Raw genomic sequence first — 57,671 nt, 5'->3', positions numbered from 1 at the left:
ACCAGCGCGTCGAGGCTCGCGCCCGCGCCCAATTCCTCGTTGGCAGCCGCAACCGCCGAGCTCGCTTCGCCGGGTTTGAAGCCGAGACCGGTGAGGGCGGTGACGGCGTCGCCGAGCGGGCCTGTGGTAGCGGAGCGGGACGGATTCGAACCCGCGATCCCGCCGAGCGCCCCGGCCTTGTCCTTCAGTTCGTGCGTGATCCGTTGTGCCAGTTTCGGCCCGACGCCATTCGCGCGCGCGATCATCGCGCTGTCGCCGCTGGCGAGGGCGCGCTGCAAATCGCCGATTTCGAGCGCCGAGAGGATCGCGAGCGCGACCTTTGCGCCGACGCCCTGGACGCTGGTGAGCAGGCGGAACCAGTCGCGTTCCTCGGCCTTGGCGAAACCGAGCAGGCGCAGGAAATCCTCGCCGACGAGCATCTCGGTGTGGATGGTGACGTCGCCGCCGACCGGGCCGAGTGTGTCGAGCGTACGCGCCGACGCCTCGACCAGATAACCGACGCCGCCGACGTCGATCACCGCATGGCCTGCGCCGCTCGAATCCAGCCGCCCTGTCAGTTTCGCGATCATGCCCGGTGCCTAACGCGGGGAGAACGAAAAGGGAATCAATTTCCCTTCATCATCGGGAATATCCCCTTTTCGTCATGCCGGACTTGATCCGGCATCCATTGCCGCGTGGACCCCGGATCAAGTCCGGGGTGACAAGGTTCTAGGGTCGTGGGCGATGGTTCGCATGACAGATCGCGACCGCCAGTGCATCGGCGGCATCGGCGCCCGCGACCTTCGCGCCGGGGAGCAGGATGCGCAGCATCGCCTGCACCTGTTCCTTCGCCGCGCCGCCGGTGCCGACGATCGCTTTCTTGACGAGGCGGGGGGCATATTCGGTGACCGCCAGCCCGCCGCGCGCACAGCCGAGCAGCACGACGCCGCGCGCGTGCGCGAGCTTCAGCGTCGATTGCGGATTGTCGTTGACGAACACTTCTTCGACCGCCGCGCACGCCGGCGCATGATCGGCGATCACCGCGGCGAGCGCGGTATCGAGATGCGCGAGCCGGTCAGGCAGCGGCGCCTTGGCGTCGGTCTTCACCTGCCCGTTGGCGATATGGCTGATTCGGCTGCCCTCGACGCGGATGACGCCCCAGCCGGTGCAGCTGAGCGAGGGATCGAGACCGAGGATGATCATGGGGTCAGGCCGGGCCGATCAGCCGGTCGATCAGCGCCTGATCGGCGTCGTAAACCCAGCATTCGCGCAGCAGGCCGTCGGCGACGGTATAGACGAGGAGGCGTTCGACCTCGACCGCCGCATCGCCTGGGCCCAGCCGTTCGCGCGCGACAATCGCGCCGCGGCGCGGCCCCGCCATGACATCGACGATCTCGAGAAGCCGCCGGCCGGTGCGCCGTGAGAAATCGGCGAGTATCGTCAGCGCGGCGACTTTTCCGGCATGGACACCCGACAGCGCGTTCGCGCCGCCATAATGCAGGGTGAAATTGTCGTGATACAGCGCGGCAATCGCCGCCAGATCGCCCGATTTCCACGCGGCGGCATAGGCTTCGAGGACGCGGCGAACCTTGTCCTCTCCGCCTGCTGCCGCGGGGTCGCTCACCCCAGTTTTTCCATCACGGCGTCGGGGATTTCGTAATTGCCCCACACGGTCTGGACGTCGTCGTCGTCGTCGAGCGTGTCGATCAGCTTGAATAGGGTCTGCGCGGTCGCTTCGTCGGCGACTTCGCTCTTGAGCGTCGGCCGCCAGGCGAGCTTGACGCCTTCGGCTTCGCCGAGCTTGGCTTCGAGCGCTTTCGCGACTTCGTGCAGGCTGTCGACGCTGGTCCAGATGTCGTGGCCGTCCTCGGACGATTCGACATCGTCGGCGCCGGCGTCGAGCGCGGCTTCGAACACGGTGTCGGCATCGCCCGCTTTCGCGGCATAGCTGATCATGCCCAGCCGGTCGAAACCGTGGCTGACGCTGCCGCTGGTGCCGAGGTTGCCGCCGTTCTTCGCGAACGCCGTACGGACGTTGGTCGCGGTGCGGTTACGGTTGTCGGTCAGCGCCTCGACGATCAGCGACACGCCGCCGGGGCCATAGCCTTCGTAGCGGATTTCCTCGTAATTATCGCCTTCGCCGCCCGCGGCCTTGTCGATCGAGCGCTGGATATTATCCTTCGGCACCGACTGCGCCTTGGCGGCGTTGATCGCCGCACGCAGGCGGGCGTTGGCGTCGGGATCGGGCAGGCCCATCTTCGCCGCGACGGTGATTTCGCGCGAAAGCTTGGAAAACAGCGAACTGCGTTTTTTGTCCTGCGCACCCTTGCGGTGCATGATGTTTTTAAATTTGCTATGGCCGGCCATGGCTCTCTTCTTTTCGGCTGGAAGGAACTGGAAGCGCGCGCTTACATCAGGACCGAATGTCAAAGCAACCGCTGCCACCACCCGACATCGCGCCAGCCGCCCATTTTCCAGCCGACCTCGCGGTAGATACCGATCGGCGTGAAGCCCATTGCCTCATGCAAGCCGATGCTGGCTTCATTCGGCAAGGCAATCCCGGCAAAGATGGCGTGGATATTGCGATGGGCCAAAATCGGAAACAGCGCCTCATAAAGTCGCCGCCCAATTCCGGCACGCGCAAAAGCCGCATCAAGATAGACTGCGACATCTGCCGAGGTTGCATAGGCTTCTCGCGTGCGGTGGGCGGAGCCATAGGCATATCCCGCAATTTTGCCCTCGACCTCCGCAACCAGCCAGCCATGACTCGCGCCATAATTCTCTATCCGGCGTGCCATTTCCACCGCATCGGGCGGATCGCATTCGAAACTGACCCAATTGTCCGTGACATAGGGCGCGTAAATCTCGGCACATCGCGCCGCGTCGGCTGAGGTCGCCGGGCGGATGTCGGCGGTCACGCCAGCGTCACCGCCGTTCCCGAGGCGCTGACCATCAGCATCGAGCCATTCTGCCCGAGCACTTCATAGTCGAGGTCGACGCCGATCACCGCATTGCCGCCGAGGCGCGCGGCTTCGGCTTCCATTTCGCCGATCGCTTCCTTGCGCGCGCGGGCAAGCACATCCTCATATTTGCCCGAACGGCCGCCGACGATGTCGGTGATGCTGGCGAACAGGTCGCGGAACAAATTGGCGCCGACGATCACTTCGCCGGTGACGATGCCCAGATATTCGCGGACCGGACGGCCCTCGACATTGTTGGTGGTGGTGCTGAACATCGTCACTCTCCCTCGTGGTTTTTAATCGATCCCGAGCGCCGACTTATAGACGTCGAGAATCGCTTCCATTTCCTTGCGGTCGTGGACCGGCAGTTTGCGCAGGCGCACGATCTGGCGCATGATTTTCGGGTCGTAACCCTGCGATTTCGATTCATTATAGGTGTCGCGGATGTCGTCGGCGATGCCCTTTTTCTCTTCTTCCAGACGCTCGATGCGCTCGATGAAAAGGCGCAGTTGTTCGTCGGATACGGTGGCTTCGCTCATTTTTGGCTCCGGTGATTGGGATGATGCGGCGCGAGAATCGCGCCTGGCGCGTCCCTAATCGGCTCCGGGATTTTTGGCCATGCTTTCTTCCATCCGCGCGAGCTGTTCGGGCGTGGCGGCGGTATGGTGGCGCGCTTTCCACTCCGCGGTCGGCATGCCGTGGACGATCGCGCGGCCCGCCTCCTTGTCCATGTCGCCCGCCTCGGCAATCCAGTCGCCGAGGCAGTTGCGGCAAAATCCGGCGAGACCCATCAAATCGATGTTCGCCGCGTCGCTGCGATGCTGGAGCAGGCGGACGAGGCGGCGGAAGGCCGCGGCGGCGACCGCATCGTCGATGCTGTCGAGCGCGTCGTTACCGGTCGTCTGATCGTCGCTGCAGGACATGGTTCCTCCGTTGAATGATTGAATAGCTATACGGCGGTTGCCTTCCTATCATCAAGGCGGCATTGCCATCATCAGCAAGCCGGCATTGCCCTAGCGTCCCCCCTGTTATCGGAGCTTTTGTGGTCCAGAATTTTACCCCCCGCCAGCGCAAGGTGCGCATCCTGGCGACCCTTGGCCCCGCAAGCGCCAACCCCGAGATGATCGCCGCGCTGCATCGCGCCGGCGCCGATGCGTTTCGCGTCAATATGAGCCACGGCGATCATGCGGGTCATGCCAAGGTGATCGCGGCGATCCGCGCGCTCGAAAAGGATACCGGACGTCCGACGACGATCCTTGTCGACCTGCAGGGCCCGAAACTGCGCGTCGGCACCTTCAAGGATGGCCCGGCCGAGCTGGTGAACGGCAAGAGCTTCACCCTCGATACCGACAAGACGCCGGGTGATGCGACGCGCGTATATCTGCCGCACCCCGAACTGTTCGCGGCGCTTGAGGCCGGCACGCGCCTGCTGATCGACGACGGCAAGCTGGTGCTGCGCGTGCAGAGCGTCGCGCCGGACAAGATCGAGACGGTGGTCGAGGTCGGCGGCAAGATTTCGGACCGCAAGGGTGTTAATGTCCCTGATGTCGTCGTGCCGCTCGCGGCGCTGACCGAAAAGGACCGCAAGGACCTGACCTTCGCGCTCGAACAGCATGTCGACTGGATCGCGCTGTCGTTCGTGCAGCGTCCCGAGGATGTCGCCGAGGCACGCACGCTGATCGGCGGCAAGGCGGCGTTGCTCGTGAAATTCGAAAAGCCGTCGGGCGTGCAGCGGATCGAGGAGATCCTGGAGCTTGCCGATGCGGCGATGGTCGCGCGCGGCGACCTGGGGGTCGAGCTGCCCCCCGAGGCGGTGCCGCCGCTTCAGAAAAAGATCGTCGCGACCGCTCGCCGCATGGGCAAGCCGGTGGTCGTCGCGACGCAGATGCTCGAATCGATGATCGTCTCGCCGTCGCCGACGCGCGCCGAAGTCTCCGACGTCGCGACCGCAGTTTACGATGGCGCCGACGCGATCATGCTGTCGGCCGAAACCGCGGCGGGCGCCTTCCCGGTCGAGGCGGTGACGATGATGGATTCGATCGCGCGCTCGGTCGAAAGCGATCCCGATTATTTCCGTCGCCTACATTTTACCGAGACCGCGCCCGACGCGACGACCGCCGACGCGCTCGCCGAGGCGGCAGGCAGCATCATTACGACGATCGCCGCCGATGCGATCATCTGCTTCACCGCATCGGGGTCGACCGCACGCCGCGTCGCGCGCGAGCGGCCGGGCGCGCCTTTGCTGGTGCTGACGCCGAAGCGCGAGGCAGCGCGGCGCATGGGCCTGCTGTGGGGCGCGCATGCCGTGCCGACCAAGGATATCGGTAGCTTCGAAGAGATGATCGCCAAGGGCAAGCGCATGGCGCTGCGCCACGGCATCTGCAAGGCGGGTGCGAAGCTGGTGATGATGGCGGGAGTTCCGTTTGGCACCCCGGGGTCGACCAACGTGCTGCATGTCGCGACACTCACGGGCGACGAGCTGCGCGGCTACAGTTAGGATTCGGGGCCTAGTCGATTCAAATCGGCACAAAAGTTACCGGCTGATTCACAAAATTTTCGGGCTGATTCAGATCGGGACGTTTAAAAATGGTAAATGGACTTTGCACCATTGACGCCGCGCGGCATAGTTGGTGCAAGTAGCGCGTCGGACCCGCGTCGGGGGGCTCCGCATTCGCCAGTCCGGAGGTTTTTCCCGCGTGTCCGCACCGTTCCGTTTTCCGCGCTTTTTCGTCACCAGCCCGGCGCCCTGTCCCTATCTGGCGGGCAAGACCGAGCGCAAGGTGTTCACCGAACTCAGCGGCAACTCGGCGAACGAGCTGAACGACGCGCTCGGCCGCATCGGCTTCCGCCGCAGCCAGTCGGTCGCCTATCGTCCGAGCTGCGCCGATTGCTCGGCCTGCGTGTCGGTGCGCGTCTGCGCGAGCGAATTCACGCCCAGCAGCTCGCAGAAGCGCAACCTGCGCCGCAACGGCGATCTCGTCGCGGCCGCGTGCAAGCCGTGGGCGACCGAAGAGCAATATGCGCTGCTCCGCGCTTATCTGGGTTCGCGCCATCCCGATGGCGGGATGGCCGACATGGACGAGCAGGATTTTGCCGACATGGTCGAGCAGACCCCGGTCGACTCCTATATGATCGAATATCGCGAGCCGACCGCGGACGGCAGCAAGGGCCGCCTCGTCGGTTGTTGCCTCACCGACCGGCAGGGCGACGGGCTGTCGATGATCTACAGCTTTTTCGACGCGGCCCACCCGATGCGCGAGGGGCTCGGCACCTATATCATCGCCGACCATGTCCAGCGTGCGGCGCGGGCGGGACTGCCCTACGTCTATCTCGGCTATTGGATCGAAGGGTCGGCGCGCATGGCGTATAAGGCGCGTTTCCGTCCGCTCGAAAAGCTCGGCCCCGATGGCTGGTCGCGCTTCGAGCCGACGCAGTCCGAGCGCATCGCGGCGATGTTTGAGCTCGCCTGATCGCACCGGCTGACCGTTGTTGAGAATAGCTCGCAACGGTCGGTTTCTCGCCTCCACCCGGTTGACCTTTCCTCGCTTTCAAGGGCATAGCTTTGCGCCCAGGACATAAGTCCGGGTCGCATCCGTTATGAATTCGCCGGGGGGGCTGGCGACAGGGGGAAAAGGATGCCCGTGCGCGCGTTCAGCATCACGGTTAGCGACAGCAGATGCGGCTCCGGCCGTGCGATGGCGCGCGCATGAGCGATCCGGTCAAGGTTGCGATCATCGGGTCGGGTCCCGCGGGGCTCAGCGCCGCGTCGCGCGCCGCGCAGCTCGGACTCAGCCACATATTGCTCGAAAAGACCGACCACCTGTCGGACACGATCTTCAAATATCAGAAGGGCAAGCGCGTACTCGCGACGCCCGAGCGGCTCGATCTGCGCTCCGACTGCCGCTTTGCCGAGGGCGCGCGCGAATATATCCTTGGCAACTGGGACGAGGACGCCGCGAACAACAAGGTGAATGTGGCGTATCACGCCGAGGTTGCCGAAGTGTCCGGCGCGAAGGGCGCGTTCGCGATCAAGACCGCGAAGGGTGACGTCTACACCGCAGAGAATATCGTGCTCGCGATCGGGACGCAGGGCAATCCGAACCGGATGCGCTGCGAGGGCGCCGACCTGCCGCACATCATCTATCAGGTCGACGATCCCGAGGATTTCAAGGACAAGCATATCACCGTCGTCGGATCGGGCGACGCGGGGATCGAAAATGCGCTCGGTGTCGCCGAGGAAGCGCTTGAGAACACCGTCACGATCCTCAACCGGTCAAAGGATTTCGCGCGTGCCAAGGCGAAGAATGTCGCCGACATGACCGAGGCCGGCGAAAATGGCTTCATGTCGATCCGCACCGAAACGCAGCCGAAGAAGGTCGAGCCGGGCTGGCTGACGCTCGAAACCCCGACTGGGGAAGAGCGGATCGAGTGCGACGTGATCGTCGCGCGATTGGGCTCGGTCGCGCCGCGCGGCTTTGTCGAATCGATGGGGATCGAGTTCACCGGTCCCGATCGGGAGGCTTTTCCGAAATTGTCGCCGACATTCGAGACGACGGTGCCCGGCCTCTATGTCATCGGCGCGCTCGCGGGTTATCCGCTGATCAAGCATTGCATGAACCAGGGCTATGACGTCGTCGAGTTCCTTAACGGCAACAAGGCGCTTACCCCCGCCGACGAAAAGGATCTCGCGGCGATCTTCGCGGGGTTGCCGCAGCAGAAATCGGTCAGCGAGTGGCTCGAATATCTGCGCACGCGCATCCGCATCTTCGCCGATGTCTCGCCGCTCCAGATGCGCGAATTCATGCTCGATTCGAAGGTCGCCTTTTACCGCAAGGGCGACGTCGTGTTCGAAAAGGGCGAGCCGGGGTCGTCGCTCTTCGCGATCGCCGACGGCCATGCGGTGGTCGAGGTCGGACCCGACATCAATGTGCCGATCGAGCAGGGGTCGATCTTCGGCGAGGTCGGCCTGATTTCGGGCCGCAAGCGCGGTGCGACGATCCGCGCCGGCGAAGACGCCATCTTTGTTGAGGTGTCGCGTACCGCGGCGCTCAAGCTGATGGCGGCGGTTCCGGGCGCGAAACGCGTGATCAACCGCATCTCGCTCGAACGCCAGTTGCTGCAGATCTTCAAGGGCGGGCTGACCGTCGAGGATCTCGAGCCGATCGTCGAGGATCCCGCGATCGAACGCGTGCCCGCGGGCAAGGTCGTGCTTGCCGAGGGCGACGAGGGCGACGATGTCTATGTCATCCGCTCGGGGTCGATGGTCGTCGAGAAGGATATCGGCGGCAAGCCGATCTTCCTGCGCTATTTGCCTGCGGGCAGCTTTTTCGGCGAAATGGCGGTGCTCAGCGGAGAGAAGCGCAACGCCACGGTCAAGGCAGCGGTCGCGAGCGAAGTGATCCGGCTGAAGGGCGAGCAGTTCAAGGCGATGCTCGCCAAGCGGCCGCAGGTGCGCGAGGCGACCGAGGCCGCGGTCGCCGAACGCGCGGCGATGAACAGCTTCATCGAATCGCGCAAGGCGAGCTATTCGAGCGCGGTCGACCTCTATTCGGACACCGCGACCTTCATTATGAAGGAGGGGCTCGGCGAGGCGACCGACGCGCTGTTGATCGACGAGAATCTGTGCGTCGGCTGCGACAATTGCGAAAAGGCGTGCGCCGACAGCCACGAAGGCCTGTCGCGGCTGGACCGCGAGGCGGGCAAGACCTTTGCGCACCTGCATGTTCCGACGAGCTGCCGCCACTGCGAGCACCCGCATTGCATGGCCGACTGTCCGCCGAACGTGATCCACCGCGGCCCCGACGGCGAGGTGTTCATGGAGCCGGGGTGCATCGGTTGCGGCAACTGCATGCGCAACTGCCCCTATGGCGTGATCCGCATGGAGGCCGCGCCGCCGGAGAAGCCGAGCCTGCTCCGCTGGCTGCTCACCGGTTTCGGGCCCGGGCCGGGCGAACCGTCGCCCAAATGGACCAAGAAGCAATTGGGCGACGAGAAGCCCAAGAAGATCGCGGTCAAATGCGACATGTGCAAAGGCATATCGGGCGGCCCCGCTTGCGTGCGTGCGTGCCCGACGGGCGCCGCGATCCGCGTGTCGCCGGAGGAATTCCTGTCGATCGCGCGGCTCGACGAGGACACCGACTGATGGCGAGCCTGTTCCAGCGACGCCGGTCGAAGGCCACGCAGGTCGAGCGCGTCCGCGAGCGGCGGCACGAGGGCTTCCTGCGCTATGCGGGGTTCCGCTGGGCGAAAATTTCGGGCGGGCTCTGCCTGCTCATCATCGTCAGCTATGCGCTGGTCGACGTGACGCCGCGGCACAATGGCGGTAGCTGGTACGGCTATACGCTCGGCACGATCGGCGCAGCGCTGATCCTCTGGCTCACCGCGCTCGGCTATCGCAAGCGCAAGATGACGAGCGACCATTGGTCGCTGAAGGCGTGGACCTCGGCGCATGTCTATCTCGGGCTCAGCCTGATCGTCGTCGGCACCTGGCACACGGGGTTCCAGCTCGGCTGGAACGTCCACACGCTCGCATGGGCGCTGATGATGCTCGTGATCCTGTCGGGACTTTATGGCGTCATCGTCTATGCGACCTTGCCCGCGGCGCTGTCGAACAACCGCGACGAGATGACGCAGATGCAGATGCTCGAAGCGATCCGCGCTTTCGACCGGCAATTGCACAGCGCGGCACAGCCGCTGACGCCCGAGGACACGGCGCCGGTGCTCGCGGCGCTGGGCGAAGATCCGTTCGCGGGCGGCATTGGCGCACGATTGTCGGGCCGCTATCCGAATTGCGCAACCGCCGCCGCTTTGCGCACGCTGTCGGCCTCGAACGGCAGCGACCGTGAGGCGCGCGAGAAGGTCGTCGGGCTGCTCAAGCAGAAGGAGGCGGCGCTGACGCGGCTGCGCCGGCATCTCAAGATTCGCGCGCTGCTAGAAATCTGGCTCTACGTGCATGTGCCGCTGACCTTTGCGCTGATCGCGGCGCTGTCGGCGCACATCATCAGTGTCTTTTTTTACTGGTAAGGCGGGGAGGGGACCATGAGCTTCATCCTGCGCCGTATTTCGACGACGAAGACCGGCAAACAGATCATCCGCGATCAGGCGCTGCCGGGCGACACGATCACGCTCGGCCGCGAGGGCAGCAATAGCATCCATGTCGCTGATCTCGCGGTGAACCCGCAGCATGCGACGATCAGCAGCGCCGATGGCCGCACCGTCCGCGTGGCGGCGAGCGAGGGGCTGGGGTTCGACCTCAATGGGCGCAGCGCAACCGTTGCCGATATCGATAGCGGTGCGGGCGGCGAGCTGCGCTTCGGCGGGCACCGCCTGACGATCGCGCGTGAGGGCGAGAATATCATCCTCCTCGTCGAGCGCATCGACGAGCTGTCGCAGTCGTCGAAGGATGTCGATGAGGCGAAGGCTTTCTCGCTGCAGGGCGTGATGCTGGGCAAGCGCATGGGGGCGTGGGCGTTCGGCCTGTTGATGCTGCTCGCTTTCCTGATCGGGCCGATCTGGGCGTGGTACAGCTACAAGAATGTCAACGAGCGCCCCGACGGCTATCATGCCGACAGCGCCTGGCTGTCGGGTCCGCTGTCGAGCGCGCACGCGAGCCTGAAGAACGACTGCCAGTCGTGCCATGTCGAACCGTTCGTCGCGGTGACCGACAAGGCGTGCGTCGGCTGCCACACCGGCGAGCATAAGGCGATGAGCATGGCGCACGCGGGTGCGCCGACCGCGATGTTGCTCGCCGCGCGCCATCCGCCGGGGGTGGGCGAGAAGATTCTTGCGGGTTTCGCGAAGACCTTCAACAAGCCGCAGGGCCGCTGCGTCGAGTGTCATACCGAGCATGAAGGTTCGGGGCCGATGCCCGCGACGCCGCAGAAATTCTGCGCCGACTGTCATAACGGCATGTCGGCGCGATTGAAGACCGCGGGCCTTCCGACGTCGCTCGCCGACGCCGCCGATTTTGGCACAAGCCACCCCGAATTCCGCCCGCTCGTGCGCCCGGCGCTGGGCGCGAAGCTGGTGCGCACGACGCTGGCGAAGGGGATGGTCGACTACAATGGCCTCAAATTCCCGCACGACATGCATTTGCAGGCGACTGGTGGGGTTGCGCGCATGGCGGCTAGCTTCCGCGGCCGCTATGATTTCGGCAAGAAGCTCGAATGTTCGAACTGCCACCGCGTCGAGGCCGACGGGGTGCGCGTGAAGCCGGTCGAGATGGAGCGCGACTGCGCGATGTGCCACAGCCTTGCCTTCGAAACCGTCGGCGGCGTGACGCGAACGCTGCGCCATGGCGAGCCCGATCAGGTCGTCGCCGACCTCACCGCTTATTACCGCTCGACCCCGCCCTCGCGTCCGCTTCAGCTTGGCGGCATGCAGCGTCGCCGCCCCGGCGCCTATGCCGAGGGGCAAGTCTACAATATCTATTTCAACGAAGTCGCGACGCGGCCCAGCCGCGCGCAGGATGCGGTGCGCGCGGTCTTCTCAAAGGGCGGCGCGTGCTATGACTGCCACACGATCTTTGCGCCGCAGGCGGGTAACAGCTGGCGGGTCGCGGCGGTCAGCCAGACGCCGCGCTACCTGCAAAAGGGCTGGTTCGACCATGACGCGCACAAGGAAACCGAATGCGCCGATTGCCACACCGCCGCGCCGGCTTCGAAAGCCTCGACTGACCTGCTTGTTCCGGGGCTGCGCCAGTGCCGCGATTGCCATGTCGGCGAGGGCGGGGCGCACGTGGTGAAGGTCGAAACCGCGACCGAATCGCCCTGCGCGATGTGCCATGAATATCATTCGGACGGCGGGAAACCGTGGATGCCGCCGCGCAGAGCCAAGAAAAACACCGCCGCAATCACAAATAAACCTCTTGCTGCTACCTATAGTGTGAGCATGATCACAGGAACCGGGGGGCGGGGCCTTTACGATGTGACGTGGCGCACACCTCCCTTGCACGGGGCAAGGCGGGGCGGGTGAGGTTTTATGGGTCGGGACCAGCCGACCGGAACGGGGGACGGATATGCTGATCGCGCAGATCACAGATATCCATATCGGGTTCGATCCGGACAATCCGGCCGAATATAACCGCAAGCGCCTCGACGAGGTGCTCGACGTGCTGATCGAGGGGCCGAACCGCCCCGACTTGCTGCTCGCCACCGGCGATCTTTCCGATCGCGGCGACGACGACAGTTATCGCCGCCTCGCGACCGCCTTTTCGCGCTGTCCCTTTCCGGTGTGGCCGAGCGTCGGCAATCACGACCTGCGCGACAATTTCCACGCCCGCTTTCCCGGTCTCGACGACGGCAACGGTTTCGTTCAGTACACGATAGAACTCCCCGAACTGCGGCTGGTGACGATCGATACGCTGGAGGAAGGGCGCCACGGCGGGGCGTTCTGCGACCGGCGCGCCGCGTGGCTCGACGCCGAACTGGCGAAGGACAGCGCCAAGCCCACCTATATCGTCATGCACCATCCGCCGATCGAAAGCGGGATCGAGTGGATGAACACCGACCCCGACGAGCCGTGGGTCGCGGTCTTCACCGACGTGGTACGCCGCCATCCGCAGGTTCGTGGACTGATCTGCGGCCACCTCCACCGCTCGGTGACTGTTGCGTGGGAGGGGCGCACAATCGCGATCTGTTCGTCGACCGCGCCGCAGGTCTCGCTCGATCTGAGGCCCATCGACGAGAACAAGCCCGACGACCGGCCGATGATCGTCGCTGAAGATCCCGCTTATGCGCTCCACCGTTGGAATGGGCGCGAACTCGTCAGCTTCTACGACCACGCCGGCGCGCATACGATGCTCGCCAAATATGACGAACGGCTACAACCGCTGGTGCGCGAGTTGAAGGCCGAGCGGCCGCGCCAATAGCCGAGCGACAGATCGACGCCGGATTCGTCAGCGGGAGGCCTCTCCTAGTGCCACTCGACAAGTGAAGGTAAAGTCACTACATTAATTTGTTTTTTACTGACAATATTTAGACCGATCTGCCATTGGGCCGAGAGTATTTACCGGCTAGCGCGATAGCCGTTTGTGGGCGATGTGCCTTTTGGGGATCGTACGGAAACATGGACCATCCCCCGAAACGGTTGTTGCGACTGGATGGACTGCGCGGCGTCGCGGCCTGCATCGTCAGCCTGATATTTCATGCGCGGCTGCTGTTCGGCGGACAGGAAAATCCGCTCGATGGGCTTCCGGTCATAATGTGGTTTCAGACTTGGGGCTGGTCGATGGTCGACCTGTTTTTTGTGCTTTCCGGCTTTGTCTTCGCACATTGCTACCTTGATCGCTGGCGAATGCGCTCGGGAACTACAGCGTCGGGATTTGCTGTTTCCCGCTTTGCTCGACTCTGGCCTTTGCATGCGATCACTCTGGCCTTCACAATCGCCGTAACCATTAACTTTCCCGATACGACGTGGTGCAATTCGCTGCTCTCGTTGCTGATGCTACATGTCTTCGTGGCCGATCCGACCCATACGCTGAATAGCCCGGCATGGTCGCTTTCGGTCGAAGTGCTTTGCTATGCAGTTTTCTGTTTGGCAGCCATTGCCGGCACGCGATTTCTTCAGGCGGCGATGCTGGTCGCGATGGTGTTCGGCGTCTATTCCATTGCTGAGTTCGGCGTCTGGAATTCCCTTGTCGGCCGCGGTTTCCTGGGTTTTTTCGGCGGCGTCCTGTTGTGTCAATCAAAGGGCCTTGCCGATCGAATACCCAACTTGGTCTTGGCGCCGCTGGCTGCGCTGCCCTTTATCATCGTGCCGGACGGGGCTTGGCTGATCTTGGCGATCCTCATCGCGTGGCCGGCTGCGATCCTTTTAGCGCTGCGAAGCGAGATCATGGAGGCTCGTCCGCTGGTCTGGTTGGGTGAGCGCAGCTATGCGATCTACCTGCTTCATGTTCCTATTTATATCATGAGCTGGGCGATCCTTTCGGGGCTCACTACGCCGACACAGACGCTGGGGTTGATCGCCGTTCTTCCAACCTGGGCGGTCATTATTTTGGCCGCCGACTTTCTCTATCGACGCGTCGAGAGACCCTATCAAAAGGCCATTCTGGAACGATTCGAACGGCGGGCTTTGAATGCCCCCAAGCTCGCAACCGTCCTTAGAGAAACTGATCGGAGATTTTCGGTCGTCGAGGGAGATTAGTAACCCAGGGTCAAGTCCACCCGCGGCTCGACGGCTTCGTCCTTTTTCCAGCGATCGAGATTTTCGAGGAAGCGCTGCGCCGATCGGATGAACATCTTGTCCTGCGCGCGGCCCGACAGATGCATTGTGATATGCGCATTGTCGAGGCTCCACAGCGGATCGTCGGCGGGGAGCGGTTCGGGTGTTGTGACGTCTAGGAAGGCCGAGGCGATCTGCTGCGCATCGAGCGCCGCGATCAGCGCGTCCTGATCGACGACGCTGCCGCGCGCGATGTTGATCAGCGTCGCGGTCGGCTTCATCGCCGCGAGCTCGGCGGCGCCGATCATGCCGTCGGTTTCGGGGGTCGCGGGGACCGCGAGGATCACCCAGTCGAACTCGCCGAGCTGCGCGCGCCACTGGTCGGGGGTCAGCGTGTTCGGACCGGGTGAGCGACGGACCACGGTGACGTCGACCGCGAATGCCTTCAGCCGTTCCTCGATCAGCTTGCCGATCGCGCCATAGCCGAGGAGCAGCGCCCTCGACCCGAACAGCTCGACCTTGCCCGGCGAATCCATCAGCCATTCGCGGCGTTCCTGCGCGCGCACGACATCGCGGTAGCCCTTGGCGACGGTGAGCATCCCCATCACGACATATTCGGCGATGGTGATCGCATTGATCCCCGCGCCATTGGTCAGCACGGTGCCGCGCTCGCGCAGCAGGCCCAGCGGCATGCCGTCGACCCCGGCATAGATCGAATTGAGCCATTTGAGGCCGGTCGCGGCGGTGATGACCGCTGCCATATCCTTCTTGTCGTACATGTCGAACCAGCCGATCTCGGCCTGCGGCGCGAGTTCGAGCGCCTCTTCCTTTGACGCGAAGAATTTGGGTTCGATCCAGTCGGGCAGCCGGTTTTCGACAAGGGGACGGATCAGGCCCGAAAGGACGGTGACGGTCTTGGTCATGATTTTCCTACTGCTGAAATGCGTGCCAGCCCGCCCAGGCCAGCGGGGCGAGGCCGATCAGGTCGACGAGCGCGATGGTGCCGAGCGCCGGGGGGCACCCATAGGACTGATAGAGATATAGGAAGCTGAGCATCGAGATCGCGGCGAGCAAGGTCGCAAGCTTGCGACCGCCGGGATCGAATGCCGCCCACACGCAGGCGACGAGCACCGCGAAGAACAGCGCGGCGCGATGGTGCATCAGCAGGAAGATCGGGCTGTCCGGCGCGATACCATATAGCCGCGTGATCAACGCCGGCCGGAACAGCGCCAGCGCCGGGATCAGGTGGACAAGGCCGACGAGCAGCCAGCAGATCAGTTGCGACATGCAACGAAGCTAGCAGCCCGCGGGCCTGCGACAAGCCTCTAATTGGCGGCTGGTTGCCAGTCCCATCCGATCGGGTCGCCGTCCATCACCTCGACCCCCGCGGCGACGAGTTCGTCGCGGAGGGCATCGGAGGCCGCAAAATCCTTGGCGGCGCGCGCGTCCTTGCGGCGCGCGAGCGTCGCTTCGATCTCGTCTTCGCCGATCGTCGCGGTCTTGGGGCGGACGCGCAGGTCGGTGCGCGCGGTCGTCAGCAAGCCGAGGCCGAGCACCGCATCCATCGCGGCGAGCGCCGCGCGTTTCTGGCCCGCGTCGATCTTTTTCATCGCCGCCGTTTCTTCGAGCAGCGTGAGCGCGACGGGCGTATTGAGGTCGTCCGACATCGCCGCGTCGAACTTCGCCAACAGGTCGGTGAGGCGTCGGTCGGTCGGCTCGGCGGCTTCCACATCGCGCGCCGCGGCGGCCGCCATCACCAGCCGCTTGAGCCGCGTCAGCGCGGCGCCAAGACTGTCCCAGCTGAACTCCAGCTCGCTGCGATAATGCGCCTGCAGGCACATCAGGCGATAGGCGAGGGGGTGGTAGCCCTTGTCGACCAGCAATTGCAGGCGCAAAAATTCGCCGCTCGATTTCGACATCTTGCCGCTGCGGTCGACGAGGAAATTATTGTGCATCCATATCCGCGCGCCGCTGTCTGGCGAGCAGCTGTGTGCCTGGTTTTGCGCGATCTCGTTCGGGTGGTGAATCTCGCGGTGGTCGATGCCGCCGGTGTGAATATCGAACGGAAAGCCGAGCAGGGCCTCCGACATCACCGAGCATTCGAGGTGCCAGCCGGGTGCGCCGCGACCCCAGGGCGAATTCCACTCCATCTGGCGCGTCTCGCCCGGCGGCGTCTTGCGCCAGATTGCAAAGTCGGCGAGCGCACGTTTGCCATCGACGGGATCGATGCGGCTCTCGCCCTCATCAGTGCCGTGACGCGCGAGGCGGCCATAGTCGGGGACGGTGGCGGTATCGAAATAGAGGCCGCCATCGAGTTCGTAGCAATGCTTGTCGGCGATGTTTTTGCCCCATTGAATCATCGCTTCGACATATTCGGTGGCGCGCGGGTGCTGCTTGTCTCGGATATTTAACCGCGCAAGATCGGTCTCAAAATCCGCCTGATAGAAAGCCGCGATGTCCCAAGCGCTTTTCCCTTGCGCGGCGGCGGCCTTCTCCATCTTGTCATCGCCGACATCGGCGTCCGAGGTCAGATGCCCGACATCGGTGATGTTGATGACGTGGGTAAGCTTATAACCCTTGTACGACAGCGTTCGCCCCAGCGTGTCGCCAAAGACATAAGCGCGCATATTGCCAATATGCTGATAATTATAGACCGTCGGTCCGCAGCTATAGACGCGCGCCTCGCCGGGGTGGACGGGCTCGAACTCTTCGAGACTGCGCGTCAGGCTGTTGAACAGCTTGAGCGGGGAGGCGGGGGCGTCGGTCATAACCGCGCCCATGCCTTGCTCCGCCCGCCGGCGTCAACCGAAAGCCTTATTGCTGCGGCGGCGTCCACAGATCGTCGTTACCCGCGCCGGTCACCGGATCGTCGAGCAGCGGCTCGCCGGTCATCGGATCGATGTCGCGCATCGTGATCAGCGGCTGCGGGAAATTATTGCCCTCGCCACGCGCCTCATCTTCGACCTCTTCGTCGATGATATCCTGGACCGGGAAATTGGTCTGGAACTCGAAGGTCACGGTCGTGCAGCCGCTCGGACTGGCGATAAGGCAGCCATTGAAGGTCGACCGGCGATCATAGCTGCCGACCACCGGCGCTGCGCCATTGATCGTCAGCAGCGGGACCGTGTCGATGCCGGTGATCTGGCCGCCCGCGCCAAGCTGCACCCCGTTGATGACGATGCGCGACGTCCCTTGCGTTCGCACGTCGAGCCCTCCGGCGCCGAAGGTCAGCCCACGGCGCTGCGCGAAGTCGGTGCCCGCCCCGCTGTTCTGGACGTAGAAGCCGCCCGCGACGTCGGCGCGGATGCCGCGCGCGAACAGCGCGCCCTCGTCGAGCGTGACGCCGTCATTCTGGCCGAGGCGCGTATTGATCGCGTCGGTCGTCGTCGCCGCGCCAACCGCGGTAATGGCGGCTTCGGTCGCGACGATGATGTCGTCCGATGCCAAGTTGAGCTGCCCGCCCGGCGCATTATTTGCCCCGAGCAACCGGACGCTGCCGCGGCCGAGGATGACCTCGAGCGCGTCGCCCGCAACAAGGTTGAGCGCGTTGGCGTCGGTGAGGCCCGTCAGCTGGACATTGCCGATCACGCGCATCTTGCCCGGGGTGCGGATCGTCAGCGCGCCATTGGCGCCGAGGTTGGCGTTCGATGCGCCGCCGGTCATCGTGAAGGTGTCGACGACGACGTCGGGCGGCGTTGCCGACCCGACCGAAACGGGGCCCGCGCTCTGCACCTCGGGCGCGAAGATTTCGATCTGTGTGCCATAGAGGCGCGTCAGCTCGTCGGCGTCGATATGATAGCCGTTGGGCCCGTTCGGGCCGGCAGTGCCACCGACGAAGGTCTGGTTGGCGGTGTTGTTGTTGGCGACCGACAGCTGCTGGGTCACGCCCGCGGTGCCGACGCGGCCCGTCGGCGCAATGCTGATTCCCGCCGAGGCGAGCGAGATCGACTGGCCGGTGACGACGCCGTTGATCCCGAGCGATGCGCGCGCCGCGGCGGTGAGGTTGCCCGCGACGGTAACAGTATCGAGATTGAGGAAGCCGCCCGCATTTTCGATGATCGCGTTCGCAGCGGTGAGGTTGCCGATGGTCATCGCCTCGCCCTGCGTGCGAAGGTCGGCGGTGCCGGCGACAGTGCCGGTGGCGACCGAGAAGTCGCCTCCCCCGCGGACATAGGCGTCGCCGACGTCGGTGGTCAGCGTGGCAAAATGCAGATCGCCGCCGCTCTCAATGCGGATCGCATTGCCGCTGGCGTTGATCGTACCCGCCGCGATGAGGCTGCCGAGCTGGATATTGCCGTCGCTGCTGTCGAGGCTGGTCGTGCCGAGGACATTGGCCTGGTTCGCGGCGACCCCGGTCGCGCCGGTGAGCGTCACATCCTGTCCCTCGATCGACGTGATGCCGATCGCGGTCCCCGCGGTCAGCGTCGCATTGCCCAGCGCGCGGACGCCGCCGCCCGATATGCCCGCGGACGAATTGACGACGACATCGCCGTCGGCGCTCAGCGTCGGGATCGCGGAGCCGCCGGGGCTGGTGAGCGCGGCGAGCGTCACGCCCTGCGCGGTGATCGTCGCATTGCGTCCCGCCGCCACGGTGCCGGTCAGATTGGCGATACCCGCCGCATCGACCACGACGTCGCTGAAGGCATCGAGGCCTGCGAGCGTCGCCCCGCCGCCCTGCGTGCGGATGCTGCTGTCACCGCCCGTGGTGCCGAGGCCGAGCGTCGTCGCGCCGTTGACGGCAATGCTGTTCGCGGCGTTGAGCAGGATATCGTCGCCGGCGGACAGCGTCGCCGCTTCGATCGCGCCGGCGGTCGACGCCATCACGATGTCGGCGCCATTGATGCCTTGCGACCCTTCGCCCGTGCCGATGGTGAAGGTCGGGCTGCCCGAGGCTGTCGAGAAATCGAGGATATGCGTGTCGGCGCCAGTGCCGGTAGTGCGGACGTTTAGCGCGTCGATATTGCCCGCAGCGCGGACGGTGATGTCGTCGCCGCCCGTGACATCGGTCAGGCTGGCGGTCGTTCCCGCAATGACGAGGACATCTTCGCCCGCCGTGCCGCCATCGATCGACGCCGCGGCCCCGGCGTTGACGCCGAACATGCGCGCCGCCGAGCTGTCGGTGAGCGCCGCATTGTCCGCGGCGATGACGAACAGATTGCCCTCCGCCGCGATACCGTTGCGGTCGACATAACCGCCATTCGCCTGCGCCGAAGCGTTGATATTGGCGTCCGAATTCAGGAAGATATTGCCGCCCGCCACATAGATGCCGGAAAGGTCGGCGGCCGAGAAGATTGAGATGTTCCCATCGACGTCGGCATTGTTCACCGCAACCGCGCCGCCGGTGCCGAAGGCGAAGAAGGACGCCGCGCCCGTGACATTGCCGGTGAGCGCGATGCTGTTAGCGAAGAGGTTGATGTCCTCGCCCGCACTGATCGACCCGCCGCGGATTCCTTCGGCGCCCGCGGTCGTCCCCTCCGCCGAAAGCCCGACCGACAGGCCGGCGGTGATCGAGTTGAAGGTGATCGACTGGCCCTGGACCTGGACAAAGCCGCCCGCGGTCGAGTTGCCGAGATCGACGGCACCGGGCGAGGTGATCGAGATATCGCCGCCGGTGATGATTGAATTCAGCCCGGTACGGAAGCTCGCGGCGCTCGCGGCGAAATCATTGACCGCTTCGGCATGTTCGACGCTCGCGGCGCCGCCGCCGTTGATCGCGATATCGGTGGCGTCGAGGCGGTCGACACCGATCGTCGCCGCGGGGCCTTCGCCGGTCAGCGAGAGCGTGCCCCCTGCGGCGAGCAGGCTACCCGGCGCGCCGCTGATGCTGGTTCCGGCGACGATGAACAGATCGTCGGTGGCCTCGATCGTCGGTGCCGCATTGGCTCCGCGCAGGTCGTGGCGGATATCGATCTGGTCGCCCGCCTGCAGCTGCGCCGTTTCGCCGACGATCACGTGCCCGGCGCCCTCCGCATAAAGGCCGATCGAGCCGTCGGTGCCGAGCGTCAGGCTGCCGGCTTCGATCGTGCCGCCGGTCGCGCCAAGGAAGATGCCCGCGGGCGCTGTGCCGGTGTCGTTGTTGGTCGGATTGGCAAGGCCGCGCACCTCGACGTCGAGGCTGGTGAAGTTGATCCGGCTGTCGCTGCGAATTTCGACTCGGCCGGCGGTATCGCCGCTGGCAAAGATATTGGTGTTGCCAAGGTCGATCAGGCCGGGGCCGGCGTTGGTTGTCAGCGCATCGATATGGACGCGTCCGCCGCCGGTGCCCGCAAAACCGCCGTTTGTGCCGGGCAGGCTGCCGCCGCCGCCGGCAAGGCCGCCGTTGCCGCCGGTTCCCGACTGGCCGCTGACATTGATTTCCAGAGACTCGCCGGCGGTCGTGACCGTGCCGCCGTCGGCGATCAGCCGTACCGATCCGCCGACCCCGCCGCCGCCGAGGCCGCCATCGCCGCCAATATTGCCGGCGCCGAAATCGGCGGTGCTGCCGTTGCCGCCGTTGCCGCCGATGCCCGTGCTGCCGAGTTCCACGACGTCGCCTGCGGCCAGGCCGAGCGTCATCGCCGCGCCGTCGCGCGAAATGACCTCGATCGCGCCTCCCTGCGCGCTGCCGCCATCGCCGCCCGAAGGCGCGATCGCCGCTGACGAAGCGAAGCCCAGGTTGCCGTTACCGCCATTGCCGCCGGTCGCGCCGGTGACGAAATTGGCCTGCGTGACCTCGACGATCGCATTGGGGCCGTCGGCGAGGACGCTCGATGTCCCGCCAAAGGCGTTGCCGCCGTTGCCGCCGCCTCCGTCGCGGCCGTTAGCGCCGTTTCCGCCCTGCGCCGTCGAATCGAGCGCGATCTGGAGCGTGCCCGCGTCGAAATCGTCGACGATCGCCTGTGCGATACCGCCATAGCCATCGCCGCCCGTGCCGCCGACATTGTGCGTGCCGCCAAGGCCGCCGGTGCCCTGCGCAACGGCACCGACGTCGGTGATCGTGCCCGACGTCGCCGCCAGTCCGATCGTCGCGCGCCCACCCCGGCCGATGCCGCCCCCGCCGCCGACGCCGACGCCGGTCGCGCTGCCCGAACTGCTCGAGAAGAAGGAAGAGCCGCCCTCGCCGCCGATGCCCGATGCCTCGGCGGTCACGCTGCTCGCCGTGACGGAGCCGCCGGTCAGGTTGACGCTGGCGGTGCCGCCGGACCCGTTTCCGCCATTGCCGGGCGTTCCGGGTGGGGACCCGAAACCCGCGTTGAAGCCGCCGCCGGTGCCGCCGGTGCCGTTGGCATTGGCCTCGATGACGCTCGCATCGACGACGGCAGTGCCGCCGATGTTGATGGCCGCATTGCCGCCGACACCCGCACCGCCGGTGCCGCCCGCGATGATGTTGGCCGGATCGTCATCATTCCCGTCCATCCCCGAACGGCCTTCGCCGTTCGCCGATGCGATGATGTCGGCGGCGGTGATCGTCCCGCCCGACAGGTCGATCGTCGTGACACCGCCAGTGCCCGTGCCCGACACGCCCTGGGCAATGCCACCGATGCCGTCGGCGCTGACGCTCAAGTCGCTGATCGAGATGTCGCCGCCGGTCTGGGTGAAGGTCGCGGTGCCGCCGGTGCCGTTCGCGCTGCCGCCGCTGCCGACGCCATTGGCCGACAGTTCGATAAGACCGCCCGACAGGGTGCCTCCCCGGACATCGAGCGTGACCGTGCCGCCAAGTCCATTTCCGCTGCTATCGATCGGCCCGCCCGGAACCTCGAGCTCCACCGCAGTACGGCCGTCCGCTACCGCAAAAATCTGGCCATAGTCGATTGCGCTGCCGGAACTGGCGGTCGTCCCGATCAGGATGGTTCCGCCGATGCCGGTCGGGTCGGTCGCTCCCGCCGTTATCGCACCCCCCGACGTGCCGCCCGCGATCAGGTCGGCCCCGACGCCCAGGTCGAGGCGGCCGCCATCGGCGATCAGCTGGATCGTCCCGCCCATCGCCGCGGCGCCGGCGGCGCTGCTGCCGGAAGTCGCGCTGACGTGGAGCTGGTTCGTTGCGTCGAGAGTCGCCCGGATTTCCCCGCCATTGCGGGCAAATAGGTCGATCGTCCCGCCCTGCGCGGCGCCGCCCGTGCCAACCACATGGGCCGTGCTGCTGCTGGCATTGACCTCATAGACCTCGGCCACGATGGTTCCGCCGTCGGCGAGGAAGTCGACATTGCCGCCAACGCCGTTTCCGGCGCTTTGCGTGACGGCGTTGGACATGTTTCCGCCCATCGCCTGGACAGTGAAACGATTGCCGGTGCTGATCGTACCCCCTGCGGTCGCGTTGACGGCGACATTGCCACCCGTACCCGATCCGAAATTTTCTCCGGCAGGATTGAATGGAAAGCGATTCATGCCGACCGCGAAAAGATTGATGACGCCGCTGCTGCTGATGGTCGAGCCGTTGGTCGCCGCCAATGTCACATTGTTTGCGCGCGCGTTGCCCGCCTGACCGGTGGTGCCGCTCGGCGTCGTTGCTGTTCCGGCAGCCGCAGAGGCATCCAGCGTTATAGAGGTGAATTGCGCATTGATGCCGCCGTCGACGGTCAGCCTCGCGATACCGCCCAGCGCATCGCCGCCGGTGGTATTCTCGCTTCCGCCCGCATCGCCGCCGCGGCCGAAGCCGCTGGCGCCGAGGTCGCCCAGCGACACGACCGACGTCGCGTCGGCATTGATCAATATTTCCGCCGTGCCGCCGGTCCCGTTGCCGCCATTCTGCGTCAGGAATCCGCCGACATTCCGGCCGCCTTCGCCCGCGGCCTGAACGAAACTTTGCGTGGTCGACAAAGTGGAGCCGGTGCCCGACACCGTGATGCGCGCGGTGCCGCCGGTGCCGTCGCCCGACTGGGTGAGGCCAATGCCGCCGAGTCCGCGCGCGTCGAGCGACAGCAGCGCCGCGGGCCCGACGCTGCCGCCGTTCGCAACAGTCAGGCTTGCCGTGCCCCCGGTGCCGCTGCCGTTGGCGGCGGGCGGTCCGCTGACAAAATTTCTGTCGCCCGTACCGAGCGCATTGATGAAGATATTGCCGGCGGTCAGCGAGCTGCCGGTGCCGCTGACCGAAATGCTTGCATTGCCGCCGCGTCCGTTACCGCTTGAGCCGCCCGCGTCGCGGTCGCCGAAGCCGTTGGCCTCGACCGTAACCCCCGCCGTTGTCACGCTGCCGCCGGTGATTGTCAGGCTGGCGGTGCCGCCCTGACTGTCGCCGGTAAGGGCATCGGGAGTGCCCGAGGCGAGGATCGAGAGCGCACCCGGCGCCGAGAACGTCCCGCCGGTGATATTGACCGCGGCATTGCCGGGCGCACTGTCCCGGCCGCCCGATTGCACGGTAAAGGTGCCGGCGGCGCCGCCCGACTGGTTGGCGCCGATCGAAACCGTCGCGCTCGCGTCGCCGATGAAGGTCCCGTTGCCTTCGACGAAGAACTGGCCGGCCGACGACAGCGGCGGGGGCGAAGAGGGCAGGGGCTGCGTCGGCTGCGCGGCAAGGACGTTGCTGGCGCGCGCGACCGTGCTGCTGCGGAACAGCGTGTCGCCCGCGGTGATGTTCGCCGCGGTTGCGTTGACCGGGGTCGTCGCCAGGTCGCCGCCGACGATATTATAGCCCGCCGACAGGCGCACCGCGCCGTCTTCCTCTGTTGCCGAGACGGCGTCGTCATAGCCGATCGCGCCCGACACCAGCATCGTCACCGCGTCATTCTTGGGAATGGCGACCATATAGATGCGGCTCTGGTCGGTATCGCCGTCCTGATGCGCGGGGCCGGTGGTCGTGCCCGTGTGGGTGATCGCGTTGCCGCCTTCGACCCCCCGGGTGACGTTGATGTCGAAGAGGCCGCCGTTGATGCGGATTTCGGCCTGTTCGGCGGCGACATAGGCGGCCGACCCGTCGACCCGCACGGCGCCCGCCTGGACAACGCGCGGCGCGACCAGCGCGATGTAGCTGCTGCCGGGGTTGCCGACATTGTTCGCGTTAATCGCGCCGTTGACGGTGATCGCCGACGTGCTGCCCGCCGCCCCGTTGAACCGGATCTCTCCGCCCGGACCGAACAGGCCGCCCGTGGTGATGATGTCGTTGGTGGTGAGGACAAGGCTGCCGACGTTGATTATGCCGGTCGCGCCGATCAGGATGCCGCCGGCGTTATAGAACCAGATATTGCCGCCGCGCGGCCCGGTCGTCGCTCCGACATAGCTGTTTACAATGCCATTCAGCCCGATCTGGTCGGTAATCGAGGTGCCCGCCCCGTCGACGAACCGGTTGAGGACGACATAGCCTGCGGTGTCGCCGACATAGTTCAGTGTGTTGCCTCCCGGCAGGAAGTCGATCACGCCCGCAACCGGAGTATTGGACGGCGTCCAGTCGACAATGCTTTGCGGCCCGGTGACGTTGACCGTCGAGGGATTCACGCCCGTGCCCGCGGTCGTCCCCGAAGGGAGGGTCGTGATCGTGCCTGACCCCGCGACCTGCGCCAGCGCGGGGCCGCCATAGGCGAGTGCCATCATCCCGGCGGCGATCGCGCAGCTCGTCAGCAGTCGCTGCTTGCCGGGGCCGCTGGGCGAGAGGGAGGCGATGGCACGCATATCCGTTGTCCTCGATGCAAAATTCATGGTCAGCGCGCCCTCACGCCGAATAAGGTTGTCAGCGATATCAGCAGCCGCGGATCGGGCCGCTCGGCGAGGAAACCGCCGCGGTTCAGCGGTACGGCGAGCGTCATGTCGAGCCGCGCGAGATCGCCGTAGGCAACGCGTATGCCGCCCCCCGCCGAATAGAGTTTCTGCGGATCGAGCCCGTCGAAGGCGCTATCCTTGTTCCACACCCACGCGGCGTCGAAAAAGACGAACGGCTGGAAAGCGAAGCTCTCGGTATTGGCGGGAACGAACGAGCCGTAGCGTGCTTCCAAAGCCACCGCGACGCCGCTGTCGCCGATCACCGTGCCGGGGTCGAAGCCGCGCCCGACGGTGAAATTGCCGCCCGAAAATTCCTCATAGGCGAGCAAGGGATCGTTCGCCCACTGCGCGCGCGGCGCCGCCGACAGCGTGAACAGCTTTGCCGGCCGCCATTCGGCGAGCGCATTGGCGCGGACGAGGAAGGCGTCGGGCTGTCCCTGGACACGCGTCAGCGGGATCGCGCCGGGCAGGAAACACGCCGTGCCGCCGGGACCGCAATCGTCGCTGGCACCGAGGAAGGAAGCACCCTTGCGCGCCTCGAACGAGGTTGAAAGCGACCAGCGCGGTTCGCTGGGGCTGTAACCGCCGCGCCCTGCGATCGAGCCGGGGTCGATCCAGCTAGCGTCCGCGCGGAGGTTGAAGACGCGCAGCCGGTCGTGGTTGATCGGAATGCTGGCGAGGCTGATGTCCTGATCGATAATATCGAGCCCGCCGCCGAGGGTCACACGGTGCGCCTGTGTCAACACAAGGGGGTAAGCGGTGAACAGGCTGACGATCTGGGTGTTCGACTTGACCGGAAAGCCGGTGATGTCGGGGCGCGTCCAGGCATAGGTATAGCTGGCGCCGAAGCGGAGCCCTTCGCCGCCGACGCGGAACTCGTGCGACGCCTGCACGACTTTTTGCTCGTCGAAATCGGGGGTCGCATAAAAGCTGACCGTGGTGAGGTCGCCCATGCCGGTGAGGCCGGCGAAGCGCGCGCGCGCGATGCCACCCCAGCGGCCGACGTCGCGTGAGCCGAAATTCTGCGCGTTGAAGTCGAAGGTGAAGGGGGTGCGGGCGACGGTGATTTCGCCGACGACCTCTCCCGGAACCGCGCCGGGGCGCAGCGTCAGGCGCGCGTCCATCCCCGGAATGTCGCGTGCGAGGAGCAGATAGCGTTCGGCGTCGACGATGTTGAACACCGGCTGGTCGTCGAGCCGCGACAGATAGCGTTGCAGCAGGCGTTCGTTCGCGCCCGCGTCGCCGCGTACCTCGATCCGCGACATGCGCGCCGACAAGATATCGAGCCGGACGACACCGTCGCCGATCGTCTGCGGCGGCACGCGGACCGCCGCCAGATAGCCCTTTGCCCGCAAGATCGTCGCGGCGCGGTCGCGAATGTCGCACACCGCCGAAATCGGCAGTTCCTGGCCGACGCGGTCGGACCAGCTCGGCGCCAGCACCGCATTGTCGATGCCCTCGACGCTCGAAAATTCGACCCCGCGCAGCGTGAAGCGGACATTGGCGAACTCGGGACTGGCGAGCGGGCAAGGCGCGCGCTCGATGCCGTCATCGACCGCGACGACCTGTTCATTGGGCTGGATCGCGGGCACCGGCGGCGGGCGCTGGATTTCCTCGCGCGTCGGGATTTGCGGAGTCGCCTGCGCCCACGCTGCGGCGGGCAGGACCGCGGCGATCAGCGCCGCCGAACCGGCCAGCGCGCTGCGGATCGCGGCGCGCTTCGGCCGGATAATCGCATGTATTCCGAAGTCCCCCGACACGGCCATCACCACCCCTTGCGTATGGGCGCGCCGCGACGATCGCGATGCGCCAACTCCACTGGCGCTGCCGCAAAGCGGCAGCGCAAATTTCGACCCAAGGAAATGTTCCGTCACGCGACCGGCGGAATTTCCTTGGAAGATTATCAGACGGATAGGGCGGGGACAATGGCCGCCGCCCCATCCATTTACCTTATCCCGCTTCGGCTTCCGACATCGTGTCGACCAGGCGGTTGAGCTGCGGCGAGCAGCCCTTCGCCATCAGCATATCGACCGATCCCTCGACCGTGTCGGGCGCATTTTCGATCGCGGCGAAACGCACCGTCACCGGCCTGGCGAGGCCGCCGCCCGACAGGCGATAGTCGGTGCCATATTGGACGGGCAGCACATCGGTCGGCCATTTGCGGAAATTCGCGCCGTCGACGATCGCGACCGTCGCTTTTTTGCCGGCGCTTTCGATCTCCAGCGCGGTGTCGCCTTCCATGTTGGGGCGCCACAACATCAGCACGGCGGGATCGAGGACGCAAAAGGTCCCGCCCTCGCGATAGTCGAGCAACCAGAGGTTCGGCGCACGGACATTGGCGGGGGTTTCATCGCCCGGACCGCGCGAAAACCCGCCGCGCGACCGCATCGTCGGACCCTTGGCGAGCATGCGCGTGACGTTGCCGCCGAGCGACTGGCTCGCCTGTACCGTGCCGGTGGCGCCAAAGGTGCCCGGCCCCGACAGCGTGCGGGTTTTGCCGGCCTGCATCAGCACGATCTTGTCGCCCGCGACGAGGGTCAGCTTGTCGGCGGACTTGAGCTTGGCACCGGCGGGATATTTGCCCGCCGACGGGCCGGTCGAGCGGACGACCATCGATTGGGCGGCGGCGGTGCCGACCATGGCGATGGCGGCGATGGCCGCGGCGGCGGTGAGGCCGAAGCGGCGCATCCGGAAATCAGGAAAGGACATAGCTTTCTCCCTCTTTGGTCTCATTAAGGCGTTCTATCAGAAACATGATGGCTGCATCCTGACCGAAATCCGCCTGTATTGCTGTGGCACAGGTCACATAGGTTTTTTTATCGCCCGCGGTGTGCGCGGCGACCAATGCGGCGATGCGCGCGCGCTGGTCGGGGGCAAGGTCGGGGCGCGGGGTGAAGACATCGACGGGTTGCGCGCGGCCGCGCAGCGTGACGCGGCCCATTGGCACAAGATCGTCGCGGCCCGAGCGCGCGGCGGCTTCGGCCGAGATCAGCACGCCGGTTTTGAGGCCCTTGTTCGCGGCTTCAAGCCGTGACGCGGTGTTCATGCTGTCGCCGAGCGCGGTGTATTGGATGCGTCCCTCGCCGCCGAAATTGCCGACGATCGCGTCGCCGACGTGCAGGCCCACGCGCGTCATTCCGATCGGCGGGACGTCTTCGGCCGCCAGGTCGACGCGGTATTTCTCGCCCGCCTGATACATGGCGAGCGCGGCCGCCGCCGCCCGCACGCCATCGTCGGGGCGGCTGAGCGGCGCGCCCCAGAAGGCGACAATCGCATCGCCGACGAACTTGTCGATCGTTCCGCCATGTTCGAGCACGATGTCGGACAGGCGGTCGAGATATTCGTTGAGCAGCCGCGCGACGGTTTCCGGCGTCACCGCGTGGCTGAGCTTCGTAAAGCCTTCGAGGTCGGTGAAGACGCAGAAGATATTGCGCCGCTCGCCGTGGAGCGACAACTGGTCGGGGTCGCGCATGATCTGCGCCGCGACGTCGGCGGGCAGATATTTGCCGAGCGCCGACTGGGCAAAGGCGCGCTGGCGCGACCCGATCGTGCGCGCGGCGGTGCCCACCGCGGCATAACCGAACAGCCAGCCGACCGCCCAGCCGAAGGTCGGCAGCGTCGTCGTGTCGATACCGCGCCCCTGCAGCCAGAAGGGGAAGGCGATGAAAAAGGCCATTTGCCCAAGGAAGGCGAGCGCGACCCAGCGCGCGCGAAGGTCGATGAGGCTCGTCAGCCCGCCGGCAAGGACGATCAGCACCGCGAGCACCCACAGCGCCGGCATGGCGATCGGCCGCGTCCACGCCCCGTCGAGCTGCTGCGCGAGCATATGCGCATGGACCTCGAGCCCGATCATCGTCTCATGCTGGCCGGTGATCGCGTCGGGAAAACGGCTGAGTGGCGTGTTGAACTGGTCGTTGTCGATGATGTCGCCGCCGATCAGGATATAGCGGCCCTTGACCAGCTCCGAAAAACCGGCGCGCATCTCGGCATCCATCGGCATCGCGAAGGTGTCGATCGGGATGTTGGCGAAGACGGGCTCTTCCTGCCCCGCCGCGGCGCGTGCGGGGACGAGGAAACGGATATTGCCCTGGAAATTGGCATGCGCCGCGTCGACCGGCGCCAGCGCGTTGGACATCAACGGCGGCAAATTCTTCGGCCGGTCGGGCCAGTTGCGGATCACGCTGTCGTCGTCGGTGCGGAACAACACGCTCGTCGGCTTGGTCTTCGCGGTCGTGACGTCGGCGATATAGGATTCGAGATATTTCTGCTGTTCGTAGAAGATCGTGTTCGGGTTGCTTGCCTGTTCGGCATAGGCCAGCCAGGTCGGGGTCTTCATCGCGCGTAGCTGCGCCTTCAGCAGATCGTCGTCGGGGCGCGGCGAATCGAAGGCGATATCGATGCCGATCGCCTTCGCGCCCATCTGGTCGAGATTGCCGAGCGCATTGGCGAGCAAGGTGCGGTCGAGCGGCGAGCGGATGCCGGTGTTGAACAGGGTTTCGTCATTATAGGTGACGAGCGTGATGCGTTTATCTTGTTCGACATGCGGCGCCATCAGCGTCGCGCGCGCGTCGTAAAGCGCGCGTTCGGCGGCGTCGATCAGCGGCATCTGCCAGCTGAAGCGTGCGATCAGGACCGCGATCATCAGGAAGACGATCGTCGCTGCCATCCGCGACGGGCCGAGCTGCATGACCAGCCGGCGCACCCGCTTGCGCAGCGGCACCGCGGCCTGTCGGCCATCCTGCGCGGGCGCGTCGGCCGCGGGAACAAGGACGTCGGGTGCGTTCATCGACTTAGCGGGCCGCGCGGCCGGCTGCCTCCTTCGCGCGCGCGGCGGTGGTCGCGCCGTCGTGGAGCAGCGCCTGGCCGCCGTCTCCGATGATCGCAAAGCCCGCCCAATAATAGGGATGCGATGTCTGCTGGTCGTCCATCAGGCGCAGCTGCGTTCCCCATAGGGCGTCGGCGACGCTGGTGCCCTGATTGGCGGCGAACAGCCCGCCGATCAGCCGCCTGGTCGCGTCGAAATCGTCGGGCGCGGGCCAGTGGCTCGCGATCACCGACCGGCCGCCCGCACCGATGAAGCTGCGCACCAGCCCGTCGAGGGCGTTGCCGCCGCCCGAAAGCCCGGCTTCGCGCGTCGCCGCGACGCTCGCCGCGCCGGCGGTGTCGCACGCCGACAGGATGACGAGGTCGGCGTCGATCTTGAGGTCGAAGATTTCCTGGAAGGTCAGCAGCCCGTCCGAATCCTGCCCGCCGAACGAAGTGACGAGCGCCGGGCGCGCGGGGCAAGCGGGACGCGGCGCGGTGACGAGGCCGTGCGTGGCGAAATGGATGATGCGATAGTCGCCAAGGTCGGCGCGATTTTTCACCGCACTGTCGGTGAAGGCGCCGCCGGTGAGCAAAGTGCCCGCATCGCGGCCCATCGCGTTGCGCGCGGTCACCAGCTCATCGGCCGAGATCGGGCGCGCCCATTGCGCGGCATCCCACAGGCAATCGCCATCGAGGCCCCCCGCCACGGCGCCGCGGGTGCCGAGCGAGGGCAGCCGGCTGCCGACCGGCAGATTCTCGCCGAGGCCGAAATATTGGTTGGCCGCCTTCGATGGCGCCGCTTGCCGCGCGTTGCGGAAGCCGAGCGTCGACACCGCGGTGCTCGGCCGCGACGTCCGGCCGAGCCAGGCGATCTGGCGCATGTCGAACGGATCGGCATTGGGGTCGAGCACCCGCTTTTCATAGGCGGCAAGCCCGGTGTCGGCGGTGACGAGGAGGTTGATCGGCAGCCGCAGCATCGCGCCATCGGGTTCGAAGATCAGGTGCGCGATGGTGGGCAGGCGCGCCGCGACCGGGCCGAACAGCTGGCCATAAAGCTTGTAGGAGGTGGCGGCGTCGAAGGGATAGGTGACGCGGCGGCCATTTTCGACGAGCGAAATCGTCGAGCGGATCGTGTCGACCGCGGTGTCAAGGTCCGATGCGCTGATGTCCGATTTCCAGAGCTGCGCCCCGCCTTGCTCGACCAGCATCGCATAAACGCCGTCGCCGACGACGAGCATCTTCAAATAGGCTTCGCCCGGACGCAGAACCTGCTGCAGTTCGGCAAGATCGAGCTTGCCCGATGCGACGACGCGATATTGCGGAAAGGCCGACAGCGCGGCGACGGTTTCGGCCTGCTGGACCGACAAATTACCGAGCTGCGCCTTGATATCGGCGCGCAAGGCGTTGACTTCGGGCGATTCGGGCAGCTGGGCGAGCCGCGCATCCTCGATCCGCGCGCGTTCCAGATCGCGATTGAGCGTTGTCGCCTGACGGAACAGGCGGGCGCCGTCGCTGCTGCCGCTCGACAGTTCGCGCGCGAGCACCGCTTGCGTATCGGCGACACCCGGGCGGATCTGGAGCTGGCTGGCGACGAAGAAATCCTCGATCGCCTTGGGCTCGGTCGCCGAACGCGCGGCGAGCAGCCGGTAATAGGGCGCCATCATGTTCGCCATGCCCGCGGTCGAGCGCTGGGTATTGGCGAGAGCGGTGACGACCTCGCGATAAATGCCCATCGCCTTGTCGTCCTGTCCCTCGCGCGTGAGGAAGGCGGCGTAGCGCGCGCGGGCCGAGGCGAGCGCGTTGGTTTCGGGATATTCGACGGCGAGCAGGTTCACCGATTCACGGAAACGTGCGTCGGCGGCCGCCTTGTCGCCGCTCGCCTCTTCGGCCAGCGCGAGTTCGCCGAGCATCTGCGATCGCAGGCGGATGATCGAGGTGACGCGGCCTTCTCGTACGGCAATGGCGTCGGTCAGCCCCTTGAGTTGCGCGGTCTTCGACGCCTGTGCATTGCCGCGCAGCCGCTCGACCGTGCCGAGCAGGTGGATCGCCTGTGCATCGATGATCTGCGCGCGTTCGAGCGGCGACAGCCGCTCGCGATCATTGCTCTGGCGGATGACGCGGGCATTGTCGCCGCTGTTGACCCCGGCGACGATCTGCGGCGTCAGCGTCACCGCGTCGCCCGCCACCGTCACGCCGGTCGTGAGCAGGGGGATCGGCGTCTGGAGCCGCGCGGCCGCCCCGTCATAATCGCGCTGGTTGAGCGCGTTGATTGCCCGGAAATTGCGGCGGAGGCGCAGCTGGACCGGGTCGCCGGTCGGGATCGCCTCGACCTCGGCGAACAGGCGTTCGGCTTCGGCGAATTCGCCCAGGTTCGAGCGTTGCAGCGCGCGGTTCAGCGTGACTTCGGTTGGGTCGATGTCGGCGGCCGATTGTTCCTCGGCGGCGCGGCGCGACAGCGCTTCGAAAAATTCGGCCGCCTCGGCATAGTCGCCGCTGTGGTTGCGGCGATATCCCTCGGCCAGCGCCTTGTCGACGTCGATCGTTCCGGCGATCGTCCGGGCAAAACCGTCGTTGCCGCCGACCGAGATGGTCGCGACCTTGATGACGCCGGGCACGACCTTGCGCTGGCGGATCGATTCGAGCGCGATGTCGAGCGCGTCGCCATAGGCCTCGAAGCCTTCGACGGCATAGGTTGTCCCGCCCGCCGCCTCGATCCGCGTCTTCCATGCGATATTGGTGTCGTGCACGGTGCAACCGCCATCCTTGACGCACGTGATCGCGCCCGTCCGTCCAATGGCGTTATCGATGCGCGCGCGCGCCTCCTCGGGCGTCGCGCGCAGCATCCGGACATAGCCGACCGGCTGGCTCGCATCGCGGCAGACGATCGTCCAGGCGCGGTCGAACATGCCCTTGACCACCTCGTCGCGGACGGTTGCCTGCACCTCGCAGAGCGAGCCGCCCTGATCGCCGATCGAAAAACTGTCGCGCAGCGTCGGGTCCATGCCCTGTGCGAGTGCGGTTCCGGGCGCGGCAAATGCCAGCGCCACCAGAATCGGCACAAGTTGCGGACGTCGAACGGTCATCACAAATCCCCCAAACACAGGCGCCGAAACACCATGCCGACGCGACGCCGGCAAGGCGTAGTCTTCATTGCTGCGGTGCGACCCATTCCCTTGGGACGAAACCCTAAACTCTTCGTAAGCGAAAGGGAAGTGATCTGCCGCACAGGCGGCTTGCGCCGCGGGGGCGCGCGACCTATCTGCGAGGGGACATTCCCTTCGCACGAGGACAAAATGAGCGGATTCGACGATCGTGAACGCGCCTTCGAGGCAGAATTTGCACGCGACCAGGAGGTTCAGTTCCGGATCACCGCGCGCCGCAACCGGCTGGTCGGCGAATGGGCGGCCGAGCGCATGGGTCTGACCCCCGAGGAAACCGACGCCTATGCCAAGGCGGTGGTGCAGGCCGATTTCGAGGAAGCGGGCGACGAGGACGTCATCCGCAAGCTCGCGGGCGACCTGACCGCGGCGCAGGTCGAGATCAGCGACGCCGAAATCCGGTCGGTGCTGAACGACAAGACCGCCGAGGCGCGGCGCCAGTTCATCGACAGCCAGAACTGAGGCGATAACGATGGGCATGCGCGAAGATGATTTGCGGGCGATGATCGTCGCGGCGTTTCCCGATGCCGAGGTTGCGATCACCGACCTTGCGGGCGACAATGACCATTATGCCGCGCATGTCGTGAGCGAATCTTTTCGCGGCATGACCCGCGTTGCACAGCACAAGGCGGTCTATGCAGCCTTGGGGGGGCGCATGGGCGGCGAACTTCATGCCTTGCAATTGACGACCGCCATCCCCTCATAGGGGGCATGAACTTTTTGCGGCGCGACGGCGCGCCTGCCCGGAGACTGACTATGACCGACCCGACCACCCACGACCGCATCGCCAAGCTGGTCGCCGACAACCCCGTCCTGCTCTTTATGAAGGGCACGCCTTTGTTCCCGCAGTGCGGCTTTTCCTCGCGCGCGATCGCGATGCTCGACCGTCTCGGCATCGAATATGAAACCGTCGACGTGCTGCAGGACATGGAAGTCCGCCAGGGCATCAAGGAATTTTCCGACTGGCCGACGATCCCCCAGCTGTATGTGAAGGGCGAATTCGTCGGCGGATCGGACATTATGATGGAAATGTGGGAAGCGGGCGAGCTTCACACGCTGATGACCGGAATCCCGGCGCGCGCCGAATAAGCTGCGTTTCTGGCAGATGACAAAAGCCCGCCGGCGCCTAGGCTCCGGCGGGCTTTTTGTTGGCCGAAAGGTTTATGCCGCCTCGGCATCCTCATACGCCTGCGCTTCGGCGGCGATCAGGATGTCGGCGAGCATCCAATAGGCTTCGCCCCACGCCGCGAGCACTTCGTCGGTCGCGACCTCGGCGCCCAGCACGTCGCGGATCGCGGGCAGCAGGGCATTGGCGACATGGGGATAATGCTCCGGCTTCACCCCGGTTTCGATATGCCGGGCGACCATGCGCGACACCGCGGTTCCGAGGTTCTGGAGCTTGTCGATATTCTTCGCATAAGCGAGGATCGCCGCCGCGAGGCGCTTCGGCTGTTCGCCGCTCGTCTGCGCGGCGCGGTCGAACATCGCCTCGATATCCTTATTCTCGAACAAGCGCGCGTACATCGCGGTGGTGATCGCGAGGCCGTGCTTTTCGAGCGCTGGGGCGGTGGCTTTGACGATTTCCATCGCGTGGGCGGAAGCGGTACGCATATGATCTCCTTAAATCAAAAGGGGAGGGGAGGTTTCAGGCGGCGCGGCGACCGGCGGGGTCGTCCAAGCGGAAGAAAAGGGCGAGCTGGAGGCTTTCGGCGATGCGCGCGGCCTTGGCCTGCAAAGCGGCCGCGGCGGCAGGCGCCAGCAACTCGTTCGTAGTGTCGGCCCAGATCGCGAGCCAGCGGTCGAACATCGCGGGGGTGATCGCATCCTTGTGTTTCAGATGCTCGGCGACCGGGCTGCCCTTGTAGCGGCCGCTGGTCAGCATCACCGACGACCAGAAGGCGACGAGCTTTTCGAAATGGTGGGGCCAGTCGTGCACGGCGGCGTTGAACAGCGGGCCGATGTCGGCGTCCGCGCGCACGCGGTCGTAAAAGGCCGGAATCAGGCGCTCGAGCGCGGCTTCATCGATCTGACCGTCCTGTTTCACGACTCGCTCCAATCATGCATCTGATGCGCATGTATGATCGCGATTTGAAACATGCAACAAAAATGCATATTATTGGATGACGGACATTTTCGAAGGATCAGGATGCGCCTGACGCGCTACACCGATTATGCGATGCGCGTGCTCCTCTATGTGGGCGCGCAGGATGACGCGCGGCTGTGCCCGATCTCGGAGATTTCGCGCGCCTATGGCATTTCGCAGAACCATCTGATGAAGGTCGTCAACGACCTGGTGAACGCGGGGTATCTCGAAAGCGTGCGTGGGCGCTTTGGCGGGATCCGGCTGGCGCGGCCGGCGGCCGAGATCAACGTCGGCGCGGTCGTGCGCCATACCGAGGAAGGCTTCGACCTCGTCGATTGCGCGAGCTGCATCATCGCGCCCGCGTGCGGACTGACCGGCGCGCTCGCCGAGGCGCTGGCGGCGTTTATGAAAGTGCTCGACGGCTACAGCCTCGCCGACCTGCTCGCGAAGCGCGCGAATTTCGCCGCGCTATTCGGCATCGACGAGCCGGCTGGCGCCTGAAAGATCGTCAGCGGCGCGCCCAGCCCTTATCGCGCGCCTGCCGTTCGGCCGCGGCGTCGAGCGGATCGCCCGTCATCATCGCCGCCGCGGCGGCTGCGAGCTCGCCCGACGACGCCTGACGATAAGCGGTGCCCGCCTGTCCCTGCATCGTCCGTTCAAGATGCCAGCCGCCGTCGTCGCGGCAGCCAATGCCGTTCAGCGACCGGCTTTCGAAACTGCGGCAATAGCGGCCGGCCTTGTCTTCGAAGCTGAGACCGATCCGCACCGCCGCATTCGTCGATTGACTGGAGGCAAGCTGCGTGTCGAGCGCCTCGGCAAGCGGACCCGCGGCGATCATCGTGCCATTGGCTTCGGTGACGCTCGCGGGCGGCATCCAAGGCTTCAGCCCAAGCGCCAGCCCCAACGCGAGCGAGGCTGCGATCGCGCCCCAGTGGATCGGCGCAAAGCGCACCCGCTTTGCCTCGCGGCGCTCGGCGAGGCTGGCGTCGACCTTGTCCGACGTGGCGAGCAGCGCGCGGAGCCGCTCGGGCACCGCCTCATCGATCACGGGGGCATAATGGGCGGTCAGCTGGGCTTTCAGCGCCCGGTGCCGCGCGATTTCGGCGGCAAGCGCGGGGTCGCTTGTCGCTTCGCGCTCGATGCGGCGCGCGGTCAGATCGTCGAGTTCGCCGTCGACAAAGGCGGCGACGGTGGCAGGGTCGAAACTCATGCGGCCTCTCCCAGCAAATGCATCAGGGTTTCGCGACCGCGCGCGAGGCGCGAGGTGACGGTGCCGATCGGCACTTCCAATATTTCGGCGGCCTCGCGGTACGCATAGCCTTCGACGAGGACGAGCATCACGACTTCGCGCTGTTCGTCGGGCAGGCGCGCCATCGCGCCATCGACATCGCCGCGTAATGCCCCCGCCTCGACTTCGGCCGCGCCGTCGCCGGCGACCTGTGTGGCGGCGTCGTCGATCGGCGTGTGGACGCCGCGGCGCCCGGCCGCACGGCGCTCGTCGATCCAGAGGTTGCGGGTGATGCGATACATCCAGCTATCCAGTCTCGTTCCTTGTTGCCACTGTTCCTGCGACTTCAGGGCGCGTTCGATCGCCGCCTGACATAAATCGTCGGCGTCGCTGGCATCGCGCGCCAGTCCGCGCGCAAAGCGGCGCAGACGGGGCAGCAATTCGACCAGTTCCTCTTCGAAGCGCATTTTCGCCTTTCGATTGTCTGAGGAAGAAACGAGTGGCTTCTATCGTTTCTTCCGTACCATGCTAAATTTTTTCGGGAACCGGCCGCCGTGCCGGGCCTTGTGAGACTTGCAATGCGATTTTGGACGATATCATTGGCGATGCTCTGTCTCCTGCTCGGCGGGACCGACGCGCGCGTCGCGGCGCAGGTCGCGCTGCCGCAAGTGCAGCTTCCTGATGCCGCGCGCACGCTGCCATCGCTTCCCGAGGTCGATGCGCGGCGGCTGCCCGGGATCGGTGAGCGCTTGCTGGATGTTCGGCTCGACCGCATCACCGCGCTGGTCCGCGGCAATCGCGACAGCATCGAGCTCGACGAGCGCGGCGAACCCGCGGTGCGCGGCGTCCTTGTCGCGAGCGGGGTCGATGCGGCGATGATCGCGCGCGCGGGCGAGGCGGGGTTCGCGTTGATCGACCGTGAGCGGATCGAGGGTCTCGATCTCGATATCGCACGGTTTCGCGTGCCCGACGGACGCAGCCTTGGCCGGGCGCGCAAACAGCTCGCGAAGCTGCTTCCGGGTGCCGAAGTCGATGCCGACAATCTCTATTTCGCGAGCGGGCCGGGCGGCGCGTTGCCCGGGGCGATGCTCGCGGCCGCCCAAGGCAGCGGCAAGGCGAGCCTCGGCCTGATCGACGGCGGCGTCGCGGCGCATCCATCGGTCGCCGGGCGCGTCGAACAACGCGGCTTTGCGAAGGGCGCGCCGTCGGCGAGTCGCCATGGCACGGCGGTCGCCTCGCTGCTCGTCGGCAACAGTTCGGTTCGGGGCGCGGCGCCCGGCCAGCGCCTGCTCGCGGCCGATGTCTATGGGACCGACCCGGCGGGCGGCAACGCCAGCGCGATCGCACGCGCGCTCGGCTGGCTCGCCCAAAGCGGTGCCGCGGTGACGACCATCAGCCTTGTCGGCCCCGACAACAAACTGCTTTCGACAGCCATTTCGCGCGCGCAGCAGCGCGGGATGCTGATCGTCGCGGCGGTCGGCAACGACGGCCCCGCCGCGCCGCCCGCCTATCCGGCGTCCTATAAGGGCGTGTTTGCGGTGACCGGGGTCGACCAAAAAGCGCGCGCGCTGCCGGAGGCCGGGCGCGCGCTGCATGTCGATTTCGCTGCGCCCGGCGACGCGGTGCTGGCCGCGACCGGGGCGGGAAGCAGTGATCGGCTGCGCGGCACGTCCTTTGCTGCACCGCTCGTCGCCGGACGGCTTGCGCTTCGCTACCCTTCGCCGTCGATCGATCGCATCGGGCCGGCTGTCGCGGCGCTCGTCATGGAAGCGCGCGATCTGGGCAAGAAGGGGCGCGACAAAATCTATGGTCACGGCCTGATTTGCGGGACTTGCGGGGGCCGCTGACCCCTCCTGAGCAACTATTCGGAAGAAAATCGAACGCGCCGTCGTTCTCTCTCCAGGCCCACCCCCTCCGGGCCCAAACTCAGGAGTAGGACAATGGCAAATCATATTTTCATTCCGGCCCTCGCGCTCGCCGCGTCGGCCATGGCTTTTTCGGCTCCGGCCAGTGCGCAGCTGCTTGGCGGCAGCGGTGGCGGCGGCCTCGGCGGCAGCCTCGGCGGCACGCTGGGCGGGACGCTCGGCAATCCGACCGGCCCGATCGGCGGCACGCTTGGCGGCGCGGGCGATCTGACCGGATCGGGCCGCGGCGACGCGCAGGTCGATCGCCGTTCGGGCCGCGTCCAGGGCAAAGGCAATGCCGATGCAAACGGCAAGGGCTCGGCGAACGGCGGCGGCGATCTGCTCGGCAACAGCCTTGGCGGCAACGCTAGCGGCTCGGGCAACGCCTCGGGCAGCGGCAGCCTCGATGCGCAGGCGGTCGGCACCGATTTTGTCGGCAGCACCGCGCGCGGCGCCGTCGGCACGGCAAGGGACACGGCTTCGACCGCCACCGGCACCGCGCGCGGTGCGGTCGGGACTGCCCGTGACCGGACCGGCGCCGCGCTGTCGAACGTCTCAGGCAGCGCCAGCGGTGCTGGATCGGCCGCGGGCAGCTTCCAGGGCAGCCTCGGTCAGCTCGCCGCTGCGGGTAGCGGCGCGGCGAATGGCGCCGGGATGTTCGCGGTCGAACCCGGCATGGCGGTGACCGACGCGCGCGGCAAGGTGATCGGCTATGTCCAGGAATTGCGCCAGACGGGCGGCGGTGTCGTGCAGGCGGTGACGGTCGAGGTCGGTGACCGCGTCGCGACGCTGCCGGCGACCAGCTTTGCCGGGTCGGGCGACGTCCTCGTCACCGGCATGACCAAGGGCCAGCTCAAGAAAGCGGCCGAGCAGCAGGAAGCCGAATAAACGAATGGGGTGGCCGCCGTGTGCGGCGGCCATATTCTGGACGGGCCGCCGTTGCGGTCCGTCCTTTTTTTGTCCGGATGAAAAGCTTCCGGGGGGCGGGGCCTTTCGGCCGCTCCGCCCCCCGTCTGCTTCGGGGGTAAGTGGGGTTTTCCCGGGTGGGGGCAGGGGACATCAGGGACCAGACCGATGTCCCCCACCGCTCCATTTGAGCGGAACACTCGGGAACATGGGATACTATACAATTGCCGTGCCAATTTGCGGCATTTGCCGAATCCGGCGCGAGACGGTGGTTAGCGATTTCTTACCGGGATCGGAGAGTGTCAAATATTCCGACACGCCAGCGACGGAGTGGTAGCCATTCAGCTTCGTTCAGGAAGCGTTCAGCCCTTTGACTACATCTGTAGTCGCATCGGTGACGACGACGCCAATGGGAGGGGTCCGCATGGCAGAACGAGCAAGCGAGTCGGAGATGCAGGTGCTGTCGGCGCTGTGGGAGGAATCCCCGCAGACCGCCGCCGACCTGACTTCGCGCATCGGCAAGATCAACGGCTGGACGCAGGCGACGGTGAAGACGCTGCTTGCGCGGCTGGTTCAGAAGGGCGCGGTGACGGCGGAAGCCGATGGTCGGCGCTATCTCTATAGCCCCGCCATCGAACGCGCCGACGCCGTCGGCGAGGAATCGCAGCGCTTTGTCGACCGGCTGTTCGGCGGGCGTGTCAGCCCGCTGATCGCGCATCTCGCCGACCGCGAGGCGCTGACCGACACCGACATCGCCGAAATCGAGGCCCTTTTGAAGCGGCTGAAGTCGTGAGCGCCGCGATGCTGCTCCAGGCGTGGGCCGATACGCTCGTCACCACGGGCCTTCTCGTCCTGTTGATCCTGATCGTTCGCAAGCCATTCGCGCGCCATTTCGGCCCGCGGCTGACCTATGCCTTGTGGGCGGTGCCCGCGCTGCGGCTGGTGCTGCCGCCGCTGCCCTTCGCCGATCCGGTGGTTATCATGCCCGAGCCCGCGGCGGACATGGCGGTGATGGTCCCCGTTGGCCTGCCGGTTGCGGCGCCCGTTGCGGCCGAACCTTTCTGGTCGCTCGCCGAGCTGGTGCCGCTCTTCTTCGCGCTGTGGGCGGCGGGCATGGTCGCCGTTATCGTGACCGCGATGGTGTCGCACCGGCGTTTCCGCCGCGCGGTGCTGGGCGACGCGGTCGAGCTCGAGCCGATCGGCACCATCCGGCTGGTGATGTCCGACGCGGTCGACGGCCCCGTCGCTTTTGGCCTGTGGCAGCGTTACGTCGCCGTCCCGCACGATTTCTTCGCGCGCTATGTCGCCGAGGAGCGCGCGCTGGCGATCGATCACGAACTGTCGCACCACCGCCACGGCGATCTGTGGGCGAACAGCGCGGCGCTCGTGTTGCTCGCCGCGCAATGGTTCAACCCCTTCGCCTGGCGCGCGATCCGCGCCTTTCGTTTCGATCAGGAGGCCGCGTGCGACGCGCGCGTGCTGACGATGACCGATTGCACCGAACGGGGCGAGCGGACCGCGCGTTATGCGACCGCGATCGTCAAGGCCGCAGTCGGCCCGCGCCTGTCGCTCGCCGCGCCGATGGCGGTCCACGATAATCTGCAGGAGAGGCTGACGATGTTGACGCAAGGGGATATTTCGAAGAAGCGCGGCCTTGTCGGCCGGTTGCTGATTGGCAGCGCGACGCTGGCCGTGCTCGGCGCGACCGCGACGCTCGTCCCCGCGGGGATCGTCGTGGCAAAGGCGCAGACCGCCGACCTTGGCGAACCGCCCGTGCCGCCGGCGCCCCCCGAACCGCCGCTGCCGCCCGAGGCGCCGGACGCGCCCGGCATGATGGTCTTTACCGAGCATCGCGACGATTCTGCGACCGACGACGGCAAGAAGAAGCGCGAAGTCCACCGCATCGTCATCCGCCGCGACGGTGAAGGCGAGGGCAAGGCGCGCGCGATGATGGACGGCAAGGACAAGATGCGCCGCATCGAAATCCGCTCCCCCGGCGGCCTGTCGCGCGACGATGTCATCGCGACGCTAAAGGAACAGGGCATCACCGGCAAGCGCGCCGAAGCGATCGCCGACAAGCTCGAAGCGAAGCGCAAGGAACGCATCCGCACCGTCATGGCGCCGCTGCCGCCCATGCCGCCCATCCCCCCAATGCACGGCAGCTGGAGCACTCACGGCAAGGCGATGGTTCTGGGCAAATGCGGTGACGGCAAGGCGGCGCCGATCGTCAACCGCGACGAAAACAGCGGCAACAAGCGCAGCCACGTGATGATGTTCGCGTGCGGCGACGGACCCGAAGCCAAGGCGGCGCGGCTCTCGGCGCTGAAGAAGGCGCGCGAAGCCTTTGCCGAGGGCGAACGTGCGCGCACCCTGTCCGATGACATGCGCGCCAAGGTCGCCGCCGACCTCGAAAGGGCGATCGCGGATATCGAGAAATCGGACCACTAGGACCGAGCAGCTTCACCGCCGGCTTTTGCTCCCCGGTGGGGCCGGCGGCAGGGGCGGGGAAAGGGGGCGGCCCATGTCGCTCCCTTTTTCACGCCGCTCCCTTTTTTCGCATGCGCTTTTTCGTGCCCATCCCTTTTCCTTCGTGGTCCGCGATGCCACATGGGCGGCATGAGCGAAGAAAAGCCCTGGCCCGACAGCATCCGCGCCGGCGAGTGCGAGCAGCATGAGCCGCTGGTGCGGCGCGTGCTCGCGCCGAACCCGTCGCCCTATACTTTCACGGGCACCCAGACATGGATCGTCGGGGCGGGGAGCGACGTCGCGGTGATCGATCCGGGTCCGACGGGCTCGGGGCTCAGCATCGGCGACCCGGCGGACATCAACGGCACCGGCCATGTCGACGCGATCCTGCGCGCGACCGAAGGCCAGCGCATCGCCGCGATCCTCTGCACCCACACCCACCGCGACCATAGCCCCGCCGCGGCGCCCCTGAAGGAAGCGACGGGCGCGCCGATCGTCGGCTGCGCGCCGCTTGCCTTGCGTGATGACGGGCCGCGCGCCGATTCGGCCTTCGACCCCGATTATGCCCCCGACCGCGTGCTGATCGATGGCGAGCGCATTTCGGGCGACGGCTGGACCCTCGAAGCCGTGGCGACCCCGGGACATACCTCGAACCATCTCTGCTTCGGGCTTGTCGAAAGCGGCGCGCTGTTCACCGGCGATCATGTCATGGCCTGGTCGACCAGCGTCGTCAGCCCGCCCGACGGCGATATGGCCGCCTATATGGCGAGCCTGTCGAAGCTCTATGACCGCGAGGACCGCGTCTATTATCCGGCGCACGGCCCCGCGGTGACCAAGCCGCGGCAGCTCGTGCGCGGTATGCTCGGCCACCGCAAGCAGCGTGAGCGGCAGATCTTGCGCGAACTCGAAAAGGGGACGAACGTCATCCCCGACATGGTCAAGCATATGTATAAGGGGCTCGACCCGCGGCTCAATGGCGCCGCCGGCCGCTCGGTGCTCGCGCACCTGATCGACCTTCAGACGCGCGGGATCGTGCGCGCGCATGACGAAGAATGGGAACTTGCCTGAATGACCTCCGCTTCCGCTGCGCGCCTTGCGCCCCGCCTGATCCTGCTCGCCGCCGCGGCGCTGCTGCTTGTCGCCGTCTGGTGGGCGGTCGCGGCCTGGCAGGACTGGCAAAAGGGCTATGATCCCGAAACCGTCGTCGCCGCGAGCCTGCAGGGCCTGCAGGAACAGAATGTCCTCGTCCCCTTCACCGCACGCTATGTCGCGGTGGTGACCTCGACGCAGAGCCGGATGGGGCTCAGCGCCAAAAAGACGCTGATCATGCCGGGTACGGTGCGTTACGAACTCGACCTCGGCAAATTGAAGCAGTCCGACCTCGACTGGGATGCGACCACCAACGCGCTCACCGTCACCTTGCCGCCGCTGCGGCTCGCGGGCCCCGAGATCGATATCGACGCGATCAGCGAATATCGCGATGGTGAGATCCTGCTGACCCTGACCGACGCCGAACGCACGCTCGACGCGGCGAACCGCAAGCGCGCGCAGGAGGAACTGATCGCGCAGGCGAAGGGCGCGACCCCGATGCGCCTCGCGCAGGGCGCGGCGCGGACCGCGGTCGAGCAGAGCTTCGCGATGCCGCTGAAGGCCGCGGGGATCGAGGCCAAGGTCACCGCGCGTTTCGCCGACAGTCCCGCGATTTGAAGGGAACGTCGGGACTTCTCTACGATATTAGCTGGGGCTTGAGACGGGTAACCATATCCGATCTCCGTTAATTTCCGCGACATACTTGCGCTTGGCGTTTTGTGTGCTCAAAAAGGATGCGAGGGAATTATCGTATGGATTTTGAGAATATAGCGCTCCGTCCGGGCGAGTTTGCTTTGTATCTTAAGACTAACGATGCGGTGGACTTGCGCCGCCTTATCGCTCTGTTAAATTGCTTCACATTTGTTGGTGAAGATGGAATTATTCCAGCATATCGCCTTGAAGTTGTTGATCTTCAGAAGAAATGTATTTTTGGTCGTTTTAGTTTTCGTTGGTGGAGCAATCCACCTGACGAGAAACGGCTTGAACAAATGGAGCAGGAGATCGCGCGACTTCGCGCCGACCTCGACGGCTCGGCAGTTGTCACAGCACAGGCGACCCTTGATCAAGCAGCTGAAGCATATAAGTCGCGGCGCATCGCCGAATGGTCGCTAGTGCTTGCCGTTATGGGCTTGATCTATGACGTAGCGCATGATGCGCTCAGCGAGCAACCAAACCGATGCGCCAGCGCCATCGCGGACTTAATGGAACTCGACAACGTATCAAGCGTGAAAGTCTGGTCTACCGATTGTACAGCAATCATCGAAAAGCGACACGTCTCTGAGGTGCAGCGCCGGGAACGGGGTGTCCATGCAGCGGTCGGGACGGCACATTCTGTGAGTTCGGCATATGGTGAGGGGGCCTACGGCGTCAATTCATCTAAGGGACTCTCCCTGCTCCAGCAAAAAGACACCATCTCAATCATCGATCACCCACAACACTATGCTCCCGATCGCGAGAGTCTGTTCAGCGCGGCACCGGATCAAGTATCTCGGCATCTGGGTCGAATTGAGCAACACGGCGACATGTTTATATTAATCGGGCCGCCAAACCCTGATGGAAGCCGTCCCCCTCCGCTAATTCTGATCCCGCCCGCACACGAACCCTTTCGTATGTGGCATAGCTATGAAGTTGAAGGTCGCATTTTCAGAACACCGGCGGATTACGACCTGCTCGTCGCGCAACGCGTCACCGACAGGGGGGTCTTGGGGAAATAGATTAAGCGCTGAGCGGTATTCGGAGAATGATTCTATCGAGTACCGTTCTATGTGTGGTATTGGGGGAGCGGTCGGGCAGGGGTAGGGCATGGCTAGCACCGCAGGGGGCGCCGCGCGCGCCGAACTTTTCTGGCATCGCATGGCGATCGGCCTTGCGATCTTCATCGTCTTCGGTTTTCTGCAATTCGCACTGAGAGGTTTCGTCGATCCGGTCGCGGCGCCTTTCTGGGTGCATCTGCACGGGGCGCTGATGCTGGCATGGCTGGCGCTGCTGATCGTTCAGCCGACGCTCGTCTCGCGCGATAATCTGGCGCTGCACCGGCGGCTTGGGTGGATCGGCGCGGGGCTCGGGCTGTTCATCACCGGCCTCGGCATTTTTACCGGCCTCGCGTCGCTGGTGCTGAACCGCTTTCCGCCCTTCTTCACGCCGCCTTATTTCCTCGCGCTCACGACTGTGGAATCGCTGGTCTTTGGTTTGATGGTGTGGGCGGCGATCAGGCGGCGCCATACGACCGCGTGGCACCGGCGGCTGATGATCGGCGCGACGATCGTCATCCTCGAACCCGCGCTCGGCCGCATCCTGCCGATGCCGCTGATGATCGGCTGGTCGGACATTCCGATCGGGCTGGTCCAGCTTGGCGTTGTCGGCATCATCGCGCTGTACGACCGGCGAACGCTGGGCCGCATCCATCCCGCGACAAAAGCGATCGCGGCGATTGTCATCGCGGTGCGCGTCACCATCTATCTGCTGGCGATGACGCCCCCTGTCATCGCGCTCGCGGAGCGGCTGGCCGGCTCATAGCCGAATTGCCCTGTCGCGGGTGGCGGTGTAGGGGGTGCGCCAAGGCTAAAGCCATATAAGGAAAAGCGATGACTGCTCCCATTCGCGAGAATCTCTCGGGCCTCGACCTGCGCGCCGAAATCGAGCGCCTGCGCAAGGAACGCAACGCCGTCATCCTCGCGCATTATTACCAGAAGCCCGAGATTCAGGATCTCGCCGATTTCGTCGGCGATTCGCTCGAGCTGTCGCGCAAGGCCGCCGACACCGACGCCGATGTGATCGCATTCTGCGGCGTCAAATTCATGGCCGAGACCGCAAAGATCCTCAGCCCCGAAAAGATCGTCATCCTGCCCGACATGGACGCCGGATGCAGCCTCGAGGACAGCTGCCCGCCCGAACAGTTCAAGCGCTTTCGCGAAAAGCATCCCGACCATATCGCACTGACCTACATCAACTGCTCGGCGGCGGTGAAGGCACTCAGCGACATCATCGTCACCTCGTCGAGCGCGGAGACGATCATCAGCCAGATCCCCGAAAGCCAGCCGATCATCTTTGGTCCCGACCGTCATCTCGGCGGCTATCTCAACCGCAAGTTCGGGCGCGAGATGCTGCTGTGGCCGGGCGTGTGCATCGTCCATGAGGCGTTCAGCGAAACCGAGCTGATCAAATTGAAGGCGCAGCATCCGGAAGCCCCGGTCGCGGCGCACCCCGAATGCCCGCCGCACATCGTCGACCATGCCGACTATGTCGGATCGACGAGCGGCATCCTGCAGTTCGCGAAGAGCTTTCCCGGCGACACGCTGATCGTCGCGACCGAGCCGCACATCATCCACCAGATGGAACTCGCGCTGCCCGAGAAGAAGTTCATCGGCGCGCCGGGGGCCGACGGCAACTGCAACTGCAACATCTGCCCCTATATGGCGCTTAACACGATGGAGAAGCTCTACATCGCGCTGCGCGATTTGAAGCCGCAGATCGAGATGGAAGAGGGCCTCCGCCTCGCCGCGCGCAAGAGCCTCGACCGGATGCTCGAAATGGCGTCGGGCACGGTCGGCCAGGGCGATCTCGGCAAGCGCTAGCCCCGATTTCCCGCCGCGAGGTTTGCTTTCGCGGAAAATGATATAAGTTCCGCCTCCTAAGACGCGAGTCTCGCCCCCCGTGCGAGCGTCTGACGACGAACCCTTGCGTCTAAGCAGGAGGAAATCGCATGGCAGAAGATTGGCTGGCGGATGTCAGGAAATATGTCGCGGACGCCGACGAAAATGTGGTGTCGGCGATCGTCAAATATCTCGGCATCGCCCTCAGGAACCGCGATTCCTCGCTCGTTTCCTTTACCGACACAAAAGAAACCGACCGCGTCCGCGAAAATTTCCTCAAGAAAAAACTGGGGCTGACCGACGATGACGCGACGCTCGACGCGGCGATCGCCGGTGTCGGCGAACGGATGAAGGAAGACCGGACCAAGAATCGCGTCACCGTCTATTATCTCCTCGCGCAGCATTTCGGCCTGCTTACGCTCTTTGGCGGCGCGGCAGGCGCGGCAGGCGCGGCTGGCGCCGCGGGCGCTGCCGCAGGGCTCGCGGCCACCGGCGGGCTGGACGGCGATTCCGGCAAGGACGACGATAGCTCGGCCGTCCCACTGGCAGCGGCGGGCCTGGCCGGCGCATCGGCCATTCCCGCCGCTGCGGCTCCGCCGCCGGCGGATCCGGCGCCGACCGCGGCAAGCCCGCAGACCGCCTATTCGAGCGATGACGGCGAAAAGAGCGGCGGCATGGGCTGGCTGCCCTGGCTTCTGCTTTTGCTCGCTCTCGCGGCGCTGCTGTTCTTCGGCCTGCGCTATTGTTCGAAACAGGACGCCGCGGTTGCCCCGGCCACCGACGACACGGCGATCAGTGAGACGGTCGCACCCGCCGATACGGCAACCGCGCCCGTCGCCGCCGTCCCCGAGGGTGCCGGCGTCGTCGCGGCGGACCGCGAGGGCAAGCCGATGCTGACGGTTTATTTCGACACCGGCAAATCGGAGGTGTCGAACGATCTCACGACCGCGGCATCGTCGGTGAAAGCCTATCTCGACAGCAACCCCGCCGCGACGCTCGCGGTATCGGGCTATAACGATCCGACGGGCAATGCGGCCGCTAACGCCGAGTTGTCGAAGAACCGCGCGCAGAGCGTCAAGGCGGCGCTCGAGAAGCTCGGCTTCCCGGCCGACAAGGTCGTGCTTGAAAAGCCGGCCGAGGCGACGACGACGGGCACCGACAATTCGGCGGCGCGCCGCGTCGAGGTCACCGTCAAAGGCTGATCTTCGCCCCAGCAGGAAAAAGAGAGCGGGGCCTCCGGGCCTCGCTTTTTTTATGCCGAGTCGCGACTCGCGAGGAGAAAATCGACCTGGATCGAACCGTCGTGCCCGCGAGTCGGTTCGGATTCTGAATCCGAAAATGCTGCATCGCTGTTACAAAAATGCTGCAGCGAATCCGCTTGTTGCTAATGCCGGACTTATCCACAAGCGCAGGCAGCTCGAGCCGGTTTTTCGCGCATTTTTTGTTGGCGGGTCCGAAGCTTCATGTCAGCTTCAAATCATCGGACGACAGAGACGCAGACCACCGGGACATCAAGGGTAGTTGCAAGACTAGCCAGAAGAGAACGGACGGATTTACGAGGAAATCGACCGGTAGCCTGATCACGGAACGTAGCGATTCCCACGAGTTGATACGGACCCGATCGGGTACAGGAAATGCAGTCCATCGCTTGGACAGCGACCGCTTCGGCGGATGCAAGAAGAGATGATGAAGGGCTTTCCAGGTGCGGCCGGCCCCCGAAAGGGGGCCGACCAAACCGTCGCCGGATTGTTCCGGCGTGCGCCGCAACGCATCGTTTTGCGGGCTGCTGATCGCAAGAGAAGCGGACCGGGATGAAGTGAGGCGGAGTGCGTGGGGCAAAGCCGGATAGTGGGGGTTGGCAGCGATGCCGGCCCCCATTTCGTATGCGCGGCCGCCGGAATGCGCCGCATCATGGCCGCGCCTTTGCCACAGGCCGCATCCCCATCCCATTTATTTTCACCCCTGTGACTTTCGTCACATCAGCGTCAAACGCGGCTGCTTAGTGGCGTCTTGCGACCCGGAGACGTTCCCGATCAGGAACCGATCCCACTTTCCCGGCCGAGCCCCCGCGGGCCGGTCGGGAACCTTTCGCTCCCGACCGGCATTCTTTGATCATCGTTGAAACGATGTCCGGGCGCGACCGGACGTTCGCATGGTCGCCGGGCATCGGCGCTCGCCCGGCCGGTTCAGGGAAGGGAAAATCATGGGTCTGATCATCACGTTGATCGTCGGCGGCATTATCGGCTGGCTGGCGAGTATCGTCATGCGCACCGATGCGCAGCAGGGCATCATCCTGAATGTCGTTGTCGGCATCGTCGGCGCGTTTCTCGGCAACTTCCTCGGCAGCTTTTTCGGCATGGGGGCGAGCCTCGACACCTTCAGCCCGATCGGGCTGTTGTGGGCCTTCATCGGCGCGGTGGTGCTGCTTGGTATCATCAACCTGGTTCGACGCGGCAGCGTCCGTTGAACGGCGTGGCGGCGGGCGTGATCGCGCCGCCGCCATTCTGCTAGGCGATATCAAATATTTGGGTTACCAATGCGGGGCCTGCAGGGTCAGGCGCCAACATCGATCGTAGGGGGTCATCTTATGACTTGGATTATCGCTATCATCATGGGCGGCATCATCGGCTGGCTGGCGAGTATCGTCATGCGCACCGACGCTCAGCAAGGCATCTTCCTCAACATCATCGTCGGTTGCGTCGGGTCGATCCTCGGTCGCTTGCTGTTCGGCAGCTTCCTGGGCGGCGGACATCTGCGCGGCAACGCCTTTGATCCGATGACCTTGCTCACCGCCTTCATCGGCGCGGTGATCCTGCTCGGGATCGTCAACCTCGTGCGGCGCGGCCGGGTCCGCTGACCGCCTGCCGATAACGGCCGGCCGTTCGGACCGGTCCGGAAGAAAAGGGTGGCCGCCGCAGGGCGCGCCGCCCTTTTTCATGGCGGTAACCACTGGAAATTGCACGAAGACAAGTCTATGAGCCGCGATCCGGGGCGCAGGGGGGATGGCGAAGTTTCGCCTCTTGCCAGTGGTGATTTAATTAGGTAATACACCTCGCAGTGGATTGATCCTGTCGTGCGGGGTCGAGGGGACGGGCGCGTCTGCGCCTGCCGCAGCATGATGCCGCGCAAGGCAGGGAGGATTTTCGGCGTGAACTACGAGCGGAAAGTGGATGTGATGGACAGCCTGGCGGGCACACAAAGCTTTTATGAGGACGCGAGCGACAGCCGGCGCAAGCGGACGTTCCTGATCGTCGCACTGGTGCTCATCGCGCTTGCGCTGGCGGCCACCTATTACGCCTTCACGCAAAGCAAGGGCGCGGCTGCCGAAGGCGAAGGACAGGGCGGCGCGGCCGCCCCGAACGTCACCGTGGTCATCCCTGGCCGCGTTTCGGTCGAGGCCGCGATTTCCGCCAACGGCACGATCGCGGCGCGCCGTGAAATGCCCGTCGGTGTCGCGGGCGAGGGCGGACAGGTCCTTCGCGTCCTCGTCGAACCCGGCCAGTGGGTCGGTGCGGGCCAGACGCTCGCGGTCATCGATCGCTCGGTCCAGGCGCAGCAGGCCGCGAGCCTCGCGGCGTCGATCCGCGTCGCGCGGGCCGATGCCGATCTGGCGCAGGCCGAACTCGAACGCGCGCAGGCGCTCGTCGGGCGCGGCTTCATCTCCAAGGCCGACATGGATCGCAAGCGCGCGACGCGCGACGCCGCCAACGCGCGCGTTCGCGTCGCGCAGGCGCAATATGCCGAAGCGACCGCGCGCAACGATCGCCTCAATATCGTCGCGCCCGCCGCGGGCCTCGTGCTGACGCGTCAGGTCGAGCCGGGCCAGATCGTCGGCTCGGGCAGCGGAATCCTGTTCCGCATGGCGCGCGACGGCGAGATGGAAATGCTGGCCCAGATGGCCGAGGCCGATCTGGCCCGCGTCAATGTCGGCACGCGCGCGACGATCACCCCGGTCGGCAGCAACCTGAATATCGCGGGGCAGGTGTGGCAGAAGTCGCCGGTCATCGACATGGACACGCGACAGGGCACGGTCCGCATCGCGGTCCCGTACAGCGAGGCGCTGCGTCCGGGCGGCTTTGCCGACGCGCGCCTGATCGCGGGCACGGCGGAAGCGCCGCTCCTCCCCGAAAGCGCGGTGCAAAGCGGCGTCGAAGGCAATTTCGTGCTGGTCGTCGATGCCAAGAACACCATCCAGCGCCGTCCGGTGAAGGTCGGGACCGTTACCGACCGCGGCGTGTCGATCGCGTCGGGCCTGACCGGCACCGAAAAGGTCGTCGCGCTCGCGGGCGCTTTCCTCAACCCCGGCGACAAGGTGAAGCCGGTGGTACAGAAATCGTCGCAATAACCGGCTGAGCGGCGCGCGTAGAGATTCAGTGCACAAGGGCGTTTGATCATGAGCTTTCGCAACATTTCCGCCTGGTGCATTCGCAATCCGGTGCCGCCGATCGTGATGTTCATCCTGCTTCTTCTGGCAGGTGTCGTCAGCTTCAACCGGATGGACGTCAACGACAATCCCGACGTCGAATTCCCGATGGTCCAGGTCGTCGTGGTACAGCCCGGCGCGGCGCCGTCCGAACTGGAGACGCAGGTCACCCAGCGTGTCGAGGCCGCGGTGCGCGCCGTCAGCGGGGTCGACGAACTGTCGTCCTATGTCGCCGAGGGCAACAGCCGGACGATGGTGCAGTTCGCGATCGGCACCCCGATCGACCGCGCCTATAACGACGTCAACCAGGCGGTGCAGCAGATCCGCAGCGACCTGCCCGACGGCATCCTCGAACCGCAGGTCGTGCGCGTCGACGCCGCGGGCGGCCCGATCACCTATTTCGCCGTCGAAACGTCGGATATGACGCTCGAGCAATTGAGCTGGTTCGTCGACAATACGATCGCCAAGGAACTGCTCTCGATCCCCGGCATGGCGAAGGTCAGCCGTTCGGGCGGCGTCAACCGCGAAATCCGCGTTATCCTCGATCCCGCGCGCATGCAAAGCTATGGCCTCACCGCGAGCCAGGTGAACCAGGAATTGCGCCAGGTGAACGTCAACGCCGCGGGCGGGCGCACCGAAATCGCCGGATCGGAACAGGCGGTGCGCGTCCTCGGCAACGCCGAAAACGCCTTCCAGCTCGGCGAAACGCGCATATCGATCGGCAGCGGCCGCACGGTCCGCCTCGCCGATATTGCGGCCGTGACCGACGGTTATGCCGAGCAGCGCAACCTCGCGAAGATCGGCAACCGGCAGGTGCTGAGCTTCTCGATCGAAAAGGCCAAGGGCGCCTCGGACGTCACGATCCACGACGAGACGATGAAGAAGCTCGCCGAGATCAAGAAGACGAACCCGCAGGTCGAATTCAAGATCCTGTTCACGCGCACCGAATATACCAAGGAACAATATCGCAGCTCGATGCTCGCGATGATTGAGGGCGCGATCCTCGCGGTCGTCGTCGTGTTCCTCTTCCTGCGCGACTGGCGCGCGACGCTGATCAGCGCGCTCGCGATCCCGCTGTCGGCGATCCCGACCTTCTGGTTCATGGACATGATGGGCTTTTCGCTGAACGGCTTGTCGCTGCTCGCATTGAGTCTCGTCGCCGGCGTGCTCGTCGACGATGCGATCGTGGAGATCGAGAATATCGTCCGGCACATGCGCATGGGCAAGACCGCCTATCAGGCGTCGATCGACGCCGCCGACGAAATCGGCCTCGCGGTTGTCGCGACGACGATGTCGATCGTCGCGGTCTTCCTGCCCGTCGCGCTGATGCCGGGCATTTCGGGGCAGTTCTTCATCCAGTTCGGCATGACCGTCGTGTTCGCGGTACTCGTCAGCCTGGCGGTCGCGCGCATGATCACGCCGATGATCGCCGCCTATTTCCTGTCGGCGCAGGGCGAGCAGGACCATGCTTCCGGCCCGTGGGTCGACCGCTATGAGCGCCTTCTCAAATGGACGCTCGACAACAGCAAGCATCACGCGGTGCGCGCGCGGTACGAGGCGCATCGGACGAAACTCGCCTATCTGGCGGTTCCGCTGGTGCTCGCCGGTCTATCGGTCCTTTATGCGATCTACGCCTATTTTCAGCCGGTGCCGGTCGGGCAGGACGCGCCGAACACCGCGATGTATTTCCTGCTGAAGACGCCCGTCGATGCGATCCTGGCCTATCTCGGCATCAGCCTGATCGTCATCCTGCTCGGCGCCCTCGCATGGCTCATCGGAATGCGCGAATGGGGCTTCACCAACTGGGCGAAGTTCATGGTCCAGCGTGCCTATGCCCGTCTTTTCGACCACCGCGTCTGGATCGTCGGGATCGGCGCCGCGTCGCTTGGGATGAGCGTCGCCCTGCTGATGATCCTGCCGCAGCAATTCCAGCCGACGATCAACAGCGACTACAGCCAGATTCGTTACGAACTGCCGCCGGGCTCGACGCTCGCGCAGAGCGAGCATATTTCGGACCAGATCAGCGCGATCCTGTCGAAGGACAAGAATGTCGAAAACGCCTTTTACGAGGTCAACGTCAACGACGGCGGTGTCTACATCACACTGAAGAAGAAGCGCGAAGTTACCAGCGTCGAATGGGAGCGCAGCCTGCAGCCGCAAATGGCGGCGATCCCCGACGCGCGCGTGACCTTCCAGAGCCAGTCGGGCGGTTTCTCTGGCCGCGACATCACGATGGTCATCGGCGGCGACGATCCGGTCGCGCTCGAAAAGCATGCGCGCCTGATCGTGTCGCAGATGGAAAAGCTCAAGGAAGTGCGCTCGCCGCGGATCGAGGGCGACATTCCGCGCCCTGAAATCATCGTCAGCCCGCGGATGGACCTCGCCGCCGAACTCGGCGTGACCACCTCGGCGCTCAGCCAGACGATCCGCATCGCGACGATCGGCGACATCGACCAGAATGCGGCGAAATTCTCGCTGTCCGATCGCCAGATCCCGATCCGCGTGTTGCTGTCCGAAGATTCGCGCCGCGCGCTGGCGACGATCGAAAATCTGCCGGTTCCGACCGCGCGCGGGACGACGGTGCCGCTGAAGTCGGTGGCGACAATCGGCTTTGGTGCCGGTCCGACCGAACTTCGCCGGTACAACCAGACGCGGCGTATCGTGATCGGCGCCGATCTCGCGCCGGGACTGGTGACGGGCGATGCGCAGAAAAAGATCGATGCCCTGCCCGCGGTGACGACGATGCCGCAGGGCATTCGGAAGGTCGTGCAGGGCGACGCCAAATGGCAGGCTGAACTGATCACCAACTTCATGATCGCGGTGGTGTCGGGGCTCTTGCTGGTCTTCTCGACGCTGGTGCTGCTCTATCGCCGCTTCCTGTCGCCGCTGGTCAATATGTCGTCGCTGCTGCTCGCGCCTCTGGGCGGCCTGCTCGGCCTCTTGATCACCGGCATGGAAATCTCGATGCCCGTCTATATCGGCCTGCTCATGCTGCTCGGCATCGTTGCGAAGAACTCGATCCTGCTCGTCGATTTCGCGATCGAGGAAATGGACCATGGTGTCGAGAAGAACGCGGCGCTGCTCGACGCGGGGCGCAAGCGTGCGCAGCCGATCGTGATGACGACGGTCGCGATGGTCGCGGGCATGGTGCCGACCGCGATTTCGTTGTCGGGCGACGGCGCCTGGCGCGCGCCGATGGGCGTCGTCGTGATCGGCGGCCTGATCCTGTCGACGCTGCTGACGCTGCTGATCGTTCCCGCGGGCTTCAGCCTTGCCGACAGCATCGAAAAGCGCCTTGGCCGCTTCTTCTCGAGCAACCTGCTGACCTATCGCAAGGGCGACGATACCAAGCCGCACGGGGCGCCCGCGCCCGAACCGGCGGAGTAACGAAGGTCGACCGGCGCGGTAAGCGACTGCGCCGGTTGCAACCTTTGCGGCATTTCGCCATTTGGTTCACATGACCGACCGCACGCTTTCCCGGCCGATTGGCGTCGCCATCCCGGCAAGAGGATCGAATATCCGCGTCGTCGCGACGGGCCTGCTCGTCGTCATGGCGTTCGTCTTTATCGGCGCCAAATATTTTCAGGAGATCCATCCCGCGATCGGTTTTGTCCGCGCCTTTGCCGAGGCGGCGATGGTCGGCGGGCTTGCCGACTGGTTTGCGGTGACCGCGCTGTTCCGCCATCCGATGGGGCTGCCGATCCCGCACACCGCGATCATCCCGCGCAACAAGAACCGCATCGGCGACACGCTCGCGCGCTTCCTGCTCAACAATTTCCTGCTGCCGCGCCTGATCGCGCGCAAGATGCAGACGGTGGACGTCGCGGGCGCGGTCGGCAAATTCCTGTCCGAACCGGGCGAAGGCGGCGGGCGCCTCCGGCTTGGCGCATCGCGGATCATCGCCGACGGTTTGGGCGCGCTCGACCAGCAGCGCCTCGGCGGCATCGTCAAATCGGCGATCGCCGACCGGCTGCGCGAACTCGACGTCGCGCCTTTGCTCGGCCAGGCATTGCAGGCCGCACTCGCCGAGGGACGGCACCAGCCTTTGCTCGACGCGATGGTCAAATGGGGGTCGAAGACGCTCGAACTCAACGAGCATCTGATCCACCAGATGGTGCATGACAATTCGAACGCGATCGTGCGCTTCACCGGGCTCGACGAAAGCATCTCGAACCGCATCGTCGCGGGGCTGTCGAAGCTGCTGAGCGAGATGGCGGTCGACGAAACGCACCCCTTGCGCATCCGCGTCGAGGAAGGGCTCGCCAAAATGGCGCTCGACCTGCAGCACGACCCCGAGGTGAAGGCAAAGGTCGCCAAGGTCCGCGACGAGCTGCTCGAAAACAAGGCGGTGAAGCGCTGGCTTGACGGCCTCTGGGAGCAGGGCCGAACCGCGCTGCTCAAGGCCGCGCGCAATCCCGACACGATGCTCGCAGGGCGGATCGGCGAACTCGTCACGCAGTTCGGCGCGATGCTCGGCGAGGATGCGGGGATCAAGCGCACGCTCAACCGCTATGCGCGCCGCGCTGTCGTCGGCGTCGTCGACAGCTATGGCGAGACGGCGCTCAGGCTGGTGTCGGACACGATCCGCGGCTGGGACGCCAAGACGATCACCGACCGGCTGGAAAATGCCGTTGGCGACGACCTGCAATATATCCGGATCAACGGCACGCTGGTCGGCGGGCTGGTGGGCGTGCTGATCCATACGGTGGATGTGCTGATCTAAGTTACTTTAGGTAAGGCTCGCCAGCCCTTCTCGAAAACTTGGATAGCGTGGCGTCCAACCAAGCAATCGCTTCGCCTTGCCATTCGCAACGCGGCGGTTCTCTGAATAGAAAGCGCGCGCGGCGGGCGACAGGCCGGCTTCTTCCAGCGATTGCAGCGGCGGCGCCGGGACACCGAGCATCGCACAGCCCCATTCGACCAGTTCGTTCTGGTGGCACGGCGCGTCATCGGCCAGATTATAGACACCCGCCGGTCCCCTGAACGACGCCATGACCCCGCCCGCGATGTCGTCGACATGAACGCGGCTGAAAACCTGTTCGGGCAGGTCGATCCGATGCGCGCGGCCCTCGGCGATGCGGTCGAGAATCGAGCGGCCGGGGCCGTAGATGCCGGGGAGGCGAAAGATGCGGACGTCGCCGCGGAGCGCCTGCCAAGCGAGGTCGGCGGTGTTGCGGTCGGGACGGCGACCCCGGATGGGCGCGCTTTCGTCGACCCACGCGCCGCCCGCATCGCCATAGACGCCGGTCGACGACAGATAGCCGACCCAGCTTGCCGGGGCGAGGGCAACGGCGTCGCCATAGCGCGCGAGCACCGGGTCGGCGCCCTCGGTGGGCGGCACTGACGACAATATGTGCGTGGCGCTGCGCAATGCACCGAGCACCGCCGTCTCGTCGGCAAAAGCGATGTTGCCGTCGCGCCCGTCGCGCGTTGTCCCCGTCACCTCCCAGCCGCGCGCGCGGAGGCGGCCCGCGAGGTGGCTCGCGGCATAACCCATTCCGAAAATCAGCATCTGTCCCATCGCGCGCCTTATTGCGCGTCGGCGGCGCTGTGCCTAGATCGATCGCATGACCGACGCTTCCTCCACGCCCGCCATTCCCGTCACCATCTATCGCAGCGATTATCGTGCGCCCGAATGGCAGATCCCCGATATCGCGCTCGATTTCGCGCTCGGGATCGACGCGACAAAGGTCGGCGCGGCGCTGTCGGTCGTGCGCCAGGCCGACGCGCCGGTGCCGCTCACGCTGCGCGGCGACGGGCTGAGCCCCGCCGCGGTGCGCGTCGATGGCGAGGTGTGGAACGACTGGCGGATGGAGGGCAGCGACCTGATCGTCGACCTTGGCGAACGCGCCGCGGCGACGGTCGAGGTCGACACGGTGATCGACCCCGCATCGAACACGCAACTTTCGGGGCTTTATGCGTCGGGCGGCCTGCTTTGCACCCAGTGCGAGGCCGAAGGCTTTCGCCGCATCACCTTCCACCCCGACCGCCCCGACGTGCTGAGCCGCTACAAGGTGCGGATGCAGGGCGACAAAGCCGCGTTCCCGATCCTGCTGTCGAACGGCAATTGCGTCGATCAGGGCGAAGCGGGGAGCGATCATTGGGCGCTGTGGGAAGACCCGTGGCCGAAGCCCTCCTATCTCTTCGCGCTCGTCGCCGGCGACCTTGTCGTCAACAAGGACAGCTTCACGACGATGTCGGGGCGCGAGGTCGAACTCGGCATCTGGGTGCGGGGCGGCGATCAGGATCGCACCGGCCATGCGATGCAGGCGCTCAAGGACAGCATGGCGTGGGACGAGCGCGTCTATGGCCGCGAATATGACCTCGACCTGTTCAACATCGTCGCGGTCAGCGATTTCAACATGGGGGCGATGGAGAATAAGGGCCTCAACATCTTCAACACCCGCTATATCCTCGCCGATCCCGACACCGCGACCGACGTCGATTATGACGGGGTCGAGGGCGTCGTCGCGCACGAATATTTCCATAATTGGTCGGGCAACCGCGTCACCTGCCGCGACTGGTTCCAGCTCAGCCTGAAAGAGGGCTTCACCGTCTTTCGCGACCAGAATTTCTCGGCTGACATGGGGTCGCCGCCGGTCAAGCGGATCGAGGATGTCCGCCTGCTCCGCGCGGCGCAATTCCCCGAGGATGCCGGGCCGCTCGCGCACCCGATCCGCCCCGACAGTTTCCAGGAAATCTCGAATTTCTACACCGCGACCATCTATAACAAGGGCGCCGAGATCATCCGCATGATGGCGACGATGGTCGGCCCCGACCGCTTCCGCAAAGGCACCGACCTCTATTTCGACCGCCACGACGGCGAGGCTGCGACGTGCGAGGATTTCGTGCGTGCGATCGAGGACGGCGCGGGCATCGACCTTGCGCAGTTCCGCCGCTGGTACGAGCAGGCCGGCACGCCGCGGCTCAAACTGTCGCTGGCCGAAGAGGGCGGCCACTGGTCGCTCGACATCGTGCAGACGGTGCCGCCGACGCCGGGGCAGCCTGAGAAACAGCCCATGATGATGCCGCTGCGTCTCGCCGCTTTCGCGATGGACGGCAGCGGCGGTGCGCTCGCCGACACGCTCGTCATCGTGACCGGCGCAACGCAGCGCATCGCGCTCGGCACCTTCGCGGCGCGCCCGGCGCTGTCGGTCAACCGCGGCTTTTCGGCGCCGATCATCGTCGATTTCGAGCGCGGCCCCGGCGAGCTCGCGTGGCTCGCCGCGCACGACGACGACCCGT

48 protein-coding genes (2 of these 48 only partly in view) are annotated in these 57,671 nt (G+C 65.5%); 27 read left to right on the top strand and 21 right to left on the bottom strand.

The features are described from left to right. From ruvA to V8J55_RS01210, 8 genes are all read right to left on the bottom strand, one after another. Positions 1-569 carry the 5' portion of a Holliday junction branch migration protein RuvA gene (gene ruvA, locus V8J55_RS01245; protein WP_336444021.1) on the bottom strand. The gene continues 31 nt to the left of window position 1, outside the view, so the window shows 569 of its 600 coding nt (coding positions 1-569); its start codon is at positions 567-569; its stop codon lies beyond the left edge, outside the window. A gap of 139 nt (positions 570-708) precedes the next feature. Next, a complete protein-coding gene (gene ruvC, locus V8J55_RS01240) occupies positions 709-1,182 on the bottom strand; it encodes a crossover junction endodeoxyribonuclease RuvC (protein ID WP_336444020.1) in 474 nt (157 codons plus the stop codon). Between the two features lie 4 nt (positions 1,183-1,186). After that, a complete protein-coding gene (locus V8J55_RS01235; RefSeq protein WP_336444019.1) occupies positions 1,187-1,603 on the bottom strand; it encodes a nuclear transport factor 2 family protein in 417 nt (138 codons plus the stop codon). Continuing rightward, positions 1,600-2,346, bottom strand: a complete 747-nt coding sequence (locus V8J55_RS01230; protein ID WP_336444018.1) for a YebC/PmpR family DNA-binding transcriptional regulator — start codon at positions 2,344-2,346, stop codon at positions 1,600-1,602. Before V8J55_RS01230 ends, V8J55_RS01235 begins: the two co-directional genes overlap by 4 nt. A gap of 59 nt (positions 2,347-2,405) precedes the next feature. Then, a complete protein-coding gene (locus tag V8J55_RS01225) occupies positions 2,406-2,897 on the bottom strand; it encodes an arsinothricin resistance N-acetyltransferase ArsN1 family B (RefSeq protein WP_336444017.1) in 492 nt (163 codons plus the stop codon). Then, on the bottom strand, positions 2,894-3,214 hold the full coding sequence (locus tag V8J55_RS01220; RefSeq protein WP_037514654.1) for a YbjQ family protein: 321 nt from the start codon (positions 3,212-3,214) through the stop codon (positions 2,894-2,896). The genes V8J55_RS01225 and V8J55_RS01220 overlap by 4 nt, the downstream gene beginning before the upstream one ends. A 21-nt stretch (positions 3,215-3,235) precedes the next feature. Next, a complete protein-coding gene (locus tag V8J55_RS01215) occupies positions 3,236-3,478 on the bottom strand; it encodes a DUF2312 domain-containing protein (protein ID WP_037514655.1) in 243 nt (80 codons plus the stop codon). Between the two features lie 54 nt (positions 3,479-3,532). Continuing rightward, positions 3,533-3,862 (bottom strand): DUF1244 domain-containing protein, encoded by a 330-nt coding sequence (locus V8J55_RS01210; RefSeq protein WP_336444016.1) that lies wholly within the window; start codon positions 3,860-3,862, stop codon positions 3,533-3,535. A gap of 119 nt (positions 3,863-3,981) precedes the next feature. Between V8J55_RS01210 and pyk the strand changes: the two genes are divergently transcribed. The 7 genes from pyk (at position 3,982) to V8J55_RS01175 (ending at position 14,084) form a co-directional block, all read left to right on the top strand. Next, positions 3,982-5,436 (top strand): pyruvate kinase, encoded by a 1,455-nt coding sequence (gene pyk / locus V8J55_RS01205; RefSeq protein ID WP_336444015.1) that lies wholly within the window; start codon positions 3,982-3,984, stop codon positions 5,434-5,436. Positions 5,437-5,635: 199 nt separating this feature from the next. Beyond that, positions 5,636-6,409 (top strand): arginyltransferase, encoded by a 774-nt coding sequence (locus V8J55_RS01200; RefSeq protein ID WP_336444014.1) that lies wholly within the window; start codon positions 5,636-5,638, stop codon positions 6,407-6,409. A gap of 236 nt (positions 6,410-6,645) precedes the next feature. Continuing rightward, positions 6,646-9,081: an NAD(P)-binding domain-containing protein gene (locus tag V8J55_RS01195; protein WP_336444013.1), complete on the top strand. Its 2,436-nt coding sequence runs from the start codon at positions 6,646-6,648 to the stop codon at positions 9,079-9,081. After that, positions 9,081-9,962 carry a hypothetical protein gene (locus V8J55_RS01190; RefSeq protein ID WP_336444012.1) on the top strand — a complete coding sequence of 294 codons (882 nt, stop codon included), beginning with the start codon at positions 9,081-9,083 and terminating at the stop codon, positions 9,960-9,962. The genes V8J55_RS01195 and V8J55_RS01190 overlap by 1 nt, the downstream gene beginning before the upstream one ends. A 15-nt stretch (positions 9,963-9,977) precedes the next feature. After that, positions 9,978-11,912 carry a cytochrome C gene (locus tag V8J55_RS01185; RefSeq protein ID WP_336444011.1) on the top strand — a complete coding sequence of 645 codons (1,935 nt, stop codon included), beginning with the start codon at positions 9,978-9,980 and terminating at the stop codon, positions 11,910-11,912. 43 nt (positions 11,913-11,955) lie between these two features. Then, positions 11,956-12,807 carry a metallophosphoesterase gene (locus tag V8J55_RS01180; RefSeq protein ID WP_037514665.1) on the top strand — a complete coding sequence of 284 codons (852 nt, stop codon included), beginning with the start codon at positions 11,956-11,958 and terminating at the stop codon, positions 12,805-12,807. A 197-nt stretch (positions 12,808-13,004) separates the two neighbouring features. Next, positions 13,005-14,084 carry an acyltransferase family protein gene (locus V8J55_RS01175; protein WP_336444010.1) on the top strand — a complete coding sequence of 360 codons (1,080 nt, stop codon included), beginning with the start codon at positions 13,005-13,007 and terminating at the stop codon, positions 14,082-14,084. Here V8J55_RS01175 and V8J55_RS01170 read toward each other — a convergent pair. The 8 genes from V8J55_RS01170 to V8J55_RS01135 form a co-directional block, all read right to left on the bottom strand. Continuing rightward, complete coding sequence (locus V8J55_RS01170) at positions 14,081-15,025, bottom strand: D-2-hydroxyacid dehydrogenase (RefSeq protein WP_336444009.1); 945 nt, start codon at positions 15,023-15,025, stop codon at positions 14,081-14,083. The two genes, V8J55_RS01175 and V8J55_RS01170, sit on opposite strands and share 4 nt — an antisense overlap. A 7-nt stretch (positions 15,026-15,032) precedes the next feature. Continuing rightward, a complete protein-coding gene (locus V8J55_RS01165; protein WP_336444008.1) occupies positions 15,033-15,389 on the bottom strand; it encodes a hypothetical protein in 357 nt (118 codons plus the stop codon). Between the two features lie 38 nt (positions 15,390-15,427). Then, positions 15,428-16,882, bottom strand: coding sequence for a cysteine--tRNA ligase (cysS, locus tag V8J55_RS01160; RefSeq protein ID WP_443030780.1), 1,455 nt, complete (start codon positions 16,880-16,882; stop codon positions 15,428-15,430). A 34-nt stretch (positions 16,883-16,916) separates the two neighbouring features. Continuing rightward, complete coding sequence (locus tag V8J55_RS01155) at positions 16,917-24,683, bottom strand: beta strand repeat-containing protein (RefSeq protein ID WP_336444007.1); 7,767 nt, start codon at positions 24,681-24,683, stop codon at positions 16,917-16,919. A gap of 29 nt (positions 24,684-24,712) precedes the next feature. Next, the gene (locus V8J55_RS01150; RefSeq protein ID WP_336444006.1) at positions 24,713-26,536 is read right to left on the bottom strand and encodes a ShlB/FhaC/HecB family hemolysin secretion/activation protein; all 1,824 of its coding nucleotides are present in this window, start codon (positions 26,534-26,536) and stop codon (positions 24,713-24,715) included. A gap of 184 nt (positions 26,537-26,720) precedes the next feature. Continuing rightward, a complete protein-coding gene (locus V8J55_RS01145) occupies positions 26,721-27,479 on the bottom strand; it encodes a hypothetical protein (RefSeq protein ID WP_336444005.1) in 759 nt (252 codons plus the stop codon). Then, a complete protein-coding gene (locus V8J55_RS01140) occupies positions 27,466-29,556 on the bottom strand; it encodes an adenylate/guanylate cyclase domain-containing protein (protein ID WP_336444004.1) in 2,091 nt (696 codons plus the stop codon). The genes V8J55_RS01145 and V8J55_RS01140 overlap by 14 nt, the downstream gene beginning before the upstream one ends. 4 nt (positions 29,557-29,560) lie before the next feature. Continuing rightward, complete coding sequence (locus V8J55_RS01135) at positions 29,561-32,659, bottom strand: CHAT domain-containing protein (protein ID WP_336444003.1); 3,099 nt, start codon at positions 32,657-32,659, stop codon at positions 29,561-29,563. Positions 32,660-32,869: 210 nt separating this feature from the next. Here V8J55_RS01135 and V8J55_RS01130 point away from each other — a divergent pair, with 210 nt between their 5' ends. The 3 genes from V8J55_RS01130 to grxD are packed head-to-tail and all read left to right on the top strand — an operon-like array spanning position 32,870 to position 33,823. After that, a complete protein-coding gene (locus V8J55_RS01130; protein ID WP_037514673.1) occupies positions 32,870-33,196 on the top strand; it encodes a DUF1476 domain-containing protein in 327 nt (108 codons plus the stop codon). A gap of 10 nt (positions 33,197-33,206) precedes the next feature. Then, a complete protein-coding gene (locus tag V8J55_RS01125) occupies positions 33,207-33,440 on the top strand; it encodes a BolA/IbaG family iron-sulfur metabolism protein (RefSeq protein ID WP_037514674.1) in 234 nt (77 codons plus the stop codon). A 50-nt stretch (positions 33,441-33,490) separates the two neighbouring features. Then, complete coding sequence (gene grxD, locus V8J55_RS01120) at positions 33,491-33,823, top strand: Grx4 family monothiol glutaredoxin (protein ID WP_037514675.1); 333 nt, start codon at positions 33,491-33,493, stop codon at positions 33,821-33,823. Positions 33,824-33,895: 72 nt separating this feature from the next. On the opposite strand, the gene V8J55_RS01115 is transcribed toward grxD, so the two are convergent. Continuing rightward, positions 33,896-34,345 carry a globin domain-containing protein gene (locus V8J55_RS01115; RefSeq protein ID WP_336444002.1) on the bottom strand — a complete coding sequence of 150 codons (450 nt, stop codon included), beginning with the start codon at positions 34,343-34,345 and terminating at the stop codon, positions 33,896-33,898. Between the two features lie 34 nt (positions 34,346-34,379). Beyond that, positions 34,380-34,778 (bottom strand): group III truncated hemoglobin, encoded by a 399-nt coding sequence (locus V8J55_RS01110; RefSeq protein ID WP_336444001.1) that lies wholly within the window; start codon positions 34,776-34,778, stop codon positions 34,380-34,382. A 102-nt stretch (positions 34,779-34,880) separates the two neighbouring features. Between V8J55_RS01110 and V8J55_RS01105 the strand changes: the two genes are divergently transcribed. Then, positions 34,881-35,318 carry an RrF2 family transcriptional regulator gene (locus tag V8J55_RS01105; RefSeq protein WP_037514680.1) on the top strand — a complete coding sequence of 146 codons (438 nt, stop codon included), beginning with the start codon at positions 34,881-34,883 and terminating at the stop codon, positions 35,316-35,318. A 7-nt stretch (positions 35,319-35,325) separates the two neighbouring features. Here V8J55_RS01105 and V8J55_RS01100 read toward each other — a convergent pair whose 3' ends face one another. After that, positions 35,326-36,027 (bottom strand): anti-sigma factor family protein, encoded by a 702-nt coding sequence (locus V8J55_RS01100; RefSeq protein WP_336444000.1) that lies wholly within the window; start codon positions 36,025-36,027, stop codon positions 35,326-35,328. Continuing rightward, positions 36,024-36,512 carry an RNA polymerase sigma factor gene (locus V8J55_RS01095; protein ID WP_336443999.1) on the bottom strand — a complete coding sequence of 163 codons (489 nt, stop codon included), beginning with the start codon at positions 36,510-36,512 and terminating at the stop codon, positions 36,024-36,026. Before V8J55_RS01095 ends, V8J55_RS01100 begins: the two co-directional genes overlap by 4 nt. Before the next feature lie 138 nt (positions 36,513-36,650). On the opposite strand from V8J55_RS01095, the gene V8J55_RS01090 reads away from it, so the two are divergent. From V8J55_RS01090 to V8J55_RS01020, 15 genes are all read left to right on the top strand, one after another. Beyond that, entirely contained in the window at positions 36,651-37,892 is a 1,242-nt protein-coding gene (locus V8J55_RS01090; RefSeq protein ID WP_336443998.1) for a S8 family serine peptidase, read from the top strand. A 93-nt stretch (positions 37,893-37,985) separates the two neighbouring features. Further along, the gene (locus V8J55_RS01085) at positions 37,986-38,837 is read left to right on the top strand and encodes a hypothetical protein (RefSeq protein ID WP_336443997.1); all 852 of its coding nucleotides are present in this window, start codon (positions 37,986-37,988) and stop codon (positions 38,835-38,837) included. A gap of 442 nt (positions 38,838-39,279) precedes the next feature. Beyond that, positions 39,280-39,648 (top strand): BlaI/MecI/CopY family transcriptional regulator, encoded by a 369-nt coding sequence (locus tag V8J55_RS01080; RefSeq protein ID WP_037514686.1) that lies wholly within the window; start codon positions 39,280-39,282, stop codon positions 39,646-39,648. Next, complete coding sequence (locus tag V8J55_RS01075) at positions 39,645-41,303, top strand: M56 family metallopeptidase (RefSeq protein ID WP_336443996.1); 1,659 nt, start codon at positions 39,645-39,647, stop codon at positions 41,301-41,303. Before V8J55_RS01080 ends, V8J55_RS01075 begins: the two co-directional genes overlap by 4 nt. 168 nt (positions 41,304-41,471) lie before the next feature. Beyond that, entirely contained in the window at positions 41,472-42,389 is a 918-nt protein-coding gene (locus V8J55_RS01070) for an MBL fold metallo-hydrolase (protein WP_336443995.1), read from the top strand. After that, positions 42,390-43,028, top strand: coding sequence for a DUF4230 domain-containing protein (locus V8J55_RS01065; protein ID WP_336443994.1), 639 nt, complete (start codon positions 42,390-42,392; stop codon positions 43,026-43,028). It abuts the gene before it with no gap. 134 nt (positions 43,029-43,162) lie between these two features. Then, entirely contained in the window at positions 43,163-44,125 is a 963-nt protein-coding gene (locus V8J55_RS01060) for a hypothetical protein (RefSeq protein ID WP_336443993.1), read from the top strand. 88 nt (positions 44,126-44,213) lie between these two features. Further along, positions 44,214-44,927, top strand: a complete 714-nt coding sequence (locus V8J55_RS01055) for an adenylate cyclase (RefSeq protein ID WP_336443992.1) — start codon at positions 44,214-44,216, stop codon at positions 44,925-44,927. Positions 44,928-44,995: 68 nt separating this feature from the next. Continuing rightward, on the top strand, positions 44,996-45,985 hold the full coding sequence (gene nadA, locus V8J55_RS01050) for a quinolinate synthase NadA (RefSeq protein WP_336443991.1): 990 nt from the start codon (positions 44,996-44,998) through the stop codon (positions 45,983-45,985). Positions 45,986-46,113: 128 nt separating this feature from the next. Continuing rightward, positions 46,114-47,205 carry a DUF2853 family protein gene (locus V8J55_RS01045; protein ID WP_336443990.1) on the top strand — a complete coding sequence of 364 codons (1,092 nt, stop codon included), beginning with the start codon at positions 46,114-46,116 and terminating at the stop codon, positions 47,203-47,205. A gap of 1,001 nt (positions 47,206-48,206) precedes the next feature. Continuing rightward, positions 48,207-48,470 carry a GlsB/YeaQ/YmgE family stress response membrane protein gene (locus tag V8J55_RS01040; RefSeq protein ID WP_293647980.1) on the top strand — a complete coding sequence of 88 codons (264 nt, stop codon included), beginning with the start codon at positions 48,207-48,209 and terminating at the stop codon, positions 48,468-48,470. 120 nt (positions 48,471-48,590) lie between these two features. After that, positions 48,591-48,860, top strand: coding sequence for a GlsB/YeaQ/YmgE family stress response membrane protein (locus V8J55_RS01035; protein WP_058536732.1), 270 nt, complete (start codon positions 48,591-48,593; stop codon positions 48,858-48,860). A 291-nt stretch (positions 48,861-49,151) separates the two neighbouring features. Continuing rightward, the gene (locus V8J55_RS01030) at positions 49,152-50,348 is read left to right on the top strand and encodes an efflux RND transporter periplasmic adaptor subunit (RefSeq protein ID WP_443030779.1); all 1,197 of its coding nucleotides are present in this window, start codon (positions 49,152-49,154) and stop codon (positions 50,346-50,348) included. Positions 50,349-50,396: 48 nt separating this feature from the next. Further along, positions 50,397-53,813, top strand: a complete 3,417-nt coding sequence (locus tag V8J55_RS01025) for an efflux RND transporter permease subunit (RefSeq protein WP_336443989.1) — start codon at positions 50,397-50,399, stop codon at positions 53,811-53,813. A gap of 70 nt (positions 53,814-53,883) precedes the next feature. Next, positions 53,884-55,149: a DUF445 domain-containing protein gene (locus V8J55_RS01020; RefSeq protein WP_336445684.1), complete on the top strand. Its 1,266-nt coding sequence runs from the start codon at positions 53,884-53,886 to the stop codon at positions 55,147-55,149. 6 nt (positions 55,150-55,155) lie between these two features. Here the strand turns inward: V8J55_RS01020 and V8J55_RS01015 are convergent, their stop codons facing one another. Continuing rightward, positions 55,156-55,947, bottom strand: coding sequence for an SDR family oxidoreductase (locus tag V8J55_RS01015; RefSeq protein ID WP_336443988.1), 792 nt, complete (start codon positions 55,945-55,947; stop codon positions 55,156-55,158). Positions 55,948-55,993: 46 nt separating this feature from the next. Here V8J55_RS01015 and pepN point away from each other — a divergent pair, with 46 nt between their 5' ends. Next, a protein-coding gene (pepN, locus tag V8J55_RS01010; protein ID WP_336443987.1) for an aminopeptidase N crosses the window boundary here: on the top strand, positions 55,994-57,671 show its 5' portion. 914 nt of this gene lie beyond the right edge of the window; 1,678 of the gene's 2,592 nt are visible here — the first part of the coding sequence; it begins with the start codon at positions 55,994-55,996; its stop codon lies off the right edge, out of view.

Source organism: Sphingopyxis sp. CCNWLW2 (assembly GCF_037095755.1).
GTDB lineage: Bacteria > Pseudomonadota > Alphaproteobacteria > Sphingomonadales > Sphingomonadaceae > Sphingopyxis.
The sequence above is the reverse complement of the archived record's forward strand: the minus strand, read 5'-3'. Positions and strand labels throughout refer to the sequence as shown.

Coding starts and splice junctions, on each gene's coding strand:
- ruvC (WP_336444020.1), bottom strand. CDS start 1,182: ATGATCATCCTCGGTCTCGATCCCTCGCTCAGCTGCACCGGCTGGGGC.
- V8J55_RS01230 (WP_336444018.1), bottom strand. CDS start 2,346: ATGGCCGGCCATAGCAAATTTAAAAACATCATGCACCGCAAGGGTGCG.
- V8J55_RS01220 (WP_037514654.1), bottom strand. CDS start 3,214: ATGTTCAGCACCACCACCAACAATGTCGAGGGCCGTCCGGTCCGCGAA.
- V8J55_RS01215 (WP_037514655.1), bottom strand. CDS start 3,478: ATGAGCGAAGCCACCGTATCCGACGAACAACTGCGCCTTTTCATCGAG.
- V8J55_RS01210 (WP_336444016.1), bottom strand. CDS start 3,862: ATGTCCTGCAGCGACGATCAGACGACCGGTAACGACGCGCTCGACAGC.
- V8J55_RS01195 (WP_336444013.1), top strand. CDS start 6,646: ATGAGCGATCCGGTCAAGGTTGCGATCATCGGGTCGGGTCCCGCGGGG.
- V8J55_RS01190 (WP_336444012.1), top strand. CDS start 9,081: ATGGCGAGCCTGTTCCAGCGACGCCGGTCGAAGGCCACGCAGGTCGAG.
- V8J55_RS01185 (WP_336444011.1), top strand. CDS start 9,978: ATGAGCTTCATCCTGCGCCGTATTTCGACGACGAAGACCGGCAAACAG.
- V8J55_RS01180 (WP_037514665.1), top strand. CDS start 11,956: ATGCTGATCGCGCAGATCACAGATATCCATATCGGGTTCGATCCGGAC.
- V8J55_RS01175 (WP_336444010.1), top strand. CDS start 13,005: ATGGACCATCCCCCGAAACGGTTGTTGCGACTGGATGGACTGCGCGGC.
- V8J55_RS01170 (WP_336444009.1), bottom strand. CDS start 15,025: ATGACCAAGACCGTCACCGTCCTTTCGGGCCTGATCCGTCCCCTTGTC.
- V8J55_RS01165 (WP_336444008.1), bottom strand. CDS start 15,389: ATGTCGCAACTGATCTGCTGGCTGCTCGTCGGCCTTGTCCACCTGATC.
- cysS (WP_443030780.1), bottom strand. CDS start 16,882: ATGGGCGCGGTTATGACCGACGCCCCCGCCTCCCCGCTCAAGCTGTTC.
- V8J55_RS01155 (WP_336444007.1), bottom strand. CDS start 24,683: ATGCGTGCCATCGCCTCCCTCTCGCCCAGCGGCCCCGGCAAGCAGCGA.
- V8J55_RS01150 (WP_336444006.1), bottom strand. CDS start 26,536: ATGGCCGTGTCGGGGGACTTCGGAATACATGCGATTATCCGGCCGAAG.
- V8J55_RS01145 (WP_336444005.1), bottom strand. CDS start 27,479: ATGTCCTTTCCTGATTTCCGGATGCGCCGCTTCGGCCTCACCGCCGCC.
- V8J55_RS01140 (WP_336444004.1), bottom strand. CDS start 29,556: ATGAACGCACCCGACGTCCTTGTTCCCGCGGCCGACGCGCCCGCGCAG.
- V8J55_RS01135 (WP_336444003.1), bottom strand. CDS start 32,659: ATGACCGTTCGACGTCCGCAACTTGTGCCGATTCTGGTGGCGCTGGCA.
- V8J55_RS01130 (WP_037514673.1), top strand. CDS start 32,870: ATGAGCGGATTCGACGATCGTGAACGCGCCTTCGAGGCAGAATTTGCA.
- V8J55_RS01125 (WP_037514674.1), top strand. CDS start 33,207: ATGGGCATGCGCGAAGATGATTTGCGGGCGATGATCGTCGCGGCGTTT.
- grxD (WP_037514675.1), top strand. CDS start 33,491: ATGACCGACCCGACCACCCACGACCGCATCGCCAAGCTGGTCGCCGAC.
- V8J55_RS01115 (WP_336444002.1), bottom strand. CDS start 34,345: ATGCGTACCGCTTCCGCCCACGCGATGGAAATCGTCAAAGCCACCGCC.
- V8J55_RS01105 (WP_037514680.1), top strand. CDS start 34,881: ATGCGCCTGACGCGCTACACCGATTATGCGATGCGCGTGCTCCTCTAT.
- V8J55_RS01100 (WP_336444000.1), bottom strand. CDS start 36,027: ATGAGTTTCGACCCTGCCACCGTCGCCGCCTTTGTCGACGGCGAACTC.
- V8J55_RS01095 (WP_336443999.1), bottom strand. CDS start 36,512: ATGCGCTTCGAAGAGGAACTGGTCGAATTGCTGCCCCGTCTGCGCCGC.
- V8J55_RS01090 (WP_336443998.1), top strand. CDS start 36,651: ATGCTCTGTCTCCTGCTCGGCGGGACCGACGCGCGCGTCGCGGCGCAG.
- V8J55_RS01085 (WP_336443997.1), top strand. CDS start 37,986: ATGGCAAATCATATTTTCATTCCGGCCCTCGCGCTCGCCGCGTCGGCC.
- V8J55_RS01080 (WP_037514686.1), top strand. CDS start 39,280: ATGGCAGAACGAGCAAGCGAGTCGGAGATGCAGGTGCTGTCGGCGCTG.
- V8J55_RS01070 (WP_336443995.1), top strand. CDS start 41,472: ATGAGCGAAGAAAAGCCCTGGCCCGACAGCATCCGCGCCGGCGAGTGC.
- V8J55_RS01065 (WP_336443994.1), top strand. CDS start 42,390: ATGACCTCCGCTTCCGCTGCGCGCCTTGCGCCCCGCCTGATCCTGCTC.
- V8J55_RS01060 (WP_336443993.1), top strand. CDS start 43,163: ATGGATTTTGAGAATATAGCGCTCCGTCCGGGCGAGTTTGCTTTGTAT.
- V8J55_RS01055 (WP_336443992.1), top strand. CDS start 44,214: ATGGCTAGCACCGCAGGGGGCGCCGCGCGCGCCGAACTTTTCTGGCAT.
- nadA (WP_336443991.1), top strand. CDS start 44,996: ATGACTGCTCCCATTCGCGAGAATCTCTCGGGCCTCGACCTGCGCGCC.
- V8J55_RS01045 (WP_336443990.1), top strand. CDS start 46,114: ATGGCAGAAGATTGGCTGGCGGATGTCAGGAAATATGTCGCGGACGCC.
- V8J55_RS01040 (WP_293647980.1), top strand. CDS start 48,207: ATGGGTCTGATCATCACGTTGATCGTCGGCGGCATTATCGGCTGGCTG.
- V8J55_RS01035 (WP_058536732.1), top strand. CDS start 48,591: ATGACTTGGATTATCGCTATCATCATGGGCGGCATCATCGGCTGGCTG.
- V8J55_RS01025 (WP_336443989.1), top strand. CDS start 50,397: ATGAGCTTTCGCAACATTTCCGCCTGGTGCATTCGCAATCCGGTGCCG.
- V8J55_RS01020 (WP_336445684.1), top strand. CDS start 53,884: ATGACCGACCGCACGCTTTCCCGGCCGATTGGCGTCGCCATCCCGGCA.
- V8J55_RS01015 (WP_336443988.1), bottom strand. CDS start 55,947: ATGGGACAGATGCTGATTTTCGGAATGGGTTATGCCGCGAGCCACCTC.